Raw genomic sequence first — 56,021 nt, 5'->3', positions numbered from 1 at the left:
GGTGCCGAGCCGTTCCTCGTCGCCGTAGTCGGTGTTCACCAGGTCGGCCGCCATGAGCAGGGACGGCTCCGTGTCATGTGCGAATTTCATTTGACTCCTTACGGCGGTGGCCGCTACTGTCACTAGTGTACTTCACTTGACTCCTTACGAATCGCGCATACATGGAGGTGACGCATGGGTCGGGGAATCGCAATCGCACTACTGTCGGGTTTCGCCTTCGCGATGTCCGGCCCGTTCGGCAAGCCGCTGCTCGCCGCGGGATGGAGCCCGGCAGGCGTCGTGCTGGTGCGCATCTGGATCGCGGCGATCGTGACGCTCATCCCGATGCTCATCGTCGGGCGGGCCCGCCTGGCGACGCTGCGGTACGCGCCGTTCACGGTGCTGGCGTACGGGCTGCTCGCCGTGATCGGCGTCCAGCTCGCGTACTTCAACGCGATCGCGCACATGTCGGTCACCGTCGCGCTGCTCATCGAGTTCTCCGCGCCGCTGCTGGTGCTGGTGTACCTGTGGGCCCGGTTCGGGCGGCGCCCCACCCTGCGCACCGTCCTCGGCGCCGCGCTCGCCGTCGCCGGCCTGGTCGCGGTCGTCGGCGCGGCCTCCGGCGGTGCCGTCGTCACCCCGATCGGCCTCGCCTGGGCCTTCGTCTCGCTCGTCGGCCTCGCCGCGTATTTCCTGCTCGCCGAGGACGGCACCCGGGCCGACGACATCGACGTCGCGAGCATCGAGGGCGCCAAGCCCGCGGTCGACCAGCTCGCGCTGGCCGTCGGCGGCCTGCTCGTCGGCGCGGTCGTCCTGTCCCTGACGTCTCTCGCCGGCATCACGCCCGTGCGCATCTCGACCGCCCCCGTCGTGCTCGGCGGCCTCGGCACCACCCCGTGGTGGGTGCCCGCCGTCGTGATCGGTGCCGTCGCCACCGGCCTGGCGTACGTCGCGGGGATCCTCGCCATCAACATGGTGGGCCCCACGCTGGCGTCGTTCCTCGGCTTCTCCGAGGTCATCGCCTCGGGCGTCGTGGCCTGGCTCATGCTGGGCGAGGCGCTGACCCCGGTCCAGATCGTCGGCGCCGTCGCGATCGTCGCGGGGGTGATCGCCGTCAAGCGGGGCGAGCAGCGCGGAACGGCGGGCGCTCCGCGGCCAGGCGCGCCAGCCAATCCGCACGATGGAGCTCGTACTCCACCCGCGCGTACGGCGTGAGGTCGGCCTCGGACTCGGCGCCGAGGTCCACGTCGCCCTGTAGCGACTCCCAGTCCAGCATCGCGATGTCCAGTTGCTGCATGCCCAGGCCCGCGAGTACGCGCCGCGAGGCGAGGTTCGACCACGCGGTGGAGGCGTAGACGCGGCCGGTGAGGCCGTGTTCGAGGGCGTGGCCCACGAGGGCGTGCGCCGCCTCGGCGCAGAAACCTCGTCGACGGTGCGCCTCCGCGACCGCGTAACTCAGCTCCAGGCCGCGGACTCGGCTGTGCCGGGAGGCGCGCAGCGCGATCCGGCCCAAGGGGCGGCGACTGTGCCGGTCGACGATGTGGAACCGTCCGTCGGCGTCGCCGACAGCACCGGTGGCAGGGGAGAGGTGCAGGCGAGCCGTCTCGATGTGCACGTGCAAATCTCCCCTCACAGCGCCCAGCGTATCGTCTCGGCGCCGGTGTACGGCGCAGTTCGCGCGGGTGTCGCCACGGTGGCGCTCCGATGGCTGCCATACTGTCCGGCGTGACGTACCGAATCGCTCTTGCCACCTCCGCGGCGCAGCCGGACACCGACGACCGCGGCCAGGAGATCCTCGCCGCCCTGCGCGCCGCCGGTCACGAGGCCGAGGCGGCCGTGTGGTCCGATTCCGCCGTCGACTGGGAGCAGTTCGACGCGGTCGTGATCGCCGGCGCCTGGGACTACGCGCAGCGCTACGACGACTTCCTGGGGTGGGCGTGGCGCGCCGCCGCGCAGTCGCTCGTGCTCAACCCCGAGCCCCTGGTCCGCTGGTACGCCGACAAGCGGTACCTGCGCGACTACGAGTCCGAGGGCATCCCGATCGTGCCGACGCAGTTCATCACGGTGCACGACGCCACGCTGGATCACGACTACCTCGGCACCGACCACGTCGTGCGCCCGTCGATCAGCGGCGGCCTCGCGCAGTCCTTCCGCTTCGGCCCCGGCGACGACGACGCGAGCCGCGCCAAGCTCGAGGAGATCAAGGCCTCCGGCAGCAGCGTCATGGTCTTCCCGTACTCGGTCGAGGCCGGCGGCATCTCGCTGGTCTACATCGGTGGCGAGTACAGCCACGCCTTCGGTCGCGACCTCGCCGCCGAGGTCAACGCCGAGCCCGTCGAGGGTCGCCCCGCCGAGGTGCTCGTGGACGCGGAGCCGACCGATGCCGAGCGCGCCGTCGCCGAGGCCGCGCTCAAGCCGATCGACCCGGCGAACCCGCCCCTGTACGTGCGGATCGACATCGTGCGGACGCCCGACGGGGCGCCCGTGATCCTCGAGGTCCAGGTCGTCCAGCCCGATCTGCACCTCGAGCGGCTCGACGGCGGCGCGGAGAAATTCGCGCAGGCCGTCCTGGCGCGCATCGCGGCCGAGAAGGCCTGACCAGCAGATCTTCGCTCCTCGAAGTCCCCGTCCGGAATCCGGGCGGGGGCTTCGTCGTTTCCGGGGGTTGCCAAAGAACATATCGCGATATATCGTGAACGCATCGGGTCGCGAAACATGCGACCCCCTACCGAAAGGAGTGCCACCATGCGTAGGCACACTCACGATGATCAGCGTTTCGAGGGCCGCGGCGCCCGCACCTGCGATGACCGGTTCGAGGGCCGCTTCGACGGCCGGTTCCGGCAGGGCGGTTTCCCCGGTGGGCCCGGCTTCGGTCCCGGCGGCCCCGGTCCGTTCGGCCCCGGAGGACCGGGTGGTCCCGGCGGGCACGGACGGGGCGGCCACCGCGGCCGCGGACGCCGCGGCGTCCAGCGCGGCGACGTCCGGATCGCGGTCCTCAAGCTCCTGGAGGCCGAGCCCATGCACGGCTACCAGCTCGTCTCCTCGATCGAGGAGCGCACGGCCGGGGCGTGGAAGCCCAGCCCCGGCGCCATCTACCCCACGCTCAGCCAGCTCGAGGACGAGGGACTGATCACCATCGAGCGGGAGAACGGCCGCAAGGTCGCCACGCTCACCGACGCGGGGCGCGAGTACATCGCGACCACCCTCGCCGACGCGCCGGACCCGTTCGCCGGCTTCGACGGCGGCTCGGCCGAGCGCGGCCACCTCCGCGAGACGCTCCGCGAGCTGCACGAGGTCACCCGCCGGGTGGCGCGCACCGGCAACGCCGAACAGACGGCTGCGGTCGACACCATCCTCGGCGACGCGATCAAGCAGGTCTACCTGCTGCTCGCCGGCGTGGACCGCACGCCCCCCGCCGCGGCTACCGAGGATCCGGCGCAGCCGGACGAGCAGTAGCCGCCCGCCGGGCCCGCGCCGGGTCGGGGCGCAGCCGGACGGCGTCGCCGGGATGCAGATCCCGGTAGCGCTCCGCCGGGAGCTCCGCGACCAGCGCGGTCCCGTCCTCGACGGCGGCGGTCACGCGGCAGTGCCCGCCCGCCACCGTCACCTCGACCACCGTGCCGGGCCGCCCGGCACCGTCGGGCCCGTCGACGCGCACCGCGTCCGGCGGGAACACCCACACCCCTTCGCCGTCCGGCAGCAGGTTCATCCCCGCCAGCCGGGCGGCGAACGGCGTCGCCGGGGAGAGCAGCAGCTCGGCCGCGGGACGGTGATCGGCGACCCGCCCGCCCTCGAGGACCGCCGCCTCGTCGGCGAGGGACACCACGTCGGCGGCGTCGTGCGTGATCAGGACGCAGGTCCGGTCCCGTAGCAGCGCGCGCAGCAGCGCGCGCACCTCGGCCCGCGCGGAGACGTCGAGGGCGGAGAGCGGCTCGTCGAGCAGGAGCACCTCCGGTTCCGCGGCGAGCGCCCGGGCCAGCGCGACGCGCTGCGCCTGCCCGCCGCTCAGTTCGGTCGGCCGCCGGTCCGCGAGGTGATCGGCCCCGACGGCCTCGAGCCAGTGGTCGGCCGCGGCCGCCGCGGCCCGACGGTCCGCCCCCGCGCTGCGCGGCGCGAAGGCCACGTTCGCGCGCACCCGCAGGTGCGGGAACAGCCGCGCGGTCTGGCCCAGCAGCGCCACCCGCCGACGATGCGCGGGCACCCACGTCGCGTCGTCGAACACCGTCCGTCCGCCGACGGCGATCCGGCCGGAGCCGGGGCGCACCAGGCCCGCGACGGCGCCCGCCACGGTCGACTTGCCCGTGCCGTTGGGGCCGAGCAGGGCCAGGGTCCGCCCCTGCGGCACCGCGAACGCCGCGTCGACGCCCCGGTCTGCGACGGTGACGTCGACCTCCAGGCCCGGGGCCGCGGGATCCGCTGTCATCGCCGCCACGCCCGGACCCCGTACACCCCGGAGACGATGACCGCGGCCGCGGCGAGCAGCACGAGAGAGAGCGCCACCGCCGCCTGCGGATCGGTCTCGTTGCGCAGGTAGATCTCCAACGGCAGCGTGCGCGTGGTCCCGGCGAGGGAGCCCGCGAAGGTGAGCGTCGCGCCGAACTCGCCGAGCGCCCGCGCGAAGGTCAGCACGACGCCGGAGGCGATCGACGGCAGCACCAGCGGCAGCGTGATGCGGCGCAGCACCACCGACGGCGGTGCGCCCAGCGTGGCCGCCGTGTGCTCGAAATCCGTTCCGAGCGTGCGGAGAGCGCCTTCCACGGCCAGCACCAGGAAGGGCAGTGCGACGAACGCCTGCGCGAGCACGACGGCCACCGTCGTGAACGCGATGTGCCCGCCGATCCCGCCGTACTGGCCCACCAGGCCGCGCCGCCCGAAGGCGTAGAGCAGCGCGATGCCGCCCACGACGGGCGGTAGCACCAGCGGCAGCAGCACCAGCGGCCGCAGCACGCCGACGAACCGGGACCGGCTGCGCGCCAGAATGACTCCCAGCGGCACGCCCAGCACGATGCACACCAGCGTGGCGGCGAGGGAGGTCTCCAGCGAGAGCACCAGCGCGGTCCGCGAGTCCTCCGAGGTGACCAGCTCGCCGAACCGCGGCCAGTCGACCTTCGCCACGATCGCGACGAGCGGCACCAGCACGAAGGCGGCGCCGAGCGCGGCGGGGACCACGATCCAGCGCGGGTACCCCGTGACGGGTGCGGAGCGGGTGGGCGGCGTCAGTTCGGTGCCCCGAATCCGGCGTCCGCCAGGGCCGCCCGGCCCTCGGAGCCGCGGACGAACGCCACGAACCGCTGCGCGCCGTCGGCGTTCTTCGCGGCGGCCAGCGGCGCGATGGGGTAGACGTTGACCGCACCGTCGGCCTGCGGGAAGTCGACGGATCCGACCGCGCCCTTCGTCCCCTTGACGTCGGTGCGGTAGACGAGCCCCGCGTCGGCCTGCCCGTGCCGCACCTTGGCGAGCACGCTCGAGACGGAGTCCTCCTCGCTGACCGGTGCGAGGGTCACGCCGGCGGCCTTCGTGACTTTCGCGGTCGCGGTGCCGCAGGGCACGGGCTGCGCGCACACGACCACGGAGACGCCGGGCTTGTTCAGGTCGGCGAGCGAGGCGATGCCCTTCGGGTTGCCCGGCGCGGTCGCGATGGTGAGGACGTTGGTGGCGAAGGGCTGCGGGTCGGTGACCAGCGACGCGGCCGTGGCCTTGTCCATCGTGGGCGTGTCAGCGGTTGCGAAGACGTCGGCCGGCGCGCCCTGCTGCAGCTGGGTCAGCAGGCCCGACGACCCGCCGAAGGAGAATTTCACCGTCGTGCCGGGGTTCGCGGCGGAGAACGAGGCGCCCAGCTTCTCGAACGTCGCCTGCAGGCTCGCGGCGGCGTAGACGATCACGGTGCCGGAGCCCGCGGCCGCCGACGAGGACGTCGCGCCCTCCGGCGTGTTCGACGTCGAGCAGGCGGCGACTCCCGCCGCGAGGACGACGGCGGTGAGGGCACGGACGGCGCGCATGGCAACTCCCGGTGACGGTGGACGGCTTCCGATGGTCGAGACTATCCCCATGGCAACTCACGAGGTGGCGGTCCCGATGCGCTGGGCCGACATGGACGCGCTCCAGCACATCAACAACGTCGCGATGCTGCGGCTGCTCGAAGAGGCGCGCATCCGCTTCATGACGCAGAACCTCGCGCAGCACGGCGAGTCGAAGGTGACGATGTTCGTCGCGCACCAGGAGATCGACTACCTCACGCCGCTGCTCTACTCGCCCGAGCCGGTGCGGATCATCCTGCACGTCACGCGGATCGGCCGTTCCGGCTTCGACCTCGGGTACGAGGTCATCGGGGCCGACGGCGACGTCTCCGCCATCGCGGAGACGTCGATGGTCGTGGTCGACGGTGCGGGCCGCCCGGCGCCGCTGCCCGCCGAGCTGCGCACGGAACTGGCCGGGCTGGTCGGCGATCCGGTGCCGTTCCGGCGGCGCCGCGTCTCCGTCTAACGCACCATCGCGGCCAGGTAGCGCCGCGTCATCACGGCCTGCAGCGCCCGCGCGACGGGGGAGCCGAGGCGGCTGTACCAGCGTCCCGGGCGCGAGAAGGCGGCCACCACCGCGACGACGGCACCGTCGGGGCGCAGCTCCACGGAGAAGAGTTCCTCGCCGCTCTCCGGGTGCCCGGGCAGCGTGCCGTAGGCGAACCCGGCCCGGTCCGGCTCGTCGAGCACGTAGACCACGCGGCACGGGATCCGGATCGGCCCGAACAGCGGCGTCGTCATCACCAGGACGGTGCCGACCGCGGCCGCCGGTGTGCTCGCGCGCACCCGCAGGCCCGCGCCGCGCTGCATGCCGTACCCGAGGATCGCGTCCCGGACCGCGGCGAAGTCCTCCGGCCCGCGGCCCACGACCCGCTCGGCGCGGACCGCGTGCGCGTCGCCGGGCGGGGTGCCGCGCGTCGCGCCGACCTCCGGGTAGGTGAAGGGCGCGTCCGCGAGCGCCGCGAGGTCCGTCATACCGCCCGACGGTACGCCGTCACCGCCGGGCGAGCCTGGCCGCGGCGGCGGCTCCGACGAGGCCCGACGCGACCACCGCGACGCCGTGCCAGCCGCTCATCGTGACGGTCTCGCCGAGGACGACGGCGCCGAGCGCCGCCGCACACACCGGCTCGGCGAGGGTGATCGCCGGCAGTGATGCGGAGATCGGGGCCGGCTGGAAGGCCCGCTGCTGCAGGTACATCGCGCCGAGCCCGCTCAGCACGAGCACGAGCAGCCGCCAGTCGGTGAGTAGGCGGAGCGTGTTCGCGAGGAAGTCCGCGTGCTCGTAGGACGTGAGCACCGGCTTGGTCAGCACCGTCGCGACCCCGAACAGCACGCCCGAGGCCACGCCGAACGACAGCGCCCGCGCCGGGGCCGGGAGCGCCCGCACCAGCCCGGCGCCCGTCGCGATCGCGGCGACCGTACCCACGACGACGAGCGCGGGAAGCCAGGTGGCGCCGGGGGCGTCGGGGACGCCGTCGGTGGGCCGCCCCGCGATGAGGAAGACCGCGAGCGCGACCGCCAGCACCGCCGCGTAGGTCCACTCCCGGGCGGTGACCCGGGTGTGGTTGAGCAGCGCCGAGACCGGCAGCGCGAACAGCAACGCCGCGACGACGAGCGGCTGCACCACGAGCACGGGGCCGAGGGCCAGCGCCCACGCCTGGAAGGCGTATCCGCCCAGGTCGCCGAGCAGGCCGAGCCACCACCGCGGCCGACGGATCAGCTCGGCGATGAGCGCGTCGCCCGCGTCGACGGTGGCCGCCTCCGCCTGCTGGGCGGCGGAACCGCACGCGAAGAGGAAGGCGGCGATGAGGGCGAGGACGACCGAGGCCGTGGTGGCGGTCACGCGTGAAATCTACGCTCGCCCCGGCGGCCGCCGCGCCACAGGCTAAGTTCGACAGCAGCAACACGCGAAGGAGGATGACGTGGCGAAGGTCGAGAGCACCGTCGAGGTGGCGCTGCCCCCGGAGGAGGCCTGGGCGAAGGCGGCGGACCTGGAGACGCTGCCGCAGTGGGTGACCCTGCACGACGGCTGGCGCGGCCCCCTGCCGGAGCTGGCGAAGGGCGCGAAGATCGCGTGCGTGGTGAAGGTGAAGAACTTCCGCAATCGAGTCGACTGGACCATCACGTCCTACGACCCGCCGCGCACCCTGGTGCTCGACGGCAAGGGCGTCGCGGGCACGAAGTACAAGCTCACCGTGGCGATCGCGCCCAAGGGGAGCGGCTCGACGATCTCGCTGCGCGCCGACCTGGGCGGCGCGCCCCTGTTCGGTCCCATCGGCGCGACCGTCGCGCGGGCCCTCAAGGGCGACATCGCGGAGTCCCTCGCGACATACAAGCGCATGTACGAGCACTGACGGGCGGACACGGAAGGGCGGGCGCGTGGAACTCACGGATCTGGTCGGAGCCGCGGTCCGCGGCGGCCTGACCTGGGGTACCGGCACCGTCGCCCGGCTGCGCCGGCGCGCGGGTTTCGACGGTCCGCGGCCCTGCGACGGACTCATCCTCGACATCGACGACACGCTCGTCGACACCGACGCAGCCCTGCGCACCGCGGCCCGCGCGGCCGCTCTCGAGGTGTGGCCGACGTCGAACGCCACGGTCCGCGAGGGCTTCGCGGAGCTCTTCCTCTCCGACCCCGAGGGCGTCTTCGGGCGGTACACGGCCGGGGAACTGCGCTTCCACGAGATGCGCAAGGCGCGGATCGCCGTCGCCGCCGAGCGATCCGGCCTGCTGTGGGAGGCGCGCCGCTACCGCCGCTTCTGCAGCGGTTTCGATCCGGCCTTCGCCGCGGCGCAGCACCTCTTCTCGGACGCGATGCCCGCGGTCGAGGCCGCCGAGCGGTGGGGGATCGCCGTCGTCCTGCTCACCAACTCGTCCTCGCCGGCGACCCGGATGAAGCTGCAGGTCCTCGGTGTCTCGGACCGCTTCGAGCGGGTCGTCACCACGGATACCCTCGGCGTCGGCAAACCCGACCCCAGCGTCTTCCTGCACGCCTGCGAGCTCGCCGGCGTCGCCCCCGAGGCCTGCGTCGCGGTGGGCGACAACTACGCCAACGACGTGGCGGCCGCCCGGGACGCCGGGCTGCGGGGCCTGTGGCTCGATCGGTCCGGGCGGGGCGCCGGCGGGGAGCCGCCCACCATCCGCTCGCTGGCCGAGCTGCCCGCTGCGTTGACCCGGGCGGTCTGACCTGTCGGTGGCCCGTGTTAGAACTGCCCCCATGCTCACCGTGCACCGCTCCGAGCGCGGCGACGTCCTCCTGGACGCGCTCGCCGAGGTCCTCGCGGTGCCCGGCGCCGATCCGTTCGTCCCGGACCTGATCGCGGTCCCCGCGCGCGGGGTGGAGCGGTGGATCATCCAGGGGCTCGCGTCCCGGTTGGGAATCGCCGCGAACATCGATTTCCCCACGCCCGCGGCGCTCGTCGCCGATGCGGTGGGCGCCGCCTCGGGCATCGCGCCGGACGACGACCCGTGGCGCGGCGAACGCCTGGTGTGGCTCGTGCTCACCGCGATCGACGCGATGGCCTTCGAACCGGCCGGGGAGGTCCTGGCGCGGCACCTGGGCGTGTCCCGGCCGGGCGGCTGGGCCGAGCAGCCCGGCCACCGGCCGCGGCGCCGGTACCCGACGGCAGAACTGATCGCGGGCCTGCTCCGCTCGTACGGCGCGAACCGCCCCGGCATGCTCGCCGACTGGGCCGCGGGCAACGACACCGACGGCCTCGGCGGCGAGCTGTCGGAGGACCTGCGCTGGCAGGCCGAGCTGTTCCGCCGCGTCCGCGACCTCGCGGGGGTGCCCAGCCCCGCCGAGCGGCTCGCGGCCGCGTGCGCGCGGCTGCGGGACGAGCCCGGCCTCGTCGGGCTCCCGGGCAGGCTGTCCGTGTACGGCCCCACCCGGCTCCCGTCGGACCAGGTCGCCGTGCTCTCGGCGCTCGCCGCGGGGCGCGAGGTGCACCTGTGGCTCCCGCACCCGAGCCCCGCGCTGTGGGCGGCCCTGTCCGACGGTGCCGCCCCCGCCGGCCCGGTGCCCGCGCCCGTGCCCCGGACCGCGGCCGCGCCGGCGGCGAACCCGCTGCTCGCCTCGCTCGGGCGCGAGGCCCGCGAGCTGCAGCACCGCGTCGCGCCGCTGGCGGACGCCGACCTGCACCACCCCGCGCCCGCCCGTCCCGCGACGCTCCTGGGCGCGTTGCAGGCGTCGGTCGCCGAGGATGCGCCGCTCGTCGGGGAGCACGCGCCCGACGGCTCCGTCGAGTTCCACGCCTGCCACGGCCCGGCCCGCATGATCGAGGTGCTCCGCGAGCGGCTGGTGCGGCTGTTCGAGGACGACCCCACGCTGCAACCCCGCGACGTGCTCGTCACCTGCCCGGACATCGAGACCTACGCGCCGCTGATCCGCTCGGCGTTCGGGCAGGCCGTGTCCGGGACCGAGGGCGATTCGGCCGAACAGGTGCATCCGGCACAGCGGCTGCGGGTGCGTCTCGCGGACCGGGCGCTGCGGTTCACCAACCCGCTGCTCGACGCCCTGGTCACCGTGCTGGAGATCGCCGACGGCCGCGCGACCGTCGCGCAGGTGCTCGATCTCGCCGCCACCGAGCCGGTGCGCCGGCGGTACCGGTTCGGTGACAACGACATCGAGCGACTGCGGGCGTGGGCCGGGCCGTCGGGCGCGCGCTGGGGCCTCGACGCCGCGGGCCGCGAGCGCTACGGCCTCGGCGGATTCCCACAGAACACGCTCGCCACCGCCCTCGACCGCATCGTGCTGGGCGTCGTCGCCGACGAATCACCCGGGGAGTGGCTCGGCCTCGGGCTGCCGCTCGACGACGTGGACTCCACCGACATCGATCTCGTGGGGCGGTTCGCCGAGTTCCAGGCCGTGCTCACCCGGGCCGCCGCGGACAGCCGGGGCCGGCGGCCCGCCCGTGCCTGGGCCGAGTCCCTGCAGCGACTGGTCGGCGAGGTGGGAGCGGTCCCCGCCGCCGACTCCTGGCAGGTCACGCAGGCGGGGCGCGAGCTGACCGCGGCGCTGCGCGACGGCGCCGACCGTGATCTCACCCTCACCGAGGTCCGGGCGATGCTCGCCTCGCGGCTCTCGGCCAAGCCCACGCGCGCGAACTTCCGCACCGGCGAGCTGACGGTGTGCACGCTGGTGCCGATGCGCTCGGTGCCGCACCGCGTCGTCGTGCTGCTCGGATTGGACGACGAGGTCTTCCCGCGCTCCACCCGCTACTCGGGCGACGACGTGCTGGGCCGCACTCCCTGTGTGGGGGAGCGGGATCCGCGCGCCGAGGACCGCGAGCTCTTCCTCGACGCCGTGACCAGTGCGACGGACAGGCTGCTCGTCTTCTACACCGGCGCGGACCCGGTCAAGGGCACCCGGCGGCCGCCCGCGGTGCCGGCCTCGGAGCTGCGGGACGCGGCGCAGGCGCTGCTCGCGGACCCGGCCGCCGCGGGGCTGGAGTTCCGGCATCCGTTGCAGCCCTTCGACCCCGTCAACTTCGACCCCGCCGCGTTCGGCCGGGGCGCGCCCTTCTCCTTCGATCCCGCGGCGTACGCGGGCGCCGTCGCCGCCCTGGCGACGCCCGCCCCGCCCGCGCCCTTCCTGGCCGCGCCGTTGCCGGCCGCAGCGGTCGAGGACGTGGACCTCGACGCGCTGGTCCGGTTCTGCGAGCACCCCGTGAAGGCGTTCCTGCGGCAGCGTCTCGGGTTCACCGTCCCCGACGCCGACGAGGAGCTCGCGGAGGCGCTGACCATCGCGCCCGACGGCCTGCAGAAGTGGGACATCGGCGAGCGGATGCTCGCCTCCGCGCTCGCCGGAGTGCCTCCGGAGACGTTCGCGGCCGCCGAGGTGCGCCGCGGCACCCTCCCGCCCTTCGCGCTCGGCTCGGCCGTGCTGAGCGACATCGGCGCCACTGTCGCCGAACTGGCCCGCGTCGCCGGGCCGCTCATGACCGGCGCCGCGACCACCGTCGACATCGCGGTCGACATCGGGGATGGGCGCCGGCTCGTCGGCTCGGTGCCGGCGGTCCGGCCCGACGGGGTGGTCCGCGCCTCGTTCTCGCGGCTCGCCCCGAAGCACCGGGTCGCGGCGTGGATCGCCCTGCTGGCGCTCGCGGGCGCGGGGCACGACGGGGCCTCCGCCGTCGCGATCGGCCGGGCCCGGTTCCGCGGCGTGCTCACCTCGCGGCTGCGCGTGCCGCCGGACCCCGCCGCGGTGCTCCGCGAGCTCGTCGACCTGCGCGACCGCGGTCTGCGGGAGCCGCTGCCGCTGTTCCCGTCGGCCTCGGCGGTCTATGTCGAGCGCGGTGCGGCCGGCGCACCGGGGCAGCAGGCGCTCGACGCGGCGCGGGCCGAGTTCGAGGGGAGTTTCGGCGACGGGAAGGATCGGTCGATCAGGTATGCGCTGGGGGAGAACGCCTTCGAGGACGCGCTCATCCCGCCCACGGGCGACGAGGCGGAGTTCTCGCGCGCCGGTACGCGGTTCGGGGCGCTCGCCGCCCGGCTGTGGGTGCCGATCCTCGCCCACGAGGAGACGATCTGATGAGCGCGCGCGAATCCGTGTTGGGCGCGGTCCCGTTCGACCTCACCGGCCCGTTGCCCGCGGGGCCGACCACCACGGTCCTGGAGGCCAGCGCCGGTACCGGCAAGACCTACGCGATCGTCGGGCTGCTGGCCCGGTACGTCGCCGAGGGCGTCGCGGAGCTGGGGGAGATGCTGCTCATCACCTTCTCCCGGGCCGCGACGCAGGAGCTGCGCGAACGCGCGCGGGCCCGCCTGCTGTCCGTCGAGCGGGAGCTGCGCGACCCCGGCGCGGCCGCCGCATCGAGCGACGAGTTGGTCCGGCACCTCGCGAGCGGTGCGCCCGCCGAGGTCGCGGCGCGGCACCGACGGCTGGTCACCGCCCTGTCGGATTTCGATGCGGCGACGATCACCACCACCCACGGCTTCTGCCAGCGCATGCTGGACGCACTCGGCCTCGCCGGCGACCTGGAACCCGGCGCCGTCTTCGTCGAGGACGTCGACGACCTCGTCCAGGAGGTGGCCGAGGACGTCTACCTCGGGATGTTCGCCGGACGCGAGCGCGCGCCGTTCCCGCTGTCCGACGCGCTGATCTACGCGCGCACCGTCGTCGCGAACCCGCGGGCCGAGATCACCCCCGCCGACGCGGAATCCGGCTCGGAGACCGGGATGCGCGTCGAGTACGCGCGGGTCGTGCGCCGGGAGGTGGATCGCCGCAAGCGGATGGGCCGCCTGCGCGACTACGACGACCTGCAGGGGCTGCTGCGCGAGGCCCTCACCGACCGCGGGCACGGGCACCGTGCGTGCGCGCGGCTGCAGGCGCTGTACTCGGTGGTCCTGGTGGACGAGTTCCAGGACACCGACCCGGTGCAGTGGGACATCCTGCACGCGGCGTTCCACCGCTCCAGCACGCTCGTGCTGGTGGGGGACCCGAAGCAGGCGATCTACGCCTTCCGCGGCGCGGAGGTCTACAGCTACCTGAGCGCCGCGGAGGCCGCGGACCGGCACCAGGCGCTCACCGTCAACCACCGCTCCGACGCGCCGCTCGTCGACGCCTTGCAGCACCTCTACGGCGAGGTCGCGCTGGGGGACCCGCTCATCGTCGCGGGTGCCGTCGAGGCGCACCGCGCGACGTCGCGCCTGCCCGGGGGCGCGCCGCTGCGGCTACGGCACCTCGGCTCGAACGGCCTCGGCCCGAAGACCCAGTCGGGCACCCCGTACGTGCGGAACGTGCGCCCGGCCGTGCTCCGCGACGCCGCCGCCGACATCACCCGCACGCTCACGGCGGGAGAACAGCTGGAGACCGAGCCCGGCGAGAGCCGCGCGCTTCGCCCCGGCGACGTCGCGGTGCTGGTCCGCAAGAACGCCCACGTCGCGGAGTTGCAGTCGCTGCTGCAGGAGTACGGCGTGCCCGCCGTCGCCGCGGGCGGCGCCAGCGTCTTCACGACGGCCGCCGCCGTCGACTGGCTGCGCGTCCTGCAGTCCCTGGAGAACCCCGGCCGCAGCGACCGCGCCCGGCTCGCCGCGCTCACGCCGCTGTTCGAGTTCACCGCTCGCGACCTCGACGAGCGCGGCGACGAGCTGGTCTCCGCGATCAGCGGCCGGCTGCGCACCCTCGCCGGGGTCTTCGCCCGGTCGGGCTTCGCGGCGATGTTCGACGCCCTCGCCACCCGCTCCCGGTTCGACGAGCGGCTACTCGCCCGCGTCGGCGGCGAGCGGATGCTCACCGACCTGCGGCACGTCGCCGAACTCGTGCAGCACGCCACCGTCACGCTCGGCCTCGGCCTCGCCGCCGCCACCCGGTGGCTGGCCGACCGCATCGCCGACCCGGGCCTCGGCGGCACCGCCGACCCCGCGCGGCGCCTCGCCACCGACACCGCCGCCGTCCAGCTCATGACCGTGCACGCGAGCAAGGGCCTGCAGTTCCCGGTGGTCTACCTGCCCTTCGGCTGGGACGACGGCTCCTTCGGCGGCAAGAAGACCTTCGTCTTCCACGACGAGAAGGGCGATCGCCACATCGACGTGGACGGCGAGTACGCGCCCGGGTACGCCGATCGGTACGCCCTCTCGCAGAAGGAAGCGGCCGGCGAGGAGCTGCGCCTGCTCTACGTCGGCGCGACCCGCGCGCAGTCCCGTCTCGTCCTGTGGTGGGCGCCCGGCACCACCACCCGCAGCTCGCCGCTGCACCGCCTCCTGTTCACCGACGTGGGCGGCGGCCGGATACCCGCCGCTCAGGCGCCGATCCCACGCGACGCCGACGTGGGACCGAGGCTGCGGGAATGGGCGGCGCCCGTCGCGGCGGCGGTGTCGATCGAGGAGGTCGACCTCGCCGCGCCGAAGCCGGAGCCGTGGCGGCCCGAGGACCGCACCTACCCGGCGCTCGAGCTCGGCCGCACCGGCCGCCGCATCGATCCCACGTGGCGGCGCACCAGCTACTCCGCGCTCGTCGCCGACGCCGCCCACGGGCCGGCGGACGCCGCGCCCGACACCGGCAGCGAGCCGGAGGAGCCCGTCACCGACGACGAGCCGACCGATGAGCCGATGGACGCCCCCGCCGCGGCCGCCGGGGCACCGTCGTCCCTGATGAACGGGCTGTCGGGCGGCGCGGTCTTCGGCACCCTCGTCCACGAGATCCTCGAGCACGTCGACACCGGCGCCCCCGACCTCGCGGCGGAGGTGCTCGCCCGCTGCCGCGAGGCGGCCGAGTTCGGCGCCACCCCGGACGATCCCGCCGAGGTGGCCGCGGCGCTCGTCGCCGTGCTGCACACGCCGCTCGGGACGGGCGACCTCGCGCACCTCACCCTCGCCGAGGTCGCCCCCGGCGACCACCTCGCCGAGCTGGACTTCGAGCTGCCGCTCGCGGAGAACGACGACGCCCGCGCCGCGACTCTCGCCGCGATCGCGGACCTGCTCGACGAGCATCTGCCCGCGGACGATCCGCTGGCGCCGTACGCCGAGCGGCTGCGCGAGGTGCCCGGCGCCGCGCTGCGCGGCTACCTCACGGGCAGCATCGACTCGGTGCTGCGCGTCGCGACCCCGGACGGCCCGCGGTTCACCGTGGTCGACTACAAGACCAACCGGCTCGCGCGCGGCGACCTGACGACCGCCGACTACACCGCCGAGGCGATGGCGCGGGAGATGATCTCGTCGCACTACGTGCTGCAGGCGCTGCTGTACTCGGTGGCGTTGCACCGCTTCCTCTCCTGGCGGGTGCCCGGCTACGCGCCGCAGACCCACCTCGGCGTGGTGCAGTACCACTTCGTCCGCGCCATGATCGGGCCCGAGAGCCCGCCCGGCGCCGGCGTCTTCGAGTGGCATCCGCCGGCGGCGCTCGTCGTCGCGGTCTCCGACGCGCTGGCGGGAGGTGCGCGATGACCACGACGGAGCCGACGCTGCTGGAGACCTTCGCCGAGGCCGGGGTCCTCGGCCCCGCCGACGTCCACGTCGCGACCACGCTCGGCCGGCTCGGCGGCGAGGCGGACGAGGCCGTGCTCCTCGCGGCGGCGCTCGCCACCCGCGCCGTGCGCCTGGGGTCGGTGTGCCTGGAGCTCTCGCGCCTGCGGGACGTCGCGGTCGACGGCGAGGGCGGCGTCGACGTGGCCGCCCTGCCCTGGCCCGAGGACACCGCCGTGCTCGACGGACTGCGGCGCAGCCCGCTCGTGGTGGGCGCCGCGTCCGGCCCGCTCCGGCCCCTGCGACTCGTGGGTGACGAGCTGCTCTACCTCGACCGATACCACCGGCAGGAGGAGACGGTCCGCGCGATCCTCGACGCCCGCGCCGGCGCCGCGCCCGGCGTGGACGCCGCCCGGCTGCGCGAGGGACTGCTCGCGCGGTTCCCCGAGCCCGGTCCCGACCGGCAGCGGCTCGCCGCCGCGGCGTCGGTCCTGGGCCAGACCACCGTGCTCGCCGGTGGCCCCGGCACCGGCAAGACGTACACCGTGGCCCGGATCCTGGCACTCCTCTTCGACCAGCACGGCCCGGACCTGCGGGTCGGCCTCGCCGCGCCCACCGGCCGCGCGGCGGCGCAGCTCGCGGGCGAGGTCCGCGCGCAGGGCACCACGCTCGGCCTCCCGCGGGAGATCCCGGCCCAGACGATCCACCGCATGCTCGGCTTCAAGCCCGGTAACGCCAGCCGGTTCCGGCACGACGCCGCCAACCACCTGCCCTACGACGTGGTCGTCGTCGACGAGACCTCGATGGTCTCGCTGACCATCATGTGCCGCCTGCTCGAGGCGCTGCGCCCCGAGGCGCGGCTCATCCTCGTCGGCGACCCCGACCAGCTCGCCTCCGTCGACGCGGGCGCGGTCCTCGGCGACCTGGTCGCTCGCGGCGTGACGACGGCACCGTCGCCCGAGCTCGAGGCGCTGCTCGCGGACGAGACCGGCCGGCCGGGCGGCGACGAGGAGGGCATCGACCCCGCCGAGCTCGCCGACGCCCGCCGCGGCGTGGTGCGGCTGCGGCGCGGCCGCCGCTTCACCGGCGCGCTCGGCGAGCTGGCGGACGCCGTGCGCCGCGGCGACGCCGACCGCGTCGTCGAACTGGCCCGCGCCGGCGGTGACGGCGCCATCGAGTGGTGCGAGCCCGACGATCTCGCCGGCCTGCGTGCGGACGTGGAGCGGGCGAGCGCGGTCACCGTCGGTGCGGCGCAGCGCGGGATCGCCACCGAGGCCGCCACCGGCGTACAGCTGCACCGGGTGCTGTGCGCGCATTCGGAGGGGCCGTCGGGCGTGACCCGATGGGCGCAGCTCGCCGAGGAGTGGGCGGGCGTCCGCGGCGGCGGATCCGGTTGGTACGCCGGGCAACCGCTGCTCGTGACCGCCAACGACTACGACACCAAGGTCTACAACGGCGACGTCGGCGTCGTCATCGCGCACGACGGCGACCCGGCGGACCTGCGGGCGGCGTTCGCCCGCGGCGGCGACGTCGCGCTGCTGTACCCGAACCAACTGGTCGCGGTGCGCACCGTCTACGCCATGACGATCCACCGCAGCCAGGGCAGCCAGTACGAAGCCGTGTCCGTGGTGATCCCGCCCGCCGACTCGCGGCTCCTCACCCGCGAGCTGCTGTACACGGCCATCACCCGCGCCCGGCAGCGCGTGCGGCTCGTCGGCGGCGAGGAGGCCCTGCGGGCCGGCGTCGAGCGGCAGGTGTTGCGGGCGAGCGGCCTCCGGGGAGACGCTGGGGTATGACCGAACGCAGGCGCGTCCTGATCCAGGGCGCCGGCGCGGTATCCGCCGCGGCCGGCGCACTCCTCGCGGGCACCGGCGCCGAGGTTCGGGCCGCGTCCCGCCGCGACGACGTGATCCTCACCGCCGTCGACCCCCGCGGCGTGACGGCGCACGTGCCGGTGGTGCGGTACACGGACATCGAGCCCGGCACCGTCGACCTGCTGATCCTGACCTCCGCGCCGGGCGACCTGGACGAGGCGGTCGCCGCCGCGCTCGCCGCCGCCCGGCCCACCGCGGTCGGGGTGACGAGCCCCGTGATCGGCGACGCGGCCGTCGCGGAGCGGATGTTCGCCGGCGCCGAGATCGCGACCCTCGCCCCGGGACTGCTGTCCTTCGCCACCTCGCGCGGCACCGAGACCCGCGCCGAGTTCTGGGTGCCCCCGCTCGCGCCCGCCTTCGCCGCCGTCGCCGTCGAGGGCTCCGCCCGCGACCTGCCGCGCCGGCTCGCCGCGCAGTACCCGAAGGTCATCGGGCGCGCGCCGGCCCGGAGCGTCGCCGCCGTGGGTGCTGCGATGGTGCCGTACGCGGCCGAGCTGGCGATCGTCGGCGGGGACTGGCCCACGTTCCTGCGGCGGCTCAAGCGCCCGGGCCGGGCGATGGCGGAAGCGATGCGCGTCGACGTGGGCCTGCCGGCGCTCGCGCCGCCGCCGATCGTGGTCCGCGCCGTCCTGCGGCGGCTCAGCCGGAGCGTGCCCTTCGACTTCCCGAAGTTCGCGGGCAACCATTTCGTCCGGCACGCCGGGCAGAGCCTGCGCATCCTCGACGCCTGGCGCGCCATGACCCCGCGCGCGACCCCCGCGTTGGACTCGCTCCGCGAGGATCTCGCCGCGGTCCTGTAGCGGGCGTCGTGCAGCGCGCGTCAGGGCTGGACGAGCAGCCGGATCGGGTTGCCCTCGTGGCGCTCCAGACGTTCGATGCCGGCCGCGATGTCCTCCAGCGGCACGATCCCGCTGATCGACCGGGACAGGTCGAGCCGGCCGAGCGAGACGAGGGTCGCCAGGGTCTCGATGTCGACGTTCTTGTAGCCGAGGTGGCCGAGCACCTGCTTCTTGGTCAGGCCCAGCATCGTCGTGGACCCGACGGTCGGTTCCTGATCGCTCATCCCGACGGAGACCAGCCTTCCGCCGACGGTGAGGTGGCTGAGCGCCTGCTCGAACGTCGCCTTGAGGCCCACGGCGTCGAAGGCGACGTCGAGGCCCCGGCCGCCGGTGACCTCCGCGATCTTCGCGCCGAGCTGCTCGTCCCGGGAGTCGAAGGCGTGGTCGGCGCCGACGTCGAGGGCGCGCTCGAGCACCTCGGGATTGATGTCGACCGCGACGATCGGCGCCGCGCCGACGAGTCTCGCCAGCTGCACGACGTGGGTGCCGACCCCGCCGAGGCCCCACACGCCGACGGACTCCCCGACGCCGACCTTTCCGGTCCGCACCACGGCGCCGTACGGCGTCGAGACCGCGTCGGCGAGGATCGCCGCCTGCTCGAGCGGGACGTTGTCCGGGACGCGCGTCAGGCCGGCCGCCTGGGCGACGGTGTACTCGGCCCACGCCCCGTCGTAGGCGAACGCCATGATCTGGATCTGCGTGCAGTCGGCGAAGTTCCCGCGGCGGCAGTTCGGGCAGGTCGTGCACGGGCGGCCGGCGGCGACGATCACCCGGTCGCCCTCGGCCCACCCGGTGACGCCGGGGCCCACCTTCGCGATGGTCCCCGACGCCTCGTGCCCCTGCGTCACCTCCGGGAGCATCGCCGGGAACGTGCCGTTGATCAGGCTGAGGTCCGAGTGGCAGATCCCGCAGAAGGCGACCTTCACCAGCACCTCGCCGGGGCCGGGTTCGGGGATCGGCACGTCCTCGACGGTGATGGTCTTCGTCTCGGCGTGGAACCGCTGCGCGCGCATCGTCGGTGTCATGCGTCCATCATCGCGCGGATTCAGCCCGCGAACACCGGCGTGGCGAAGACGAACAGGGCATGGGTGCCCAGGTGTCCAGGTTGTCGGAATCCTTGCAGGTGGGAGGGCTAGGCGGCGCGCAGCGGGTCGTGTTCGGCCATGAGCTTGTCGATCCGGGCCTCGTCGACGCGGACGCGGACGCTGTTCGCCTCCTGCTGGTCACGGATGACCTTCGCGAGGTTGAAGGTGCTCGTGATGAGGAACAGGGCCCCGACGAGCAGGAAGCCCCGCTGCCACGTGTCGATGGGCAGGTAGAAGGCACCGACGAGCAGGCTGCCGGACGAGACGGCGAACGCGATCGCGGACTGGACGAAGAAGGCGGCGGTCGGCTTGGGCGCCGGCGTGATCGTGGTCATGGGCCCAGCGTGCCGCGCAGAAGGGCCGTGCGGATGCGTAGAACTACCCGTTCGCCCCGAGTAGTTCGCGCTGTGAAAGCCGCCACACGATTGGGCGCGACGCCCGACGGGCTGCGATTCTCATCTGAGAGAAGATCGGCGGAACTCTATCGCGGCGAAGGAGGCGGCATGACGACGGTCCTGGTACTCGCGGTGCTCGCGCTCCTGATCGGCGGCGCCATCAGCTTTGCCGTCGCCACCCCCGGCCGCCGCGCCGCGCTACCGAGCCGGTTCGTCGTCGTTGTCCTCGTAGGCCTCGTCGTCGGCGAGCTCGTGTCGATGCTCGCGCTGAACGGCGCGGTCGAGGACCGGCTGCGCGCGGACGCCGACAGCGCCGCGGCCTCGGCGCCCGCGGTGCGCGCCGCGCAGGCCGAGCTCGACGCCGCCCGCGCCGACCGGGCGGCCCTCGACACCGCGGTCGCCGAGGCCTCCGCCCGCCGTGACCAGGCGCTCGTCGTGGCCCGTTGCGAGTACCGGCCGAGCGCCGCCTGCCCGCAGACGTCGATCACGGGCGTCCCCGGTCGGGGCCCGGAGGCCCGCACCGCGAACGAGCGGCTCGCCTCGGCGCAGACCGACCTGGACCGCGCGACCGCCGCCCGGGCGAAGGACGCGCCGAGCCGCGACGCCCGCGTCGCGACGGCGCGCGGCGAGGTCGCCGTCGCCCGGGAGGGCGCCACCGCGGCGGCCGACGACGGCGTCGGCGCGCGCTGGGTCGCGCTGAACGGCGTGACGGCGCGTTCGCTGCCGGCCGCCGCGCTTCGGATCGCCGTCGACCTGGTCTGCGTGGTGCTCGCGCTGCTCCCGCTGCTCCTGCGCCTGTGGCGGGGCGAGACGGTCCGCGACATCCGGCGCCGGCGGGACCTGGAGAGCGAGCGGCTGGCCTCCGCCGCGCAGCTCGCGATCGAGCGTCGTGACCACCAGCGCCGCGTCGAGCTCGCGCTCGCCGACGACCGGCCCACGGAGCTGCTGCCCGCCGTCGGTGGTGCGGCGGCCGGAGCCGCGGCACTGGAGGCCGCCGGCTTCGAGCCCGTCGCGGTGACCGCGCGGCGCTACCGACAGGAGATCCCCGCAGTGAATGACGACTTCCTGCCCATCGCCGCCGCCGCGGAGGCCGCCAGCCTGCGCGCCCCCGGCCAGCCCCCGGCCGACGAGACGCCGACCGGGCCGTTGCCCGTCGCCGGCGCGGCCGAGGAGGCCCCCGAGCCCGCAGACCGGATCAGCGAGGAGACCGCCGTGAGTGACGAGAGCAATCTGCCCGCCCGGGTCGCCGAGGCGGCCCCCGCGGTCCCGGCCCGCGAGGTCGAGCGCAAGCCCAACCCGTTCGTGCCGCCCGTGCTCGACGACGCCGCGCGCACGCTCGCCGGCTTCGTCCGGCCGCTGATGCCGCCCATCGTGGCGCGCGTCCTGCCCGGCGGTGGCGGCGGGACCCGCACCGTGCAGCAGTCCTACGAGGAGGTCGAGGAGGTCACCTTCGCGATGCGCCGCACGCGCAAGGTGGTGGTCGGCACGGTCGAGCAGAGCGTGCCGGCACCGCCGGCCGACGGTGCCGCGGCGCCGTCCGGCTCGCCCCGCCCGTCCGCCGAGGAGCCGCTCGACGTGGCGCACGAACCCGTCGACGCGCTACCCGTCCAGGGAGCGCGCCAGCTCGGCCAGCCGGGCGAGCTCCGCCGGGGGCAGTGACCGGACCGCGGCGGGCGCCGGGTCCTCGACGGACGCCATCGCGTCGACGACGGCGCGCCCCGCGGCGGTGATGGTGACGACCTTCGCCCGCCGGTCCTCGGGGGAGACGGTGCGCTCGACGTGCCCGCGCGCCTGCAGGTCGTTGACGGAGACGGTGGCAGCGGGGGCGTCCATGTCGGCGAGCGCGGCCAGCTCCTTGAGGGTGAGCGGCCCGTAGCGCTCCAATCGCTTGAGGACGCGCAGCCGGCTGAACGGCAGGCCGGTGCGTTCGACGACGGCCCGCCGCCAGTCCGAGCGGCTGTCGATGACGGCGCGCACGAGCAGGCTCCACACCTCGTCCGGGGTCTCAGCGGGCATCGGCCGGCTCCTTCGACGCGAGCAGCGGGGCGATCCGGGCGCGAGAGCGCTCGGCGCGGGCGCCCGTCGACACGACGGCGAGCGCCACGACGACCAGCGCGAAGCCGGCGACGGCCCACCACAGCCCGGCGCCGGCGATGAGCCCGGAGAGCGCGACGCCGAGGCTGACGCCCAGTTGGCGACTCGTGCTGGCGACGGCGGCTGCGGCGCCCGCCCGGTCCAGCGGCATCCCGCTCACCGCGGAGTTCGTGATCGGGGCGTTCACCAGGCCGAAACCGACGCCGAAGACCGCGAAGACGATCCCCAACTCCGGGAGGGGCGTGTCCGCGTCGACCGTGGTCAGCGCGAGCGCGGCGCCCGTCATCAGCAGGCCCGCGCCGAGCAGCGACGGGCGGGGGCCGAACCGCGCCACGAGCCGCCCGGACACGGGGGAGGCGACGAGCACCGACAACGCCATCGGGAGGAACATCAGGCCGGTCTGCACCGCCGAGAAGTGCCGCGTGCCCTGCAGGTACAGCGACATCGTGAAGAGGAAGGCGCCGAAGCCCGCGAACGCCGCCACCGCGGTGAGGGTCGCCGCGGCGAACGGGATGCTGCGGAAGAACCGCAGGTCGATGAACGGCGACGGGTGCCGGCGCTCGTGCGCGAGGAAGGCCGCGAGCGCCGCGGCGGTCAGCACGAGGATCAGCGGCGCGCGCTCGATGAGGCCGAACACCGCGGTGAACATGACCGCGATCGCCAGCACCTGGCCGAGCGGATCGATGCTGCGGGGCACGGCGGCCTTGGACTCGGGCACCACGGCGTAGGTGAGCCCGAGCGCGACGGCGCAGATCGGCAGGTTGACCCAGAACACCGACGGCCAGCCGAGGCTGTCGATGAGGACGCCGCCGACGAGCGGGCCGACCGCCGTCGAGACCCCGACGACCGCGCCCCACAGTCCGATCGCCCGGGCGCGCTCCGCGGGCTGGGTGAAGACCGCGGTGACGATCGAGAGCGCCACCGGGGTGAGCATGGACCCGCCGACGGCCTGGATCCCGCGCGCGGCGATCAGCACGTCGACGGTCGGCGCCAGGCTGCAGAGCAGGGAGCCCGCCGCGAAGACGGTGAGCCCGATCCGGAAGACGCGCCGCCGCCCGAAGCGGTCCGCCGTCGCGCCGGACAGGACGAGCAGGCTCGCGAGGGTGAGCGTGTAGATGTCGACGACCCACTGCAGGTGGGTGATCGAGGCGTCCATCTGCCGGCCGATCTGGGGGAGCGCGACATTGACGATGGTCACGTCCATCGAGGAGATCAGCAGGCTGAGGCTGCACGCGACGAGGACGAGCGCGCGGCGTCGTGGCCCGAGCCCCGAAACGGTTGTGGGCATACAAGGATTATATGTTCACAACTAATAAGATGGAAGTGTCGTTTCCGCGTACGCCTCGTACGCAATGTTTGCTATACTGCAAATAGGAGATCCGAGCGCAGAGGAGGCGCCCGTGGTTACCGCTTTCGCAGTCTGTGCCGTTGTCGGGGTCCTGGTCCTGATCGCGTCACTGCTCTTGGGGGACTTCGAGATCGGGGGAGTCGAGATCGGCAGCGCCGATGCCGGCCTGCCCTGGCTCAGTGCCCCCGCACTGGCCGCCGCCGTCGGCGTCTTCGGCGTGGTCGGCTGGCCCCTGTCGGCCGGGACGTCCCTGTCGGAGCCCGTCGTCGTGGGTGCAGCAGCCGCCTCCGGCGTCGCCGCGTACGGCCTGCTCATGCTGGTGCTCCGCGCGATGCGGCGGGCGCAGACCGGCACCGTCGCGGGCCTCCGGGCCGCGGTCGGCACCATCGGCGAGCTCAGCATGGAGATCCCGGTCGGCGGCTGGGGGCGGGTGAGCTACGTCGACTCGGAATCGGTGCGCGCCACCACGACCGCGGTGCTGGTCGACGCCGGCGCCTCGGCGCCCGGCGGCCAGCAGGTGCTGATCGTCGACGTGGACGGGGACCGCCTGGTGGTGCAGCCGCTCGAGACTCAGGCCTGATCACAAGCGCCGGGCTGCGCGCCCGGCAGAGGGAGGGAATCAATGACCGTATCGATCCTGATCGCGGCAGGTGCCGCGGTGATCGTGATCCTGCTCGCCCTGTGGATCTTCTTCCACAACTACATCAAGTCCTATTCACGTTAATCCTCGTGCTTTCGAGAGGTTTGCACGCATCTGAACTGGGAATATGTGAGTCTCCGTGATCTGCGAGCGTCCCCGATAGTGTCAACCGTGTGTCATATCCGGTGTCCCAAGAGTCGCGGGGCGTCACGCCCAGTCGAGCTCGATCGCGACGGTCGGCGACCGGAACTGGAGGCCGAGCCGGCGTACGCCGCCGGCGACGCGCGCGGCGACGTAACGCTCGGAGATCGTCAGCGGAATGCCGAGTCCGGCGGCGCGGCTGATCGCCTCGCGGGCGACGGCTGTCGGGTCGTCGTACGTGCCGGAGTGTCGGACCACGCCATCGACGATGAGTCGGTAGGTGAAGGGCAACAGTCAGGACTCCCAGTCGCGACGGAGGCGCTGTCCCCGCCGCGATGGCACGGTGCGCTGTCGTAGCCTTGCCGAATGGAGTTCGGCACCGTGACACGCATCGGCCGCAGCGTCCGCGGCTGGAGCCAGGGCGAGCTCGCGGCTGCAGTGACCGCCGCGAACGGTCGACAGATGAGCCGGCCGACGGTCACCAAACTCGAGCTCGGCAGCCGCGAGCCGAGGCTCCCGGACGCGATCGTGATCGCCGATCTCCTCGGCTTCTCGCTGGATGTCTTGAAGCCCGGCTTCAGGGGTGCAGTCGACTTCGCGGCCCCAGACGGCACGGTGGTCCGAGCCGCGGAGTGATCGCGGTGCGAGCAATGCACGCCGTGCACGCAATGCACGCGCGTCGAAGAACACCATGCCGTCCATGCTCCGCGATCGGGCGTCCTGTCACGGACGACGGCGCGGGCCTATCCGCTGAGGAGATGAAGCGCGCGCAGCCCGCGTTCCCGGAGCTCCGAGTACGGCCTCCAGGCGGGGTGCCGCTCGTCGAGTGCGTCACGCAGGGACCGCACACGCGCGCGGTCGGACCCGGCGAGCTGTGCCGCCAGCGTGCGCGGGTCGTCGATGGTGCACGCGATCAACGCCGCGTCCTCGAGGTGGCGCTCGCTCTCGCGGCTGTCGCCCCGGTACGCGGCCCCCTTCAGTGCGAGCGCACCGAGCGCGTTCGGGACCCGCAGCGCGATGGGCTCCTGGCCCGCGATCTGGACCCGGCAGTCGACCGCCTTGTTGAGTGCGGACGTGCCGGCGGGGACCTGGAAGACGAGCCGCCCTTGCACGCGAGGAACGCGGCGGCCGTCGATCCGGTCAGCGACCATCAGGTCGATGCGGTCCGTTCCGCGAAGGAACTTGTGCGCGCCGCCGTCACCGACAGGCGGCTCGAACGCGAATCCGAGCGACTCGATCCGGTCGCGCACCGCGTTGAAGCTCGCCCCGCCGGTGCCGATCGCGACCACCACGTCGACATCGCTCGTGGGGCGCGGCACCGCGATGCCGGCCCGGGCCGCGTGTAGATGCACCATCAGGCCGCCGACCAGCATCCAGTCGGCGGGATCGAGCTCGCGAGACAGCTCGGCCAAGAGCGGCCACGGTCGGTCTGCGTCCGGCACGTCGATGTTCCAGGTATCAGACACGTCGGAGCGCCTCCTCGAGTGCGCGCAGCCCGGCGCTGCGTTCGCGAGTCGCGGACGACTCTGCCAGGTCGACGGCGACGAGTATGGGGCCCGCGGCCGCCTCGATCCAGCGCTTGTCGTCGACGACCAGCAGGGTGTGATCGGGGCGTGAGGACGCGTACAGGTCGAGCTCGTCGATCACAGCTTCGCGGTCGGAGCTGGCGCAGTAGCCGCGCCAATCCCCGGCGCCGGCCGCGAGGCCGAAGAGGGCCGCCGTGTGCTCGTCGCGGAGGGCGTACCCCGCAGTCGGAACGACCAGCGCGCTCGGGCCGGTCGGGCCGGCGTAGCGCTCGACGTTCGCGCGGCGGCGGAGCTTGAAGACCAGGGTCTCGGCGTCGACGCGGGGGAGATGCGCGCGGAGCCGACGGTCCTGGACGGTGGAGAGCCAGTCCGGTTCACCGCCGGCGAGCAGCGTGATGGCCGCCCAGGCTCGGGCAGCGGTCCACGGTCGCCCGCTACGCCCTGTCGAGGCGCTTGCGCGCTCGAGGTGATCGACCGAGCGCGCGTCGATCAGTACGCTGCCGCCCACGCGTCGGGTCTCGATCAAGTCTCCGGCGGCCAGCAGGGCGCGCACCCGGCGCGGGGTTACGCCCAGGCGGTCCGCGGCTTCGGTGGAGGTGAACTCGTCCATGACAGAAGTATACCGACTTCGGCATAGTTTTGTCGCAGGCTCTTCTGCGGATACCCTCAGGCGAGAGTTCGGGACGCGGCGTCGATCTCGGCTTCCTCGCGCGTGGCGATGCCGTAGTGGCCCGATCCGAGAGTGAAGCGGTTCTCGGTTACCTGCCAGACGATCAAGTGCGTACTGAACTCGCCACGGATGCTGGTGAGCGCGATGCCGGCGGGGTAGGTGCCGAACTCGGTCGATCCGGGCTCGACGCGGCTGATGGCAAGCACCTTGATGCCGTCGATGAAAGAGGGAGCCTGGGCTTGGAACTCCGACTCGGAGACGATGCGGGGGTCGCTGATTTCGCGCATGCCCGCAGTGTCCCTGAGTCGGGCCCTGCGGCCGAGCCCCGGCGCGGTGCTCAGAATGCGGCACGGCCCCTGCCTCGGTGGAGACAGGGGCCGTGCCGGGGAGGGGAGCTGGTAGCTCAGTCCTCGCTCTTCTCGCGGGTGACGGGGATCTTGCCGAAGCCCTTCGGGTTCAGGCGCTTCGCCGTGGAGTGGCCGAGCTCGATGAGCTCGTCGCGCGCGTTGTTGAACTCGATCGCGGCCTCGTTGGCTTCGGTCGCGAGGCGGCCGGTCTCGGCGTCGATCTCCGCCTGAAGGGCAGCGATCCGATCGGCGCCGGCGAGCTGCGCGGCCTCGAGGTCGGCGGCGGCCGACGAGTGGAAGTCCTTGAGCTCTCCGAGCTTCTGCAGGCCCTCCTTGAGCGCCCGGACGTCCTCGTCCTCGTCGAAGTCCGAGGCAGCGCTCCCCTGGGGGGCGTTGTCGATGTGGGTGTCGGTCATGGTCAGTGATCCTCTCGTGGTGGGCGCTCTCGCCCGGATGGCGGGAGCTCGGTGGTGGGGCGTCTAGTCGATCGACATGCGGGAGAGCACCTCGGCGGCGGCGGTCAGGTAGCGCCGGCGAGTGGCCTCCTGGAGCATGTCCCGGTAGATCGGTCCGTCCTCGGCGATGTGCCGGTCGTAGGGGACGTGGATCACCGGTGCGTCGCCGTGCTCGGTCTTGATCCGGTCGCGCTCAGCGGTCCCGTCGACGAAGCTCTTGCCCAGCCGCGCGGTGGTGAGGACGACTGCGGACTTGCGGACCAGGTCCGGGTACTTGCCAGGGGCACGGCGGATGATGTCCGCCGCCTCGTCCAGCTGTGCGATCGAGCGCGGGGTCATCTCAGCGACGAAGACGAGCTGGTCGGCGAGCTCGAGCCCGGCGTAGAAGGTCGCCGAGTCATGGTTGCCGCCTGCGTCGATGAGGATGATGTTGGCGCCGTACTTGTAGCGCAGAAGGTGGTGTGACCGTCGCAGGCTCGGCACGTCCAGGAAGGGCGAGTGGTCGTCGGGCGAGGACCCGAGGACGAACAGTCCGGACTGCGAGGTCATCAGGTAGCTGCCGACGTCCTCGGGGGTCGTGATTTCCTTGTCGGCCGCGAGCGAGAACACCGAGCGTGGAGCAGCATCGTTGGCCGGCACGATCCGTGAGGTGAGATCCCCGGTCGGATCGATGGACATCGCCACCACCTTGGAGCCGCGACGATGCGTGACGAGCGTGTCCCCGAGTCCGACGGTCGTCGCGGTCTTCGTGGCCGAGCCCTTGCCGGAGATGATCATGATCGTCTTGGTCGAGCGCAGGTTCCGCTGAACCTGCGAGACGCGCCGGTCGTAGTCGAGCTCGTCGTCGCCCTTGCTGAAGCTGAATCCGTAGCGGTTCAGCTTCGCCTGCCACCCCATCTTGGGGCGCTCGGCGCTGACGCCGACACGGCCGACTCGCGGCGCCGGCGCCGAGTTGCGTTCGGGTGCGGTGTTCTGGGCTCCGTTGTCCGTCGGGACGAACTGCTGCTGGTGCTGTGCCGGAGGCTGGTTCGAGGGCATCGGGGGCGGAGCGGCGAATCCGTGCTCCGGCGGCGCGTTCGGCGGGCGGTGCGGCGCCTGGGGCGCCGCGGCGAACGCCTCGGCGGGGGCGCCGTACTTCGCGGCGACCCGCTGGAGTGCTTCCGGGTCGATGCCGTTGGAGGGGTCCATGTCCTGTCCTTCGTACGGGTGAGTGTGGGGCGGCTGGCTCATGTCGCGGGGAGCGTGGCAGGGATTCGAATAGAACTTCGACCGCGGCGCGGTCTCCGAATCAGTACGGATCGCCGAATCCGATGGGGCCGCGGCGCTCGACCCGGTGATCGGGATCCGAGGTGAGCCGCACACCGATCCGGAGGTCGTCCGGCGAGATGTGCAGCTGCGTGGGAGCACCGGCGGCTGCGAAGGTGAGCGCGACCTCCTCCAGGTCAGCTGCGAGCTGGTCGCTGGCGAGCTCGTCCTCCATCGGCGCGTGGAACCCTGCCGGGTGCTCGTTGACGCCCGGCTCGAGACCGGACGGCGAGGCCGCCGGGCCTGCGGCGCGCTCGTCGGCGGACGAGCTGCTGCTCGTCGCCGCGGGGCGGAGGTTGCGGCGGTTCCAGTTCCGCTGATCGTTGCCGGGGCCGTCGACTCCTTCGCCGGTGTCGTCGCCCGCGGGCTGCGAGCCGGCAGAGGCGGCGCCGGTGGTCGTCGCCGAGAACACGATGCCCGGCCCGATCGCGACCTCGGGCACCGCGTATGGCGTCGGCGTCTCGTCCACTGCCGAGGAGGAGGAGATGTCGAAGACGCGCAGCGGGGATCGGCAGAGTCCGCCGCGGATGGGGCCGTGGGCACCCGAGACGAATGAGGCGCCAACCGCTGCCGCCGCCTCGTTGAGCGCGGGGTCGGCGAAGACGTTTCCGGCGACGTTCGCGGCCGGCGGCGCCGCGGCCGCGTGGCGGCCGCCCGCGGTCGACTCCGAACCGAGAAGCGCTCCGGTTGCCGAAGGTGCGTCACCGATGGTCGGTTCCGGGACGGCCGGCGCGGCCGGATCAGGAGCGGGGGGAAGCGCGTAGCGCTCCGCTGTCGGCAGCGGGCGCGGATCTTCAGGCACGATGTCGACGAAGTCGGCGTCGATGATGTCGTCCTCGGCGTGAGCGGGTGCGCCGACGGCACTCGACGCCGGTGCGTACGCGCTGGGCGCCGTGTAGTAGCCGTAGACGTCGACGTTGAAGACGGTGTTCGACGCCTGGTTGCGGTTGTCGTTGCGCGCCCCGATCGAGCCGGCGTAGACGCTCTGCCACAGGCGAGTAGCGGGGATCGAGGTGGGAGTGGTCAGCGGCGCCTCGGCCAGCGTGACGATCGGCGGAGCAACGGTGCTCGTCGCGGTCTCGGCCTCCGTCACCGCTGGCTTCATCAGCTGCGTGACGGCCTCGTTCTCTTCGACGGGTGCGCTCACGGCGGAGTCCTTCTTGCTCTTCGAGGCCGGCACTCCGGCGGTGTCACCGGCGGATGAGGTGTCCGCCTCGGGGTTGGCGGCGAGCCACTTCTCCGCGTTCGATCCGGCGTTGTAGCCGTCCTTCGCGAAGGGATTGAAGCCGCGGGACCGGAGGTTCTTCCAGCTGAACCGTCCGGTGTCGATTCCGAGCGTCTTGTTGAGCGTGTCGTTGACGTCCGCCTTGAGGAGGCGGGTGAGGATGCTGGTGCGTCGGGTGATGAAGTACAGCGCGCCGGTGCTGGCGGCGAAGCCGATTCCGAGCGAGACCAACGAGAGCCAGGTCCGCACGGAGGCATACTCCGAAGAGCCGACGAGCTCGGTGACGAGAGATTGCACGGCGTTCGCCACGAGCGCAGGCAGCGCGACGGTCAGCATCGACACGACCATGACCATGAACATGTGCGAGAGCGCCGCGGCGCCGACGGCGGCCAGGCGCTCGAAGCCGCGGCGCTTGTGCAGGCTCACGGCGGCGACCCAGGGGAGAGCGATGGTGCACATTGCGGAGGTCGTCAGGTGTGCCGCGTACTTCCAGATGGCGACGCCGGCGAAGGCCAGCATCGGGATCGCGGGGAACGGGTTGAGCAGGATCGCGGACAGAAGCGTGTCGGGGCCGGCGTCGTTGTCGCCCTTGTTGAAGCAGCCGCTCTCGGGCGTCAGCTCGGTTCCTGAAGCCTGAGCTTGCGACCACGCGTTCTTGCATGCATCGGTGAATTCGCCCGAGTAGGTCAGGGCGATCGTGGGGTCGCGCATCGTCTGATCCGCGAGTGCCTGACCAGCGCTCACCGTGTCGTTCGCTGAGCCGCCGATGACGGCGTTGGAGGAATCGATCGCGAGGCTGTTGGCGGTTTCCAGAAGCGTGGTCAGCAGCAGGAAGGGGTTGTTCGTGAGGAAGACGACCAACGCGAGGATAACGAAGGCGGCTGCGAGCCGGTCCCGCTCGTTGACGTCGTTGGCCTTGAAGCCCGACAGGGACGTTGCCCGCCCGGCCTTCGCGTGATTGGACCAGAGCCGGAAGCCGAGGTAGCCGAAGGTGATGCAGCCGATCAGCCACGGCGGGACTATCGAGAAGAACGGCGCGGTGATCTTCGTGTAGAGGTCGCTGAGCGAGTTGAGGAACGAAGCCGACGACAGAACGATCCCCAGCAAGTTGTTCGCGATGACCAGCATCGTCTTGGCCGCCATGTAGGGAAGAGACGCGAACATACCCCACACCCACGAGTCGGTGTTGTTGTAGATCGCGCCAGCGAAGTCGAGACGGTACCGCGAGACACGCGCGCCGCCGGAGTCCGTGACGTTGAAGATGTCGAGGAAGCCCGCCATCGCTACGCGGCCTCCCGCTCGGGAGCGCTCCGAAGGTCGCTTTCGCGGAGCATGTTCGACGCGGTCGTATCGCTGAAGCGCGCGAGCTTGCTCGAGAGGATCGGCAGGTACTGCACGCGGACGATGTTGTTGTTGCCGTCGTTCCACCAGCCCTCGCCGTGGCGGCCGGCGCGGACGAGGTTGTCGTTGTCGGGATCCGGCGGGCTCGTCTTGGTCACCATCACGTCGACGATGGCGTCGAGGATCGGCAGTCCGACGTGGCGAAGCGCTGCGATCGCGTTCTGCTTGGTGCGCTGGCGGAGTGCGCCGATGCGCTCGATCATCGTGTAGTTGTGATCGAAGTCCTCCGCGTGCTGGGAGCCGGCGACGACCAGGTTGCGGTCCTTGCGGCCGGTGCGGTCGAAGTTCCGGATGAGCAGCTCGAGCACGTCCTCGTTGCCCTTGAGGAAGCTGATCTCGTCCGCCAGGAAGACGCAGGTACTGCGGATCACCTCGAAGCGGTACGCCGTGATGCGGGCGATCGACCCGTAGGCTGCGGCGGCCCACTTGTTGATGTCGGATCCACCGTTCTCCTTGTCGCCGCGGTAGACCGGCAGATCCTGGGTTCGGAAGACCGTCGCGTACGGGTTGTCGCCGATCTCCATGCGCCGTGCGAGATCGTTCAGGTCGTCGAACGGAGGCAGTCCCTTGTCGTTGTCGTCCTTCGGCACCGGATCGATGAACGCCGCGGTGAAGTGGAGCGCGGCCCAGTGGTCGAAGTGCAGCAGCAGTGTTTGTGCCGCGGCGTCGCCGGAGTTGCGCAGGTACTCCATGAGCCGGCGCGTGCTGGTGATGCCGCGCGGTTCACGGAACGCGGGGCGCAGGATCTGCGCGAAGTACGAGGCTTCCACGGACTTCGTATCGAGCTCGAACAGGGGGAGGTAGTGCGCCAGCATCACGGTCTCGGCGGCGGGGCTGGGGAGGCACTTGAGCGGGTCCATCACGCGCCGGTCGCCGGTGGAGGTCTCGCCAGACGCCGCGTTGACGACCTGGGTGCGCGCGAGGGGGCGGCAGTACACGGCCCACTCTCCGTGCTTCGAGTGATCGATGATCGAGGCGTAGCGGTTGAGCGCGACGATCCACATCAGGATCAGCTTCATCGCATGGCTCTTGCCGCCACCCTGCGCGCCGGTGAAGGCGATGGACGCGTTGCCTCGATCGGTGGCGTTGATGAGGTTGACGAGGATGATCTGCCCGTTCGCGTTCTCCTTGTTGATCGCGATCGGGACGCCGGTCTGGTCGCCGGCAAAGCTCCGGCGGAGCGGGATCGCGCCGGAGAACCAGTGAGCGGTGGTGGTCTGCAGGAGATCGTCGCCGAGACCGGTACGGCTCGATCCGGGCATCATCATCGTCCACAGCTCCTTCTGCCCACCGACGGGCAGGATCGGGACGAAGCCGTTGGAGCGGAAACGCTGAGTCAGCGCGGACAGTCGAGACTGGAGATGGTCGAGATTCTTGTGGCCGAAGGCGAAGATCGCGGTGACCTGCATCCCGCGACGTGAGCTGTCGGCCTTGACCGCCGCGTGGAAGTCGCGGAGCTCGTCGCGGCGCTCGACGTAGCTGAACGCCTCGAACTCGTCGGCGGCGTTGGCCATGCCCTCGGAGACGAGGTTCTTGTCCGTCGATGAGAAGGTGCCGGTGTCGACCAGGCTCTGGTCGAAGCGCAGCCGGAGTGTGAAGTCGGCGTCGACGCCGATCGCCTGATCGACGATGTAGGTGAAGCTCGACACCTGATCCGACCAATCGGACGGGTACCGGGCGATGGCCATGCAGGACTGGTAGGAGACCGGACCGTCGGGCATCTCGGCTGTACGCTTGCCCGGCTGCGAGATCGCCATGATCTTGCCGTTAGACAAGGTCCGGAAGCGCTTGAAGAACGCTCGCCGCTTGTCCACCTTGTGCAGCGACTTGACGTAGCCGCGGCCCTCACGGACGTCTTCGAGGAACTTCGAGTACAGCGCGGTCGACTCTGCTGCTTCGTCGAACGCGACCTCGGGATAGGACTTCTCGGAGGGCTTGGCCGATCCGGGTACCAGCTTCGGCTTGGTGGGAACGGTGAGTCCACGAGTCGTAGCGCGGTCGAATGCCCAGTCGACGGCGTTCGGTGTCGTGCGGACCGGTCGGAACTCCGAGGGGATCGAGGTGAAGCAGGCCTTCTCGAAGTCTCCGAGGTTCGTCAGGTCCAGGCCCTCGTGCGGATCCACATCGACGACCGACGAGACGAGGCGGTCTTTGGCCCCGGCGCCCTTGTTGTGCGCGACCGCGACCCAGTAGATGCGATCGAACTCGACGAACTCGCCGGTCTGCATCCGCTGGAAGAACTCGTTGAGCAGCTGTCCCAGGAACTTGTGGTGCTCGGGATCCCAGTCCGGGATGCTCGCGGTGATCCGATCCATGATCTCCATCGGGTCCGTGCGAGCACGGAACCCGGTGAACATGATGTCGTCGCTCGGAAGGTCGGAGAGCGCCGTGTACAGCATCTCGTGCGACGTCTGGGCTGCGCCCGCCTGCTCTGCGCGGTAGGCGTTGATGTTGATCCCAGTGAGGAAGTAGTTGCACCACACCGTGCCGTCCTCGGCCGCGATGATGTTGCCCTTGCGCCACGAGAGCGGCGGAACGTGGGTACCCATTCGAAGAGTTCTCCTTCTACGCCGCGGGGTCTAGCCGCGCTGCTTGAAGTTGGTGGTGTGACGAGAGCGCAGTCCGCGACGCAGAAGCTTGAGCTGCGTCGTCTCGGAGAGGGTTCCGGTCGGTTCGAGACGCGAGAGCAAGGTTGCGTAGAGCGTCACGACGACGAGTCCGACGAAGACGACGACAACCGCGAGCAGGACGTGGATCTGAACGAGCAGAACCGCTGACGCGAGCAGCGCGAGGATCGCGATCGAAGCTCGCGGCCCGAAGATGACGCCGCCCAGCTTCCACTCGACGCGGACCTTCGCGATCGAGTTCCAGACTCGGTAGGGCAGCATCAGCGGCCCGTCTCTGCCGGCTCGGAGACGTGCTCCGCGTGCGGGCTCGTGAAGGTGAACATCGGTGCGCCGATCACCCGATGCCGAAGTTCTGGAGGAGGCTGGTGCCGTAGTTGGCGAACCAGATGATGCCGCCGAGGAACATCTCGATCACGATCACGCCGAAGGCGACTTCGCGGACCTCGGCGATGCCGTTGGCGCCGGCCGCGGCCTTCTTGCGCCAGGCCTGGAAGCCGTAGTACGCGCCGAAGCCGACGACGAGGAGCATGAGGATGGCGAGCGTCCAGTTGACCGCACGCAGCGCGATGCCGTCGCTCGTCGGGTCGCTGATGTCGGCGAGCTGGATGACCGTTTCGAGGGTCTGGGTGTACATGGGCACCTTCCGAGGGCCGGGCGCGTGATGGGGTGGCTCACGCGTGGGTAGGCAGTTCGGCGGAAGGGTGGATCAACAGGGCCGTTTCCCACGAAGGCGACACGGTTTCGAAAGACGCTCGGATGTTCGTCGAACGTGTCGTCTACGTGCGCGCACACGCGCGAGAACGCACGTTCGAAAATACTCCAAGCCCGGCTCCAACCGTGACTCAATCCACGGCTCAATCTTCGGCTCAATCTGGCCGTCAAACTGCCCCTCAGAACTACTCTCAATCGGAGAATCCAGGCAGCTTGCGAGATCGCGCCGCGCTCAAGGCGAGGCTCAATCGGCGGCTACGGTGCCGCCATGACTGACTCCCTGACACCGGTCGAAGGCATCACCGTGCACGCGTTCATCCGGCCGAGCACTCCGCCGTCCGCCGGTCCGGCGGTCGTCTCGCGCATCGTCGACATGCATGACGCAGGGATCCTCGGACCGGGTTCGGAGGTCTGGTGCAACCTCGACGTTCCGAACGCGCTGTGGGTGCTCGACGAGGTCTCGTCGTTCGTGACGATGGTCGATGTGCCGACCGCAGGCTGGGTGCGCCTGACGCACAACTCGGCGACGTGGGGAAGGCGCTCGGGCGACACCGGCCGCGGCGCCGCTCACGGTTTCAGTTCGGCCGACATGCCGATACCGGCCGGACCGCACGACACGATCACGGTGCTCTTCCGCAACAGCGACCGGACGAAGATGCGGGCGCAGTTCGGAGCGAAGCATCACCCGCTGCACAACTACGAGATCAGTCACGGGATGATGCGCGTGATCGACATGAAGACCTACGAGGACATGGGGCGCACGCGTCCGGGCCAACCCTCGGAGTGGGCACGCCACCATGCGGGCACGAGAGGGATCGACCTCATGGCCTCGTCTACCGGAGCGCACATGCACAAGGTGATTCGAGAGAACCTCGACGCGTTCACCACGGTCATCGACCCGTCCGAGTTCGAGAGGATTCGCGCGGCGCAGCAGAGGATCAGCCAGAACGCCGAGCGGGTGATCGATCCGATCATTCAGAAGATCTCGCAGCTCGATGCGATCGGCCCGTACCTGGCCGATGCAGATGCCGAAGAGTCCGAAGAGGCGGACGTCGAAGCGGGGGTTCCCGTCGGGTAGGACGCCGCTTCGACGTCCGCGACGAGGTGGGCGATCGGTGTCGCCGGCAGGGGCGAAGACGCAGAACCCCGCTACCGAATCCGGTAGCGGGGTTCTGTGCGGTTGAAGTCAGGCGTTCGCGAGGACAGGCTTCGTGGGCAGGAAGTCGAGGCGGTGCGACTCGGTGGCGAGCCACCGGAAGTCCGCGAGGACGGCGCCCTCGGGAGCGACGAGACGGAGCTCGCCGCGTTCGAGAGTTCCGGCGATCGTGAGGGCACCGCCGAAGGACTCGGCGTGCATCTCGAGCGCCTGCTCCACGTAGCCCTTGTACTGCGCCGGCCAGCGTGTCACGTCGATGGGCTTGAGCCACTGCGCGGTGACGCGGTCGTAGATGTGGACCTTGAAGTCCTCCATGGTGTCCTCCTCTCGTGTGTTCACGTTCGTCCTTCTTGCATCCAGTATGCGCTACTCGTTCGAGTAATGCAACACTTTATCGAACGCTACTTCGAGTAGGTGATCGAACCCCAGCCGATCGGGGAGTCGATCTTGTCGACCACCCAGACATCGTTCCCGCGGAGCTGGACGGTCAGCGGCAGGTCCATGATCGACCAGGTCTGCAGCGAAGCCATCGCCTTCACTCGCGCCATCACGTGCAGGGTCGTGCCCTCCGTGGCCGACGACAGCTGCGGACTGCCGCGCTCGGCGCGAACCTCGAGGAGCTCGACCGAGGTGTACGGGCTCGAGGCGATTGGCGCGCCGAATCCGTTCGAGACGTACTGCCCGAGCGTCGGAGAGCTGTCCGGCGATGCCAGGTACGCGGTCGCGAAGCGGGTCAGCGACTTCCCGAGAGGGCCGTTCTTGTCGACCGGGTCGCCGTACTTGGAGTCCACCTTGAAGGGCTTCGATGCGGGGTTGACGATCACCGGCCAGAGCAGGAGCTGGAAGTTCTGGTCGCGCGCGTCGAGGAGCGTCACCTGGTAGTTGTTCGTCTGCGCGGAGCTCGATCCCGGGGGGACGAACGTGACGGCGAAGACGATCTGCCACTCGTCGGCGTCCGAGCCCTTGTACGGAACGACCGCGGCGGGCCGGATGTCTCGGACCTCGAACGGAACCTGCGAGAGCGTGATGTTCGGGCCAGCCGACGAACGCTGCATGAGCCGCTTCTCCGAGGAGGTGGTGCCCGCCATCCAGAGCAGTAGCGAGTCGTAGGCGAAGTTCTGCGCGGCGACGATGTTCGAGTACGCACGGTTGACGTCGATCGCCTTCGGGACCTTGGAGATCGCGCCGTAGGACAGCAGCACCGAGAAGATCGACAGCACAATCGCAAACGGCCACGCGATCGCGCTGTACAGCATCGCGCGGTTGAGCGTGCTCCGCTTCCACTCCGAGAACTTGAGCATCTTCAGCACGGAGGCCATCGCGTCCACCCTTTCCTTCGCACCGTCGGTTTCGAAGTCGGTGCGTTCGACCCGAATCGGTGCGCCCGGCCGAACGCGCCGTCGCCTCGTGCGTGCGATCGGCGGCGGTACCGTACGCCGCGAACTGGACCTGGCAGCGAGTCCGGCGCGACCGATCCGGCCGCGCCGACCGGCCGAAGTGGAGGGCTTTGATGAGCGTCGCGAGTGCGTTGCTGGCCGCGCAACGGCGGCCGGATGAAGAGGCCGCGAGGATCACCGCTGCCGTCGCCACCGCCCTGAGCACGCCGACATCGGAGGCCGACTTCGATCTCCTGGGCTACGACAACGCCCTGAACGTCGTCGACTCGACGATCGCCGAGATCGAAGAGGAGAAGGCACCCCGCGCGCCCCGCAGCGCGGATCACCTCGGCCTGTTCCGCGACACGGACACCGCACCCGGACTGGACCTGGAGGCCGCGGCCTCTCCCGAAACGCATCGAGTGGACAGCCGGTTCCTGCTCGACGACCCCGAGCCCGCTACCGACGAGGTGACACCGATGCCCGAAGAGCAGAGCGTGACCGGGCCCGCAGCTCCCATCAGCCAGGCCCCGATCATCCCGCTGGTTCCGAGCGTGGACACGATCCCCTGGCGAGGCGACGCGGCGCTGCACAGTCTCGGGGCCGCGTCCGCCTCCGGTCCCGATGCCGACACCTTCACGCCGGCTGGCGTAGACCCGGCCGGCGACGAAGAACTCGACCGGCCCAGTGGCACGGACGACTCCGAGGAGAGCAACGCTCCTTCCTCTGCGGGAGTGCTTGGAATAGCCCCCGGATTCCCGCCCGCGGCCGACGAAACGCCACGCGAGGTCGACCCCGGATCGGACACACCGCCCACCGAAGACCCGCGCGCGGAGGAGGCCTCGCCTCCGCTCGAGGAAGAGCCGGAGACTGAGGGATCTCGGGACGACACAGTGGGGGAGTCCGACGAGCACGCACTCGCGACGGAGCAGGGCGACGACGGTGCACCGCTCGACGATCCGGCGCCGGAACAGGAGGCCCCGGCCAGGGCCCCACTCACCTACAGCCAGATCCTGGGTGGCCCTGCCACGCCTCCGAGCCCTTGGGGAGACGCGGAGGAGATCGACCCGGAACCCACCTCGCCGGCGGCGGCCGACGACCTGCCGGCCGAGAGCCTCGAGGTATTCCCCGAGGAACGGATCGACGACGATCAGCCGGCCGAGCCATCCGAAGAGGCGACTGCTCCGCCGCAGGAGATCTCCCAGCCGGCCGCAGACCCTGGACCGTCGCTCCGGGACAGGATGAAGGACCGGGTGAAGGACCGGGCGCGAAGCATCAAGGAGCACAGCGCCGGCGAGGACGGATCCAAGCCCGACATCAAGAAGCTGCTGATCATGATCGGCGCCGTGCTCGGAACCATTCTGCTCGTGGTCGTGATCGTGCTGTCATTCGTCGGCGGCGGCCGAGGAAAGCCCCCACAGCCGACCGGCGGGCCTGTCCCGGAAGTACTCGAGACCCCGGGTGGAACGCCACAGGGACCCGGAACCGAGGACAAGCCCCTCGTTCCGCTGACCGCCTCGGCCTCGTGCCCCAACGAGAGCGACCCCGTCGCCCCGTTCGCCGGCGACAAAACCCGTGCATGGGTCTGCAAGCGCATCAACAACTACGATGGCCACGTCCTCAACATCACCTTTCGCAGCGATGTCGTCATCTCGGCCATCAACGTCGTCCCAGGCTTCAACTACGTCGCCCCCGACGGGCGCGACGAGTGGGCGCGCCATCGCGTGGTCACCGGCGTGACGTGGCGGATGGGCGGGAAGTTCTACGAGCAGCCGATCACCCCGGTGCGCACGGGCGTCACCAAGCAGTTCCCCGGAGTCGTCGTCCGCGAGCTCTCGATGACCGTCACCGGAAGTGCGCGACCGACCATGGGGAAGGACAACGGCTCCGGGCTGACCGCCGGCGACGGCGGGAAGATCGACACCAAGACGCTCGACGAGACGACCGCGGTCTGGAAGGTCGAGATCATCGGCCACTACGTGGATCCGGCCGCAGCGCCAGGGAAGTGACACGCGTGCCGAACTGGCTTCCACCTTCACCGAGCCCGCGGACGAAGAAGCGATGGCTCTTCGTGCTCCTCCTGCTCTGGACAGCGCTCTCGCTCGCCCACTTCAACGGAGCCTTCGACGCGGTGAACGAACAGGTGTCCGGGATCAGGGAAGCCGTTTCCTCGCGGCCCGCGACGACTTCGGGCGGGGCAGGTCTGTTCACCGCGCCATAGTCGTCGTCGCGGGCGGGCCCGGGGGATCGTGCCGTCGAATCGACGACTCGCCCGTCCGAAAGGAGCACTCGACGTGCCCGATGCCCAAGCTCAGGAGTACTTCTCGCTCGCAATGGAGGCGCTGCAGCAGGAGAACTACACCTCCGCAATGCACACGCTCATCTACGTCACCGAGGGGTGGGAGAACTACTGCGACCCGCACCGAGCTCTCGCCTTCGCGCGGGACAAGCTCGGACGCGAGCTGACTCCGCTCGACGAGATCAAGAAGATCCGCGACACCCTCGACACGTACGACGAGATGACGACGGCGGTCTGGGAGGGCTACGCGGAGCACGGCCTCACCACGACCTGGGTGCTGCCGAAGATCCCGATCGTCTTCCCGCTGAGCTCCCGCGGCCAGATCCGCGCCGGATACGCGGCGCTGCTCGTGTCCGAGGGCCGCTACGCGGAGGCAGCCGCCGAGCTCCAGCTGGCGGAGGCGGCGCCGACGCTGCATTCCGAGAACGCCGCTGTGGCAACGAAGGCCATCGCCGCGGTGCGTGGGCTGCTGATGTACGAGACCGAGCGCTGGGACGACGTGATCGCCGCCGTCTCGCCGCTCACGACCGCGGGAAGCTCGGGCGACTTCGACCAGATCCTGCTTGCCTACGGCCACGCCATGACCGGCACTGCTCTGGCCCACATGGGCTCGCACGCGATCGGCCAGGAGAAGCTCGAGCACGCAGTGCAGGCGGGGTACCGCGCAGTCGGCGGCTGGGCGTCCCTCGAGCTCGGCCTCTCACGGCGTGCAGCCGGCGACGAAGAGGGAGCGCAGAAGGCGTTCTCGGGTGGCCTGCAGTTCCAGACCGGGACCGACGCGCTGCAGGACGCACTGCAGAACAAGTCCCGGAAGATGCGGATCACCACCGCGGCGGTGATCGCCGCCCGCACGGACCCGTGGGACCCCGCCACCGAGCCCGACGTCGCCGACTTCGAGCGGACGTCGTCACAGGAGGAGCGCCGGACCACCCTCACGGACGCGCTCGAAGTCCTCGATCGACTCGACGGGATGCAGCAGATCAAGGAGCGCATCGAGACGATGGGCCTCGAGATCGCGTTCGAGAACGAGCAGCGGCGCCGCGGGCTGGCAGTCAAGCCGAAGACGCGCCACCTGATCTTCAAGGGCCCGCCCGGGACCGGCAAGACTACGATCGCGCAGCTGGTCGTCGCGCTCTACTACGGGCTGGGTGTGATCCGGCACGAGACGCTCGTCGACGCGAACCGCGCGAAGCTCGTCGCGGAGTACGAAGGCCAGTCGGGGCCGAAGACCCTCGCGAAGCTCGAAGAGGCCCGCGGCGGAGTGATCTTCATCGACGAGGCGTACGAGCTCGTGCAGGAACGCCCCGGGCAGAAGGACGCGTTCGGTCACGAGGCACTCACCGCGCTGCTCGAGTACATGGACAACCACCGGGACGACATCATCGTGATCATCGCGGGCTACGAGGCGCCGATCGAACGCTTCCTGCAGGAGAACCCGGGCCTGAAGAGCCGCTTCGCGTACTCGCTGAGCTTCAAGACGTACAGCGCCGACGAGATGTGGCGGATCATCAACGGGATGGCGGTCGCCGACGGGCGGTCGATCGACCCGCGGGCCGAGAACTTCTTCAAGCAGACGATCGAGATCATGCACGACACGGACGCATCGCGGAAGAAGGTCCTCGACAACGCCGGCAACGGCCGCTTCGCGCGCAACGTCTTCGAGCAGGCTCAGGGGCTCGCGGCCAAGCGCCTCATGCGCAGCGGCGGCGACCTGAGCGCGCTCAGCGACGCAGAGCTGATGCAGCTCTCCGCCGAGGACATCCACGGAGCGATGGCGCAGATCCTCGCCGGCTACAGCATCACGCACCTGCCGGCGATCGCGTAGCCGCCGGACAGCAGAGAAGCAGAAACCCCGCACGTCCTCGGAGGGCCGTGCGGGGTTTCTGCTTCTCTGGGGAACCTGCCGACTGGCCGCCTAGGGGCGCTCGACGATCTCGAAGCGGGAGTGGAGGATCGTCGCGATGCCGGCCGCGAGATCCGACCAGTCCTCGGTCCGGTCGGCGAGCTCCTCAGCGAGGACGGCCTGTACGGGGTCACTAATGCTCTTCGTCATGTTCGTGCTCCTGGTCGGTTGTTCGTGGTCTCAGGTGAGCATGGCTATGTCAAGTTGATCTGGCCCCGGTAGGGCGGTTTCATTCGGCCCCACCTGAGTGGGGCCCTGAGCCGCTAGAGTCCGGGGTGTGGATGGGCGGCCGCGGGTGCGCAGTGTGGTTGCGCCGACTGGTTGGGATCGCGAGTCGGTGCGTGCGTATGCCGAGTTCGTGATCGCGCGTGATGATCAGCTCGGTGATCAGGTATCGGTCCGGGTGAAGATTAAAGACGGGGAGCCACTGCCGAACCTGACGACCCGGTGGACCGTGGTTTATGTCACTCACCAGAACCGGGCCTTGCGCCGGCATCTGTCGGTAGTCAAGGACGAACGCCGCGCTTAGCCCGCGGTAGCTGCTGCTTCGGTGTGAGCCAGGCGGTAGCTGTGAGTGCCGGTTTCGATGATGGTGCCGCGGTAGGTGAGCCGGTCGACGATCGCGGCGCAGAGTCGTGGGTCGGTGAAGGTGTCTGTCCAGCCGGAGAAGGACTGGTTGGAAGCGATCGCGACGCTGTTCTTCTCTTCGCGTTCGGTGAGGACTTGGAAGAGCAGTTCGGCGCCGCGGCGATCGAGTTCCATGTAGCCGAGCTCGTCGATGATGAGCAGGTCAACGCGGCCGTAGCGGTTGATGGTCTTCGCGAGCTGCTTCTCGTCAGCGGCCTCGACCAGCTCGTTCACTAGTTTGGTGGCGAGGGTGTAGCGGACTCTAAAGCCTTGCTCGGCGGCAGCGGTTCCCAATCCGATCAGCAGATGGGATTTGCCGGTTCCGGAGTCGCCGATGAGGCAGAGCGGCAGTCCGTGGCGGATCCAGTCGCCGGTGGCGAGCTGGTGGATGGTGGCGGGTTCGATGTCGGGGTTGGCGTCGAAGTCGAAGTCCGCCAGCCACTTCTCCCGCGGGAACCCCGCGGCTTTGACGCGGCGAACAGTGGAGCGGCGGTCCCGGTCGTCGACTTCGGCGAGCAGGAGTTCGGCGAGGAACCCCTGGTAGGACAATTGCTGCTTGGCGGCGGCGGTGAGGTGCTGGTCGATCATCGACCGCACTGTCGGCAGGCGTAGGCGCCGGCAGGCCTGGTCAACGGCGGCGAGGGCGGCTTCTTCGGTGAGGCCGCCCCGGCGGCGCAACGACGGGGCCAGCGCATTCGTCTGGTTCTTATTGGCGGTTGCGGTCATAGCCGGGTGGGCCTTTCAATCGGTGGTGGGTCCAGCGACTCAATCGGTGGTGGGTCCAGCGACGCAGGTAGCGCGTCGGAGGCAGTGCGTCGCCGGTGCTGCGGGAGCAGGCGGTCGTAGGCCGTAACGCTGGGCAGCGGTCGCCGGTCGGGTGGCAGGCCGGCGATCACCGCCGCGGGGTCTGCGAGCCGTCGTTGGGTGAGGCTGACAACTCGTTGCTCGCGTCGTTCGGCATGGCGATCGAGATGACGGCCAGCGTTGGCCCCACCTGTCTGGTCGGCAGCGACCGAGGCGTGCGCGAGCAGGCGGGCTTCGGCGCGGCGAGCCTCAACGGCGACGACCTCGGCGCTCACCGCCCCGACCCGCAATGCAGCATCGATGCCGGCGATCACCGCCGCGGCGGGCAGGCTGCGGTGCAGCAGCAGGACGTCGATCAGCTCGCTGGTGCCGTCGGTGTCGCCGTTGACTCGTCGGGCGGCGGCCCAGAACGCATCATGGCTGGCGGTGAACACCCCGGCAGCGCGGGCCTGCGCCAACGCCGTTGATCCCGGCAGGGCACCGGGTTTGAACTTGAGCACCTCGAGGTAGTGGTCGAGGTCGATCTTCGCGGTGCCGCGGCCGGCGACCCGTGGATGCCGCGCGACCAGGGTCCGGCCGTCGTAGACCAGCAGCTGGGAGGCTTGTAGTGAGACGCGGACTCGGCGGCCGATCAGGTGCGCCGGCACCGAATACTTCACCATCCGAACGGTGATCATCGCCGACCGATCGACCCGTGGTGTGAGGATCAGGCCCGGGTCGAAATCCTCCACCGGCAGCGGCGCGAGCGCTGCTCGGTCGTGCTCGTAGTCCTGGCCGATGGTGCGCAGTCGTCCGTCGATCCGGCGGCCCTCGTCGCGGTCCTCCCAGGCTTTGATCTGCTCGTTGAGCTCATCGAGGGACTCGACCTGCGGCATTGGGGTCAGCCGGTTGCGGCGGAACCATCCGACCTCGCCTTCAACGCCGCCCTTCTCGTGCGCCCCGGCGATGCCGGGCTGGCAGTAGAACGGATCGAATCCGTAGTGCGAGTGAAACAACGTCCACCGCGGGTTCTCCTGTCGCCGCCGGTCTCCGCCCTGCAGGACCGCGACCACCGCCGAGGTGAGATTGTCGTAGCGGATATGCCGGGTCGGGACCCCGCCGAGCTCGCGGAACGCCTCGACGTGCCCTTCGAGGAACGCTTCCTGCCCGCCGGTCGGATAGACCCGGTGAATGGCCTTGCCCGAGTGCGAGAGCCGGTAGACGAACATGTGGCACTTGGTCTTCACCCCGCCCAGGATCACCCAGACCTCGCCGAAGTCGACCTCCGCCTCCGCGCCCGGGGCGTGGTCCTGGGCGATGAACACCTCCGTCCGGCGGCCGGCCTCCACCTCGATCTGCGCCCGCCGGACCCGCACGTAGTCCCGCACCGTCGAATACGACAACTCGACCGCATCGTGCTCGATCGCCAGGCGTTCCCGGATCCGCGTCGCGGTGTGCCGCTGCTTACGCGGAGCATCCAGATCCGACCGCAACATCTCATCAATCGCCGCCTTGAACCGGTCCAACCGCGGCGACGACCGCTCCGGCGTCTTCCGCGGCGGCGGCTCCGCCGATGACAACGCCTGCCGCACCGTCCTCCGGTGCACGCCATGCTTGCGAGCCAACGCCCGGATACTCATGCCCTCGACCCGGGCGTCCCGCCGGATCTGCGCGAACAGCTCCACCTTCGATCCCATCATTGGCCACCACCTGCTTCGGCTCGGAAACGATGTTCACGAGCAACCATCAGGTGGGGCCAGATCAAACCGTCGCAACACCACCGGCGAGTCGCAAACGGGGCCAGGTCTAGCCGTCGAGCCGGGGCCTCTTCAAGCTGTCATAGCCATGAGCACGGCCGGCAGCGCCGGCACGTGCACTTCACCGGTGTCGAGGCGAACGCAGTCGTTGCGGCCGACGGTCCGGAACTCGACCCCGTTGGCGTCTCGTGCGTAGACCTCGACCGGCAGGCGGCGCAGCTCCTTCTCGGTCTCGATCGGGTGATCCCACCACCTGTCGACGATGTCGCCCGCGCTCACGTACACCGGCATCTGACTTCTCCCTTCGGTTACCGAGCGCCGCGCGCCAGCATGAACTTCCGCGCATCGATCAGGAATTGAGCGTCGTCGACGCGATCGAACGCGGCGATCAGTGTGGGCGGCGAACCGCTCTCGCCGAGCGCGACGATCACGTTGTCACCCTCAGGCTGATCGTGCAGCAGCTTCCACTCCCCGGGGAACGTCCCGTCGGCGGCCCGCTCCACGCTCTCCAACCAGGTCTTCATCTCACATGCTCCCGTGAATCGTTGAAGTTCATCGTTCGTCGTGCGCGGGTGCGCACGAAGGGCAGAAGTCCTCACCAGCGAGGCTGAGCCAGCCGAGCTCGGCCGGATCCAGGTCGGCGGTGAGGTTGCCTTCCATCATCGCTGCTCCGAGCTCCTCGCTCTCGCCACAGTCATCGCACGCGAGCTGGAGCGTCATGGCCATCGCTGGTCATCCCGGCGGGTCAGGCCGAAGTGTCGTCGTCGGGCGCTGAGTCCGCGGACACGTGGGCCTGCGGGTGCGCCAGCTTGTGGTGGGCGCGGGTCGCTTCCGGGTCGATCGCGTCGTCGGTGTACCGGTCCCACTGGCGCTCCATCCGAGGGTCCATCTGGTCGGCGTATCGGAGACGCCGCGGGACGATGCTGCCGTCGGCGACGGCAGCGGTGACTTCGTCGAGCAGGTAGAAGACCTCGCGCAGCTCCTCGGCGCGGAGGTTGTCGTCGGGCTCGTAATCGAGCTCGGGATGGAGGATCCCCCGCGAGATGCAGGTCCCGATCACGGCGTCGGAGATCTCCTCCGCGGATTCGCTCGCGAGCTGGAGTTCGATCTCGTCGAAGAAGCCCTCCGGGACCCTGAGCGGCTGTGGTTCGGTGGCTGTGCTCATGCGGGCTCCTCGGTGTGGTTGGTCGGCACGGCTACGAGTCGCGTGTCGGGAGGTGCGGCAGACCATAGCGGCGGAAGTGCGTGTTCCCCAGTGGTCGAGGTCGACACGCCGGAGGTGGCGCTCACTTTCGTCGCGAGCTCTGGCGTCCACCACGAAGCGCGGCGGCGAGCTGCTCGGACACCGCGCGCACTTCGACGGTGCCATCCGGCAGGTGCTCCGCGGCGACGACCCGGAAGGTCTCACCGTCACCGATCGCGTCGCCGCCGGCGACCGGCATCGCATCGCCCGTGAAGTAGCGGACGCGAACTCGCCCGGCGCCACCCTTGACCGCGCCGTCGGACCTGCCGAGCGTGAAGCCGCGGGTGGTGAAGGTTCCCCCGTCGGGGAAGGCGTCGGAGATGAACTCATCGACGCGGTCCCGGTAGGCGGAGGGAACGACGTGCGTGGCGGTCACGACGCGCGGGGTGCGGTCTCGCAGCTTCCAGGTGCGCCACATCTCGAATGCCTGCTCCAGCTTCGCCTGGGCGACCAGGGAGTGGGCCGGCACGAGCTCAGGGTTGTGCCCCCGCCGCGCGACGGAATTGGCTTGGGCGATGAGCGCGGGTGCCGCCGCGCGCACGTCCATGTGTTCAGGTGACAGGCCGTGGCCGACGGGAACAGCCGCCGTCGGCGCCGTCGCGTCCCAGGCGATTCCCTCGAGCTTCGCGCGCGCTCCGGGGTAGTCGGCGTCCAGTGAGTTCTGCCGGTGCCGGATGCGGAATCCGGCGCAGGCCGCCGCCTCTCGATCCTGGACGGGCACATCACCTGCGTACCGCTTGAGGGGAGCCTCCTTCGCGGGCGCGGTGTAGACCATCGCCGGGGGGAGGCTCCGCATGAACTCGCTCCGCGCCGCCCGTGCGAAGCGGAGATTGCGCGCGACCGCGAAACCCTCGATGCGCGTGGTGTCACGGCGGGCGTACCTGGAGTGGAGGGGGAGCGTGCTCGTGGGCACGGGAGGCGCAGACAGAAGTCGGTCGGCGACGATCGCGCGGGCCCGTCCAGCGGTGCTCTGGTCGTCCGGATTCGGCAGGTAGAAGGCGCGCTCGATGGTGCGGCGACGAGCGGCGATCTGCATGGACTGTGCACGCGGTGAGTTCCCGGTGATCAGGGCCTCCACGGCGTCGTCGATGCTCGAAGGGTTCTTCCGCTTGGTCTTCTTGCTGCCGAACTCGACTGCGGGGATCCGGGCCAGCACAGCGGACGCAGGCTCGTTAGCCTCGACGGGGAGGCGCAGACCGTCGACGGCGATCGTCAGGCGCCCTCGGGCATCCGCTGATACCTCGACCCCGTCGGCGAGCACTGCGGGGCGCTCGCCGGCACGGGCGCGGTCCATCAGGTCGCCGACAGTCAGGGCCGGCTCCGCCTCGAGGGCAGCGGAGGGGACGCGCGGCCGAGCGGACTCCGCCGCACGGCCGGAAGCCTCGTCGAAGAGACGGTCTGCGACCCGCTGCGAGACCGTGGTCATTGACAGGACCTCGTCGACGGTGTGCCTGCGGTAGAAGTTCTGCACCGCCTCCGGCAGCTCGTCGAACTTGGTGCCTGGCGGAGGAGGCGACGCCGCGCCCGAGGCGACAGCGTCGATGCGCGTGTCGAGCCGGTCGAGCTCGGCGGCGGCGCGGAGCGGGTCGGCATAGGCGCCGGTTTCGATCAGCGACCGTTCACACAGCGCCGAAGCCATCTCGATCTTGGCCAGGTCCGGCGACTGCCCGTTGGGCCCCGTCGCGAGCAGGTCGGTGAACGAGTCCGGAGGTGTGCGCGTTCCGCCCTTGGGTGTTCGCAGCAGCTCCTGGCTGATCTCGGGTGACACGGCCTCGAGGCTGATCAGCAAGCTCGACAGCATGTCAGGCGAGACGGCAGCGACAGCCGAGGCGCTGGCCTCGTCGAAGACACGGGGGGCGTTCACCGCGACGCACTCGCGCGCCCTGCGGGTTCGCAGGCGACGGGAGTCGTCGGCCCGCGACTGCGCGGTCCGCGGGCAGCGCTGGGTCTTCCGGTTGCTGGTGGGGAACTTGGCACAGCTAACGCACATCTCTTCTTACCCCTCTTGAGCTGCAGGTGTCGCGTCCCTTGAAGTATTGCAGAAGACGCAACAGATGGGCGCATTGCGCGACGCAGTCGGCATGCTCGTGTTCGGGGTGGCTCTTTCGCGACCGTCTGGGCGTCCGATAGTGCCCAGGTCAGGAGAGGTTGGACTCGCTGCTTGGTGCGGCGGGGCCGCTCACCGGCGGGATCGCACTCGAGCGTCGAGGAGGCGCAGAGATTCGAGCTGTTGCGCCCGCCGCGGGGTCAGTCGACCTGCTCTGTGTGCTCGCCGCTGGCGGATGACCCATCCGTAGATGGGATGTCCTGGGCGGATCTCGACAGGTGGCGTCGCTCGTGCGAGCTGGAAGTTCGCCTCCCAGGCGGAGTCGTGTCCTCGCCACTTCCAGCCAGGCACCGTCTCCAGGGCGTGTCGGCGGTAGGCGCTGAGCGTCCCGCCGCGGCGCTGCGCGCGCTGCGTGGACACCCATCGGGCGAGGGCGGCCTCGGCCGGGTCAGGGGACTGCGTCCGGGGCATGCGGCCCGCCCGTTCGACATGCTCGAGGAGGTCGTCGACCCGCGCGAACCACGTCGGCGCGGACCGGGTCGTGTTGGCGGCTTCGGTCCAACCGGGCAACGCCCTCAGCGCCGAACATCGCTCGGGTGCGAGAGTCCCGTTGCGCAAGGCGAAGCGCTGCGCGGCGGCCCAGCCTGCGAGGTTCTGGTCATCTGCGCGGGTGGGCATTCGCCCACGGGCCTCGGCGAAGTCTTGAAGGCGGCGCAGCGATCGCGACCAGCTGTCCGCCGCGGGGTGCCAGCTGAAGGAGGCGAGGCTCTCGAGCGCCGCGGCTCGTCCGGCGCTCAACGTGCCGGCGGCGTGGGCCCGTCGTTGGCGACTCAGCCACGCGGTGCGCCAGGCACCGTGCAACGGCAGGCCGCGAGCATCGCGCTCGGCGACCAACAGAAACCGCTGCTGCCACGCGGCGTCGTAGTCGAGGCGCCTCCGCTGCTCGGACGTGCCTTCGCGTCCCGAGTCATGCTCCACCGTGCTCGACCCTTTCGCCAGCGTGCTGTGGCGGGCAACGTACCGGGGGCGGGGCGGGTCTGCGCGCTCAAGCGCGGTCGCGGCGGTCTCAGGCCGCCGGAGGCGTCTGACCCACCAGTTCGCGAAGGTTGACTTCCGCGCCGGCCGTCCAGGCGAGGAGCTCGTCGCCCTCGCGCAGAGCGGTGGAGTCGCTGGCGGCACGCTTGGCGACGGCGTGGAGGTGCTGGACGCGCAGCGCAGTCTCCATCATCTCGCTGCCGAGGTTGAGGTCGACCACGTAGGGCGTGCACGTCGGGATGGGCTCGTCCTTGGGGACCGAGAGGACCAGCGCGAAGACCCGCGAGACAGGGGGCATGACTTCCCAGCGCGAGCCGTCCCAGGACAACATCATGGTCGCGGTGGAGTACTGGGCGAGCTGGATCGCGATCGAGAGCCAGCTCCAGTCGATCGAGCTCGAGGTCTTCAGGTCCCCGATGACCCAGTCGCCGTCGGGAGTGACGGCGAGGAAGTCGAAGGTGCCGACGAGCCCGGAGGCGGGGATGAACACGGTGCGCTCGACCATCTTGTCCACGAACTGGAACCCGAGCCGACGCATGGACTCGAAGAGCACTGCGAGGTAGGGCTGCAAGTCCTTCGGTGCCTGGTCGAAGGTGGTCGCCCCGGCGATGATGGCTTCGAGCCACGCGTGGAGCTTGTTGCCGAACACGCTGCCGTCGTCGCCGCCGACGCTGCGCTTGGCCTTGTTGGCGATCCGCTCGAGCGACTTCCGGTCGAAGAACTCGAGCGTGGCGATGTGTGGGTGCGCGGTGGTGTCGATCCCGTTGAGCAGGTGCGGGTTGTTCGCGAGCCCGAGAACCGTGCCGCGCAGCATCCAGTTGGTCAGGTTGGTGGAGTCGTCGAGCGACTTGGCCAGCGTGGTCGCTCTGGTCACGTTGTCGGTCTTGCGGATGCCGTCCAAGCCGGGAACCACGTACTCGTTGCCGTCCTTGGTGTACTCCGGCTTCCACTTGCCCGGGATCTCAGGAGGGTTGGCCCAGGCGGCGGCCGGCGGCTCGTACATCTTGATCGGGCTCGTGAAGGCGACGGGCGGAGCGAAGTTCGCCGCCGGCGGGATGCCCGAGGGACCCGCGACCGGCTGAGCTGCCGGAGGGGCCGTGGGCGCGCCGCCCACCGTGGCGAGAGTCGGGGGCGCGCTGAGCGCGGAGGGGGCCGCTGGCGCCGGCACGCTTCCGATGGTGGCGAGCGACGGCGGCCCGCCGACGGTCGCGGGCATGGCAGCGGCGCCGACCGGGGCGAGGGCCGGGGGGCCGGCCAAGGGCGTCTGGGGGAGATGCTGCGCCTGTGGATCGACGGTCGGCGGCGCCTCCGGCGTCCCGACGGTGCCGATGAAGGGCGGCGCAGGGAGCGGTGCGGGACGGGTCATGGCGCAGGAAGGTAGTGCCGATCGAGCGCCGCGCCCAGGCGGCCGCGGCGACACGCCGACGTGCGCGTCTAGGCCGCGGGAACGATGAGGGACGGGCGAGGAGCTTCGATGCGCGGGGTGAGGGTCGGCGGGGCGAGCTTCGCGAGCGTCTTGCGCCGCTTCACGGTGAGCGTGACCGGCACGTGAGGGGAGCGCAAGAGTGCCCCGGCGACCACCGCTGCCCACGCGCTGTCGGCGCGGTCCTCGATGTTCGGTCCGCGTTCGGCGTCCGGCCACGTGGACGCGTAGGCAGCGACCATCTCACCCTTGCTGGCGTTCCCGTTGTTGGTCGCCATGACCTTGATCTGGCTGGGAACTGCGGTCACCATCGGGATCCCGAGCCTGTACATGCCGTCGGCCAACGCCCACCAGACGTAGCTGCGCCGGCCGGAGGACGTATCGGCACCTTCGACGGTGAAGGAGAAGTCCTCCATGACCACGAGCGCGGGGTCGCACGCGAGCACCTGGCGGAGGATCCCGTGGACGAGCTGGCTGTGCCGGGCGACGTGCCCGGCGATGCCCTTGTCCTCCGGGGCAGGGGAGGAGTGGACTGCGGTCTGCAGCGTGCCGTCAGCGAGGTCGATCGCGGCGATGCCGGCTCCGGTGAGAGACGGATCGATCCCGACGGCGGTGCGGCCCGGGACGGTGGGATCGAGCGGAATGAGCGGGGAAGACATGCCGCGAAGTCTGAGCTGCGCCTAGGGAAAGTCGCGCCTGAGGCGCGTCCCAAGAGTTCTAATCGAGATTCGATTATCGAATAACAGTTCGAGAATCTCGAAAGGGTGCCCAGGGCTCCGGGAGTTGGGCGGAATCGTCCCGTTCTCGACAGAGATGTTCCCCTTCTGACCTGCGAAATTTGACACCGAGTAGGCAGAAACCAAGCCCAACTGCACGAATTCACAGCCGTCGCGTCGGACGGGGGCCCCTCCGCCGGACCACGCACATGTCCAGATTAGTGTATTGCAAAGAACTAGATCAGACATGTGTGAGATCGCGAATATTCGCACGTAGATACATGTAATTACTCTTGCTAAACAAATCGTCTTTCGCATAGAGGTTGTTGTTCGGGCGGGTTGCCCGGAGCTCACCGACGTGAATGCGAATCTTCCGGGCGGTGCGCAGAGGGTCCCCCTCGTGACGCGACGTTGACGTGTCGCGGCTGCGTGTATGCGTTCCGGGCGAAACGGTGTCAGTTTTCGCAGGTCAAGTAGGGAACTTCTCGGTCTTCGAACGTACGATTCCGCCGTACAAAGAGCACCGGCGCGAAGAGGCTCGCATGCTGTTCGAATCCGGGGGCGAACGGCGATGTCTCTGCGGCGGCGGACCGGACGGTCTGCGCCGCGGTGTGGCGCGTGTGCCCCGGTCGGGGGGGGGGCGGACACGAGCTTCAGCTGATGATGCGGCTCACCTTGTTCATGAGTCCCGGAACGGTGACGTCGGCGATCGGGGCGGCCTTCATCAGGTTCGGGACGATGCGCATCGGGCGCGCGTCCAGAGCGTGCTCGATCCACTCGCCAGCTTCGTCGTCGCTGAGGGTCACACGGCTGTCGTACTTCTCTGTTGGGCTGATCATGCCGGTCTTAACGAGGGGGAAGTAGACGACAGTGACGGCGACCCCGGATCCGTCGAGTTCCGCTCCAAGACTTCTCGAGAACATCTCCAACGCGGCCTTCGACGCGCCGTAGGCGCCGAATAGTGGCATGGTCCCTGGCCTCAGGGCCCAGGTGCACACGTTCACAATCTGCCCATTGTCGCGTTCGCGCATGCCGTCGAGGACGCCTAGGGACAGACGCACAGCGGCGAAGTAGTTGATTGCCATCGTCCGCTCGAAGTCGTGCATTCGCTCTGTCGAGTCGACGATCTTGCGGCGGATTGATCGGCCGGCGTTGTTGACCAAGACATCTACGTTCCGTCGATTCAGTTCGTCGATGACTCTCATGGCGGAGGCTTCGTCCGCCAGGTCGGCAGTCAATGGAATGGCGATGCCGCCACGAGCGCTGACCCCGGCCGATGTCTCGTTAAGTCCCGCATCACCACGCGCGATCAGGACCAATGTCGCCCCCCGGCTCGCAAGGCGATAGGCGGCGGCGCGGCCTATGCCTGCCGACGCGCCCGTGATGGCGATGGTTTTGCCCGCGAGGGACTCTGAGCTGTTCCGTGGTGGAAGACCGGGAAGCGGAGGTATGAGGGACCTCTGCAGCATTCGGTGGTTGAGTGCACGAACAAAGTTGGCCATGCTGGTGAACGATACCTGGGTCAGGGGAGGCGGAAGTCGACCACGAGGAGAGTTTGGTCCGGTTGGGAGCCGTGCATGTAGGGAAGGACTGATGCCTGCGCTGCGCCCCAGCCTCCGTCCGTGAGACGGATATGAACTTCCACGCTCTCCCCGAGGCGTGCTGCTGCCAGTCGGCGACTTGAGTCGTCAGTGACCAGATAGTGGCCGTCGCCCGATATCCGGTCGACGCTCACTCCCGTGGGTGGATCCGTAAGCCAGGTCCCGATCACGAGTCCGCCATCTTCAAGACGCACGCCGAGTGCCAAGCCGCGACCTTCCGCAGAGGCGATGTACCGTTGCGCGAACTCAGAAGGCGACGGTAGGTCCGGAACAGCCCCGAGCGGGGTCATGTCGTAGAAAAAGCCGCGGACGCAATCTCCTCCAGCTTCGAGGATCATCTGCCAGGCCATGATTTCGCCGGTCTGGATGTGCACAACCGTGACGGGGTGCGAGAAGCGCTTTCCGGACGTTTGCGTGTGCAGAATGTCCACAAGTTCGGCGACGTAGTCGAACCGGAGTGCCCGCCGCGTGAAGTCGACAGTCGGGCGGTCGGCAATGAACTCTTCGTACGTCGTTCCTGACATGTTGGCGCAGGCGAAGCTTTGGTGGAAGACCCGCGCGGCCTCATTCCAGGTGAAGCCTCCGGCCTGGGGCGGATCCTGCTCAGGAGCATGCCTGTGCTGCCACACTCGCACGCCGAAGGTCTCACCATCAGGGCCCGGAATGGGAACCGCCCGTACCACGATCCCGTGGTCGACGACCTCTTCACGGGGCTCTCCGAAGCGTGCGGCCTGCTCGACGACCGGCCAGGCGCCGGGCGTGTATCGCCGTTGAGACCACGGAAGCCAGCCTCGAACAGCCTCGCCATCCAGGACCTGGCTGAATTGGTCCACGGTGGGCTCGTTCTGATCTAGGAACATGCACGCGAGCACTGACCACCCGTACTGCACTGCGACTCCCTTGTCTGGTCTGGAAGCGAGCCGTGCCCGCTGAGGGATCACAAGGATACGTGTCGAACGAGGCTTCGCCTGCAGATCGCCGGCACTGTGTGATGTAGCGACGCGAGGTCGAGCTTCCGTCAGGAGCGCCGTTGTGCCCTCTACACTTGCCGCTCAGGAGCGGGGGCCACACAACCCCGTGCAGCCGAAAAGGTGACGTGGATGGTGACCAGATTCTCGACCAGCGGGATCTCCGCTCTGGCAGCTGCAGCGTTGGCGATGGGCGTGCTGACAACGGCGGCCGGTGGTGCCAGCGCAGCGCCAGGCAAGACGGGTTGGCTGTGTCGACCCGGGGTAGCAAATCCGTGTGTTGTCCCCATGGACATCACAGACCTCGGAACTGGCAAGGTGACCAAAGCGGGCCTCCCGAAAGCTTCGGATCAGCCCGTCGACTGCTTCTACGTGTACCCCACTGTGAGCAACGACCTTGCCCTCAACGCCCAGGCCGTTGCGTCGCCGGAGGTGCGGTCGATCGCGACAATGCAGGCAGCCCGCTTCTCCGGGATGTGTCGTGTGTTCGCACCGCTCTACCCGCAGGTCCCGCTCGCCGCGCTCGCACCGGCGTCGCTCTTGAGTATCAAGCCGGCATTCGACACGGCCTATGAAGCCGTACGTTCCGCGTGGCGCGACTATCTTTCGCGCGACAACGGAGGGCGCGGCGTCGTGTTCTTGGGGCACTCCCAGGGGACGCACATGCTGCGCAAACTGCTCCGAGAGGAAGTGGACTCGAACGCCTCGGTGCGCTCGAAGGTGGTAGGTGCGTTTCTGCTGGGCGGGAACGTGACTACAGCACCCGGCTCCACGCGAGGGGGCGACTTCCGCAACATCCCGACATGCACCAGCCGAGGTGAGTACGGCTGCGTCGTCGCGTACTCGACAAGCGCGTCATCTCCCGCGCTCTCCTTGTTCGGAGATAGTGCCGAAGATGTCACCGGCGCCGCTGTCGGACTCCCCGTCGGCGCCGGGCGCGCCGTCGTGTGCACAGACCCTGCCAAACTCGCAGACGAGCAGGGGCCTGTGGGAGTCACGATGCCCAGTCGCCCATTCGCGCCAGGGCTGATGGCCGCCCTCCTTCAGGTCACGGCCTACCCGCAAGGCTGGCCGACGTCGTCGAGCACGTGGACGATCGGTGCGGGCCGTGGTGTCGGGCAGTGCACTGGCGGCAAGAACAATCTCTACCGCATCACACTGTCGGGGCCTCAGACCATTAACGAGTTGCCCCTGTATCAGACGCATCTGATCGATCTGAACTTCGGCTTGGAGCGCTTGGTCTCCATCGCTCGTTCGCAGGCGGCTTCTTGGCAGGCGCGGTAGTCGTCCGACTAGACAACTTGTCGTTTCTGTGGCGAGTTTCGTGCGACGTGCTATCGTTCGCGTCAGCGCATCTCAGTCGCCTGTGATGGACATTTTCTCGTTGCCCTGAGTAACTCGGACAGCGGTCGCGAAGAGGGGGAATACCCCTCTCTTCAGCGAGCCGTCAAACGTCCGGAGGGTAGCGATGCAGCCGACCACGCGAGGTCGAATCTCCCACTTCTCGGCACTTCGGGTGCCGTTCCGCTGCACCCCTGCACGGGCAGGTGGTGTGTCAAATCCGTATGGCTCGGCTCTGTCGGAGCTTCCCTACGCCGTTGCTCGCGACGGGACTTCGGGTACCGCGGCCCCGGCTTGGTTGCAGGGCTTAGTGGCGTTCGGCAGCCGAGGGGCTCGACGCCCACACCGCCCACGCCGGCATCGCGCACCAATTGACCAGTCGGGGCGACTCCGGGTGGGCTACGGAGCAGCATCTGGTGGCGCTGGAGCGCGCTTGATTCAGCGGAACGTCGAGGGCCGTCTCACGAACCTTCCAGGGGTGCGTTCCACCGGTGCGAGGGCTGCGCCAGTCGAGGTCTGCATCTCTCGGCCGTTGGCCACCGTGTCACTCGAGAGGCTGTCTGGTGAGCACGGCTGTGAGGCAGGCCGATCCTGTTCGGCTTTGAGGCACGCGTGCCTCGTGCTAATCTCTAAAATAGAGAGTCTGACGGTGAGGTGCCGGACGCTTCTGTGTCGGTGTGATCAACGCCCTCGTCGCTCTGCATCTCGGTCCGAGCGATGCGAGAGCCGGTCACGGCTGGGAAGAGGAAGGGGTTCTCGATTAGGACTTCGAGGTCCGTCTGTACGTGCGGCGGCCCACTCGCCAGGCCCAAATCCGTCAGTGCTCCGGAATACGGTGCTAGACCCGCGCCGCCCACCAACCCGATCCACGGAATCGAGTAGACCTGCGATGCCTGACCTGATTGCCTGCGGCCGAGAGGACCTGACCATGGCTGATTTCGATGCCACCACTGACGTGCCCGTGGATTCGCGCCCCGTCGCGATGGAGAGCGTCCGGCACCGTCGCGGAAGCCGGATCGGCACCGAGCAGCGCTACTACCTCCTGAGCCGGCCGATGGTCGTCGGCGCCGACGTACCGCGCGCAGTCCTCGTCATCCCGGACCCGCCGCGCAACAGCTGCCACGTGTACCCCGCAGCCTCGGACGGCGACATCGCCGACTTCTG

General features: G+C 70.4%; 55 protein-coding genes (2 of these 55 cut by a window edge). 19 read left to right on the top strand and 36 right to left on the bottom strand.

The window, feature by feature from the left end; genetic code table 11:
- Nucleotides 1-90, bottom strand: partial view of a CGNR zinc finger domain-containing protein gene (locus tag BLW32_RS16430; RefSeq protein WP_068525776.1) — the 5' end (the start) only. It extends 480 nt beyond the left edge of the window; 90 of the gene's 570 nt are visible here — the first part of the coding sequence; it begins with the start codon at nt 88-90; the stop codon falls past the left edge of the window.
- Between the two features lie 84 nt (nt 91-174).
- Between BLW32_RS16430 and BLW32_RS16425 the strand changes: the two genes are divergently transcribed.
- Nucleotides 175-1,194 carry an EamA family transporter gene (locus tag BLW32_RS16425; protein ID WP_068525775.1) on the top strand — a complete coding sequence of 340 codons (1,020 nt, stop codon included), beginning with the start codon at nt 175-177 and terminating at the stop codon, nt 1,192-1,194.
- On the opposite strand, the gene BLW32_RS16420 is transcribed toward BLW32_RS16425, so the two are convergent.
- Complete coding sequence (locus tag BLW32_RS16420; protein ID WP_170181028.1) at nt 1,094-1,612, bottom strand: GNAT family N-acetyltransferase; 519 nt, start codon at nt 1,610-1,612, stop codon at nt 1,094-1,096. The genes BLW32_RS16425 and BLW32_RS16420 overlap by 101 nt on opposite strands.
- 92 nt (nt 1,613-1,704) lie before the next feature.
- Between BLW32_RS16420 and BLW32_RS16415 the strand changes: the two genes are divergently transcribed.
- Together BLW32_RS16415 and BLW32_RS16410 are read left to right on the top strand one after the other, a co-directional pair.
- Nucleotides 1,705-2,577, top strand: coding sequence for a DcsG N-terminal domain-containing protein (locus BLW32_RS16415; RefSeq protein WP_068743024.1), 873 nt, complete (start codon nt 1,705-1,707; stop codon nt 2,575-2,577).
- A gap of 147 nt (nt 2,578-2,724) precedes the next feature.
- Nucleotides 2,725-3,435 (top strand): PadR family transcriptional regulator, encoded by a 711-nt coding sequence (locus BLW32_RS16410; protein WP_068743023.1) that lies wholly within the window; start codon nt 2,725-2,727, stop codon nt 3,433-3,435.
- On the opposite strand, the gene BLW32_RS16405 is transcribed toward BLW32_RS16410, so the two are convergent.
- Genes BLW32_RS16405 through modA form a run of 3 tightly spaced genes read right to left on the bottom strand, consistent with a single transcriptional unit; the run spans nt 3,401 to nt 5,978 of the window.
- Nucleotides 3,401-4,402: a sulfate/molybdate ABC transporter ATP-binding protein gene (locus BLW32_RS16405; RefSeq protein ID WP_082791571.1), complete on the bottom strand. Its 1,002-nt coding sequence runs from the start codon at nt 4,400-4,402 to the stop codon at nt 3,401-3,403. The two genes, BLW32_RS16410 and BLW32_RS16405, sit on opposite strands and share 35 nt — an antisense overlap.
- Nucleotides 4,399-5,199: an ABC transporter permease gene (locus BLW32_RS16400; RefSeq protein ID WP_068743060.1), complete on the bottom strand. Its 801-nt coding sequence runs from the start codon at nt 5,197-5,199 to the stop codon at nt 4,399-4,401. The genes BLW32_RS16405 and BLW32_RS16400 overlap by 4 nt, the downstream gene beginning before the upstream one ends.
- Entirely contained in the window at nt 5,196-5,978 is a 783-nt protein-coding gene (gene modA, locus BLW32_RS16395) for a molybdate ABC transporter substrate-binding protein (RefSeq protein ID WP_068743021.1), read from the bottom strand. Before modA ends, BLW32_RS16400 begins: the two co-directional genes overlap by 4 nt.
- A gap of 49 nt (nt 5,979-6,027) precedes the next feature.
- Between modA and BLW32_RS16390 the strand changes: the two genes are divergently transcribed.
- On the top strand, nt 6,028-6,462 hold the full coding sequence (locus tag BLW32_RS16390; RefSeq protein ID WP_068743020.1) for an acyl-CoA thioesterase: 435 nt from the start codon (nt 6,028-6,030) through the stop codon (nt 6,460-6,462).
- Here BLW32_RS16390 and BLW32_RS16385 read toward each other — a convergent pair.
- Complete coding sequence (locus BLW32_RS16385) at nt 6,459-6,971, bottom strand: DUF1990 domain-containing protein (protein ID WP_068743019.1); 513 nt, start codon at nt 6,969-6,971, stop codon at nt 6,459-6,461. The genes BLW32_RS16390 and BLW32_RS16385 overlap by 4 nt on opposite strands.
- Before the next feature lie 19 nt (nt 6,972-6,990).
- The gene (locus BLW32_RS16380) at nt 6,991-7,839 is read right to left on the bottom strand and encodes a DMT family transporter (protein ID WP_068743018.1); all 849 of its coding nucleotides are present in this window, start codon (nt 7,837-7,839) and stop codon (nt 6,991-6,993) included.
- Nucleotides 7,840-7,918: 79 nt separating this feature from the next.
- Here BLW32_RS16380 and BLW32_RS16375 point away from each other — a divergent pair, with 79 nt between their 5' ends.
- The 6 genes from BLW32_RS16375 to BLW32_RS16350 are packed head-to-tail and all read left to right on the top strand — an operon-like array spanning nt 7,919 to nt 18,573.
- Nucleotides 7,919-8,350, top strand: a complete 432-nt coding sequence (locus BLW32_RS16375) for a type II toxin-antitoxin system Rv0910 family toxin (protein WP_068525767.1) — start codon at nt 7,919-7,921, stop codon at nt 8,348-8,350.
- A gap of 25 nt (nt 8,351-8,375) precedes the next feature.
- Entirely contained in the window at nt 8,376-9,182 is an 807-nt protein-coding gene (locus BLW32_RS16370; protein WP_082791563.1) for an HAD family hydrolase, read from the top strand.
- A 31-nt stretch (nt 9,183-9,213) separates the two neighbouring features.
- Entirely contained in the window at nt 9,214-12,528 is a 3,315-nt protein-coding gene (gene recC / locus BLW32_RS16365; protein WP_068743017.1) for an exodeoxyribonuclease V subunit gamma, read from the top strand.
- Nucleotides 12,528-15,881, top strand: a complete 3,354-nt coding sequence (locus BLW32_RS16360; protein WP_082791562.1) for a UvrD-helicase domain-containing protein — start codon at nt 12,528-12,530, stop codon at nt 15,879-15,881. The genes recC and BLW32_RS16360 overlap by 1 nt, the downstream gene beginning before the upstream one ends.
- Entirely contained in the window at nt 15,878-17,695 is a 1,818-nt protein-coding gene (recD, locus tag BLW32_RS16355) for an exodeoxyribonuclease V subunit alpha (RefSeq protein WP_068743015.1), read from the top strand. Before BLW32_RS16360 ends, recD begins: the two co-directional genes overlap by 4 nt.
- On the top strand, nt 17,692-18,573 hold the full coding sequence (locus BLW32_RS16350) for a hypothetical protein (RefSeq protein ID WP_068743014.1): 882 nt from the start codon (nt 17,692-17,694) through the stop codon (nt 18,571-18,573). Before recD ends, BLW32_RS16350 begins: the two co-directional genes overlap by 4 nt.
- 20 nt (nt 18,574-18,593) lie before the next feature.
- On the opposite strand, the gene BLW32_RS16345 is transcribed toward BLW32_RS16350, so the two are convergent.
- A complete protein-coding gene (locus BLW32_RS16345; RefSeq protein ID WP_068525762.1) occupies nt 18,594-19,637 on the bottom strand; it encodes a zinc-binding dehydrogenase in 1,044 nt (347 codons plus the stop codon).
- A gap of 107 nt (nt 19,638-19,744) precedes the next feature.
- Nucleotides 19,745-20,032 (bottom strand): YiaA/YiaB family inner membrane protein, encoded by a 288-nt coding sequence (locus tag BLW32_RS16340; protein ID WP_068525761.1) that lies wholly within the window; start codon nt 20,030-20,032, stop codon nt 19,745-19,747.
- Between the two features lie 168 nt (nt 20,033-20,200).
- On the opposite strand from BLW32_RS16340, the gene BLW32_RS16335 reads away from it, so the two are divergent.
- Nucleotides 20,201-21,751: a DUF4407 domain-containing protein gene (locus tag BLW32_RS16335; RefSeq protein WP_068743013.1), complete on the top strand. Its 1,551-nt coding sequence runs from the start codon at nt 20,201-20,203 to the stop codon at nt 21,749-21,751.
- Here BLW32_RS16335 and BLW32_RS16330 read toward each other — a convergent pair.
- Together BLW32_RS16330 and BLW32_RS16325 are read right to left on the bottom strand one after the other, a co-directional pair.
- A complete protein-coding gene (locus BLW32_RS16330; protein WP_068743012.1) occupies nt 21,692-22,108 on the bottom strand; it encodes a MarR family winged helix-turn-helix transcriptional regulator in 417 nt (138 codons plus the stop codon). The two genes, BLW32_RS16335 and BLW32_RS16330, sit on opposite strands and share 60 nt — an antisense overlap.
- Complete coding sequence (locus BLW32_RS16325) at nt 22,098-23,474, bottom strand: MFS transporter (RefSeq protein WP_068743011.1); 1,377 nt, start codon at nt 23,472-23,474, stop codon at nt 22,098-22,100. The genes BLW32_RS16330 and BLW32_RS16325 overlap by 11 nt, the downstream gene beginning before the upstream one ends.
- A 112-nt stretch (nt 23,475-23,586) precedes the next feature.
- Here BLW32_RS16325 and BLW32_RS16320 point away from each other — a divergent pair, with 112 nt between their 5' ends.
- The gene (locus BLW32_RS16320; RefSeq protein ID WP_170181029.1) at nt 23,587-24,114 is read left to right on the top strand and encodes an NfeD family membrane protein; all 528 of its coding nucleotides are present in this window, start codon (nt 23,587-23,589) and stop codon (nt 24,112-24,114) included.
- Between the two features lie 267 nt (nt 24,115-24,381).
- Here the strand turns inward: BLW32_RS16320 and BLW32_RS27780 are convergent, their stop codons facing one another.
- The gene (locus BLW32_RS27780) at nt 24,382-24,573 is read right to left on the bottom strand and encodes a hypothetical protein (RefSeq protein ID WP_156486445.1); all 192 of its coding nucleotides are present in this window, start codon (nt 24,571-24,573) and stop codon (nt 24,382-24,384) included.
- A 108-nt stretch (nt 24,574-24,681) separates the two neighbouring features.
- Here BLW32_RS27780 and BLW32_RS16310 point away from each other — a divergent pair, with 108 nt between their 5' ends.
- Complete coding sequence (locus BLW32_RS16310; RefSeq protein ID WP_068743008.1) at nt 24,682-24,951, top strand: helix-turn-helix transcriptional regulator; 270 nt, start codon at nt 24,682-24,684, stop codon at nt 24,949-24,951.
- A 107-nt stretch (nt 24,952-25,058) separates the two neighbouring features.
- Here the strand turns inward: BLW32_RS16310 and BLW32_RS16305 are convergent, their stop codons facing one another.
- The 9 genes from BLW32_RS16305 to BLW32_RS16265 all read right to left on the bottom strand — a co-directional run bounded on the left by BLW32_RS16305 (nt 25,059) and on the right by BLW32_RS16265 (nt 34,505).
- Nucleotides 25,059-25,781, bottom strand: a complete 723-nt coding sequence (locus tag BLW32_RS16305; protein ID WP_139286224.1) for a hypothetical protein — start codon at nt 25,779-25,781, stop codon at nt 25,059-25,061.
- Entirely contained in the window at nt 25,774-26,451 is a 678-nt protein-coding gene (locus BLW32_RS16300) for a hypothetical protein (protein ID WP_068743007.1), read from the bottom strand. Before BLW32_RS16300 ends, BLW32_RS16305 begins: the two co-directional genes overlap by 8 nt.
- 56 nt (nt 26,452-26,507) lie before the next feature.
- Nucleotides 26,508-26,798: a hypothetical protein gene (locus BLW32_RS16295; RefSeq protein ID WP_068743006.1), complete on the bottom strand. Its 291-nt coding sequence runs from the start codon at nt 26,796-26,798 to the stop codon at nt 26,508-26,510.
- Nucleotides 26,799-26,914: 116 nt separating this feature from the next.
- Nucleotides 26,915-27,274 (bottom strand): hypothetical protein, encoded by a 360-nt coding sequence (locus BLW32_RS16290; protein WP_068743005.1) that lies wholly within the window; start codon nt 27,272-27,274, stop codon nt 26,915-26,917.
- Between the two features lie 63 nt (nt 27,275-27,337).
- Complete coding sequence (locus tag BLW32_RS16285) at nt 27,338-28,501, bottom strand: MinD/ParA family ATP-binding protein (protein ID WP_068743004.1); 1,164 nt, start codon at nt 28,499-28,501, stop codon at nt 27,338-27,340.
- Nucleotides 28,502-28,601: 100 nt separating this feature from the next.
- A complete protein-coding gene (locus tag BLW32_RS16280) occupies nt 28,602-31,124 on the bottom strand; it encodes a hypothetical protein (protein WP_068743003.1) in 2,523 nt (840 codons plus the stop codon).
- A gap of 2 nt (nt 31,125-31,126) precedes the next feature.
- A complete protein-coding gene (locus tag BLW32_RS16275) occupies nt 31,127-33,793 on the bottom strand; it encodes an ATP-binding protein (RefSeq protein WP_068743002.1) in 2,667 nt (888 codons plus the stop codon).
- 30 nt (nt 33,794-33,823) lie between these two features.
- Nucleotides 33,824-34,132: a hypothetical protein gene (locus BLW32_RS16270; RefSeq protein ID WP_068743001.1), complete on the bottom strand. Its 309-nt coding sequence runs from the start codon at nt 34,130-34,132 to the stop codon at nt 33,824-33,826.
- A gap of 73 nt (nt 34,133-34,205) precedes the next feature.
- Nucleotides 34,206-34,505: a hypothetical protein gene (locus BLW32_RS16265; protein ID WP_068743000.1), complete on the bottom strand. Its 300-nt coding sequence runs from the start codon at nt 34,503-34,505 to the stop codon at nt 34,206-34,208.
- A gap of 345 nt (nt 34,506-34,850) precedes the next feature.
- Between BLW32_RS16265 and BLW32_RS16260 the strand changes: the two genes are divergently transcribed.
- Nucleotides 34,851-35,660: a hypothetical protein gene (locus BLW32_RS16260; RefSeq protein WP_068742999.1), complete on the top strand. Its 810-nt coding sequence runs from the start codon at nt 34,851-34,853 to the stop codon at nt 35,658-35,660.
- A gap of 108 nt (nt 35,661-35,768) precedes the next feature.
- Here the strand turns inward: BLW32_RS16260 and BLW32_RS16255 are convergent, their stop codons facing one another.
- Both BLW32_RS16255 and BLW32_RS16250 read right to left on the bottom strand, forming a co-directional pair.
- Nucleotides 35,769-36,077 (bottom strand): hypothetical protein, encoded by a 309-nt coding sequence (locus BLW32_RS16255; protein WP_139286223.1) that lies wholly within the window; start codon nt 36,075-36,077, stop codon nt 35,769-35,771.
- 62 nt (nt 36,078-36,139) lie between these two features.
- Nucleotides 36,140-37,057 (bottom strand): conjugal transfer protein, encoded by a 918-nt coding sequence (locus tag BLW32_RS16250; RefSeq protein ID WP_068742997.1) that lies wholly within the window; start codon nt 37,055-37,057, stop codon nt 36,140-36,142.
- A gap of 191 nt (nt 37,058-37,248) precedes the next feature.
- On the opposite strand from BLW32_RS16250, the gene BLW32_RS16245 reads away from it, so the two are divergent.
- Entirely contained in the window at nt 37,249-39,123 is a 1,875-nt protein-coding gene (locus BLW32_RS16245) for a hypothetical protein (protein ID WP_068742996.1), read from the top strand.
- 285 nt (nt 39,124-39,408) lie between these two features.
- Entirely contained in the window at nt 39,409-41,238 is a 1,830-nt protein-coding gene (locus tag BLW32_RS16240) for an AAA family ATPase (protein WP_068742995.1), read from the top strand.
- A 90-nt stretch (nt 41,239-41,328) separates the two neighbouring features.
- On the opposite strand, the gene BLW32_RS27775 is transcribed toward BLW32_RS16240, so the two are convergent.
- Complete coding sequence (locus tag BLW32_RS27775; protein WP_156486444.1) at nt 41,329-41,466, bottom strand: hypothetical protein; 138 nt, start codon at nt 41,464-41,466, stop codon at nt 41,329-41,331.
- A gap of 127 nt (nt 41,467-41,593) precedes the next feature.
- On the opposite strand from BLW32_RS27775, the gene BLW32_RS27175 reads away from it, so the two are divergent.
- Nucleotides 41,594-41,845 carry a hypothetical protein gene (locus BLW32_RS27175; RefSeq protein ID WP_133298647.1) on the top strand — a complete coding sequence of 84 codons (252 nt, stop codon included), beginning with the start codon at nt 41,594-41,596 and terminating at the stop codon, nt 41,843-41,845.
- Here the strand turns inward: BLW32_RS27175 and istB are convergent.
- The 12 genes from istB to BLW32_RS16185 form a co-directional block, all read right to left on the bottom strand.
- On the bottom strand, nt 41,842-42,669 hold the full coding sequence (gene istB, locus BLW32_RS16235; RefSeq protein WP_068526535.1) for an IS21-like element helper ATPase IstB: 828 nt from the start codon (nt 42,667-42,669) through the stop codon (nt 41,842-41,844). The genes BLW32_RS27175 and istB overlap by 4 nt on opposite strands.
- A complete protein-coding gene (gene istA / locus BLW32_RS16230; RefSeq protein ID WP_231703188.1) occupies nt 42,666-44,423 on the bottom strand; it encodes an IS21 family transposase in 1,758 nt (585 codons plus the stop codon). The genes istB and istA overlap by 4 nt, the downstream gene beginning before the upstream one ends.
- 132 nt (nt 44,424-44,555) lie before the next feature.
- Nucleotides 44,556-44,774, bottom strand: coding sequence for a hypothetical protein (locus BLW32_RS16225; protein WP_068742702.1), 219 nt, complete (start codon nt 44,772-44,774; stop codon nt 44,556-44,558).
- Between the two features lie 17 nt (nt 44,775-44,791).
- Nucleotides 44,792-45,007, bottom strand: coding sequence for a hypothetical protein (locus tag BLW32_RS16220; protein WP_068742703.1), 216 nt, complete (start codon nt 45,005-45,007; stop codon nt 44,792-44,794).
- A gap of 28 nt (nt 45,008-45,035) precedes the next feature.
- Nucleotides 45,036-45,203, bottom strand: coding sequence for a hypothetical protein (locus BLW32_RS27770; RefSeq protein WP_156486424.1), 168 nt, complete (start codon nt 45,201-45,203; stop codon nt 45,036-45,038).
- Nucleotides 45,204-45,228: 25 nt separating this feature from the next.
- Nucleotides 45,229-45,648, bottom strand: coding sequence for a hypothetical protein (locus BLW32_RS16215; RefSeq protein WP_068742704.1), 420 nt, complete (start codon nt 45,646-45,648; stop codon nt 45,229-45,231).
- 121 nt (nt 45,649-45,769) lie between these two features.
- Nucleotides 45,770-47,590, bottom strand: coding sequence for a hypothetical protein (locus tag BLW32_RS16210; RefSeq protein WP_068742705.1), 1,821 nt, complete (start codon nt 47,588-47,590; stop codon nt 45,770-45,772).
- 315 nt (nt 47,591-47,905) lie between these two features.
- On the bottom strand, nt 47,906-48,751 hold the full coding sequence (locus BLW32_RS16205; RefSeq protein ID WP_068742706.1) for a helicase associated domain-containing protein: 846 nt from the start codon (nt 48,749-48,751) through the stop codon (nt 47,906-47,908).
- Between the two features lie 88 nt (nt 48,752-48,839).
- Nucleotides 48,840-50,174, bottom strand: coding sequence for a hypothetical protein (locus tag BLW32_RS16200; protein ID WP_068742707.1), 1,335 nt, complete (start codon nt 50,172-50,174; stop codon nt 48,840-48,842).
- Between the two features lie 68 nt (nt 50,175-50,242).
- Entirely contained in the window at nt 50,243-50,890 is a 648-nt protein-coding gene (locus BLW32_RS16195) for a hypothetical protein (RefSeq protein WP_068742708.1), read from the bottom strand.
- Between the two features lie 710 nt (nt 50,891-51,600).
- Nucleotides 51,601-52,449 (bottom strand): SDR family NAD(P)-dependent oxidoreductase, encoded by an 849-nt coding sequence (locus BLW32_RS16190; protein WP_082791543.1) that lies wholly within the window; start codon nt 52,447-52,449, stop codon nt 51,601-51,603.
- Nucleotides 52,450-52,469: 20 nt separating this feature from the next.
- On the bottom strand, nt 52,470-53,381 hold the full coding sequence (locus tag BLW32_RS16185) for a GAF domain-containing protein (RefSeq protein ID WP_139286222.1): 912 nt from the start codon (nt 53,379-53,381) through the stop codon (nt 52,470-52,472).
- A gap of 423 nt (nt 53,382-53,804) precedes the next feature.
- Between BLW32_RS16185 and BLW32_RS16180 the strand changes: the two genes are divergently transcribed.
- Together BLW32_RS16180 and BLW32_RS28185 are read left to right on the top strand one after the other, a co-directional pair.
- Nucleotides 53,805-54,800 carry a DUF3089 domain-containing protein gene (locus BLW32_RS16180; protein ID WP_231857439.1) on the top strand — a complete coding sequence of 332 codons (996 nt, stop codon included), beginning with the start codon at nt 53,805-53,807 and terminating at the stop codon, nt 54,798-54,800.
- A gap of 985 nt (nt 54,801-55,785) precedes the next feature.
- Nucleotides 55,786-56,021: the 5' portion of a hypothetical protein gene (locus tag BLW32_RS28185; protein WP_074850635.1), read on the top strand. Its footprint extends 97 nt past the window's final position; only the first 236 of its 333 coding nucleotides appear in the window; the start codon lies at nt 55,786-55,788; the stop codon falls past the right edge of the window.

This window comes from Tsukamurella tyrosinosolvens (genome assembly GCF_900104775.1).
Taxonomy (GTDB): domain Bacteria; phylum Actinomycetota; class Actinomycetes; order Mycobacteriales; family Mycobacteriaceae; genus Tsukamurella; species Tsukamurella tyrosinosolvens.
This window is presented reverse-complemented; position numbering and strand designations above follow the sequence as displayed.

Excerpts from the sequence above, each read along its gene's own strand:
- BLW32_RS16425 (WP_068525775.1), top strand. The coding sequence starts at position 175 with ATGGGTCGGGGAATCGCAATCGCACTACTGTCGGGTTTCGCCTTCGCG.
- BLW32_RS16410 (WP_068743023.1), top strand. The coding sequence starts at position 2,725 with ATGCGTAGGCACACTCACGATGATCAGCGTTTCGAGGGCCGCGGCGCC.
- BLW32_RS16405 (WP_082791571.1), bottom strand. The coding sequence starts at position 4,402 with ATGACAGCGGATCCCGCGGCCCCGGGCCTGGAGGTCGACGTCACCGTC.
- modA (WP_068743021.1), bottom strand. The coding sequence starts at position 5,978 with ATGCGCGCCGTCCGTGCCCTCACCGCCGTCGTCCTCGCGGCGGGAGTC.
- BLW32_RS16390 (WP_068743020.1), top strand. The coding sequence starts at position 6,028 with ATGGCAACTCACGAGGTGGCGGTCCCGATGCGCTGGGCCGACATGGAC.
- BLW32_RS16385 (WP_068743019.1), bottom strand. The coding sequence starts at position 6,971 with ATGACGGACCTCGCGGCGCTCGCGGACGCGCCCTTCACCTACCCGGAG.
- recC (WP_068743017.1), top strand. The coding sequence starts at position 9,214 with ATGCTCACCGTGCACCGCTCCGAGCGCGGCGACGTCCTCCTGGACGCG.
- BLW32_RS16360 (WP_082791562.1), top strand. The coding sequence starts at position 12,528 with ATGAGCGCGCGCGAATCCGTGTTGGGCGCGGTCCCGTTCGACCTCACC.
- recD (WP_068743015.1), top strand. The coding sequence starts at position 15,878 with ATGACCACGACGGAGCCGACGCTGCTGGAGACCTTCGCCGAGGCCGGG.
- BLW32_RS16350 (WP_068743014.1), top strand. The coding sequence starts at position 17,692 with ATGACCGAACGCAGGCGCGTCCTGATCCAGGGCGCCGGCGCGGTATCC.
- BLW32_RS16345 (WP_068525762.1), bottom strand. The coding sequence starts at position 19,637 with ATGACACCGACGATGCGCGCGCAGCGGTTCCACGCCGAGACGAAGACC.
- BLW32_RS16340 (WP_068525761.1), bottom strand. The coding sequence starts at position 20,032 with ATGACCACGATCACGCCGGCGCCCAAGCCGACCGCCGCCTTCTTCGTC.
- BLW32_RS16335 (WP_068743013.1), top strand. The coding sequence starts at position 20,201 with ATGACGACGGTCCTGGTACTCGCGGTGCTCGCGCTCCTGATCGGCGGC.
- BLW32_RS16330 (WP_068743012.1), bottom strand. The coding sequence starts at position 22,108 with ATGCCCGCTGAGACCCCGGACGAGGTGTGGAGCCTGCTCGTGCGCGCC.
- BLW32_RS16325 (WP_068743011.1), bottom strand. The coding sequence starts at position 23,474 with ATGCCCACAACCGTTTCGGGGCTCGGGCCACGACGCCGCGCGCTCGTC.
- BLW32_RS16310 (WP_068743008.1), top strand. The coding sequence starts at position 24,682 with ATGGAGTTCGGCACCGTGACACGCATCGGCCGCAGCGTCCGCGGCTGG.
- BLW32_RS16300 (WP_068743007.1), bottom strand. The coding sequence starts at position 26,451 with ATGGACGAGTTCACCTCCACCGAAGCCGCGGACCGCCTGGGCGTAACC.
- BLW32_RS16295 (WP_068743006.1), bottom strand. The coding sequence starts at position 26,798 with ATGCGCGAAATCAGCGACCCCCGCATCGTCTCCGAGTCGGAGTTCCAA.
- BLW32_RS16290 (WP_068743005.1), bottom strand. The coding sequence starts at position 27,274 with ATGACCGACACCCACATCGACAACGCCCCCCAGGGGAGCGCTGCCTCG.
- BLW32_RS16285 (WP_068743004.1), bottom strand. The coding sequence starts at position 28,501 with ATGGACCCCTCCAACGGCATCGACCCGGAAGCACTCCAGCGGGTCGCC.
- BLW32_RS16280 (WP_068743003.1), bottom strand. The coding sequence starts at position 31,124 with ATGGCGGGCTTCCTCGACATCTTCAACGTCACGGACTCCGGCGGCGCG.
- BLW32_RS16275 (WP_068743002.1), bottom strand. The coding sequence starts at position 33,793 with ATGGGTACCCACGTTCCGCCGCTCTCGTGGCGCAAGGGCAACATCATC.
- BLW32_RS16270 (WP_068743001.1), bottom strand. The coding sequence starts at position 34,132 with ATGCTGCCCTACCGAGTCTGGAACTCGATCGCGAAGGTCCGCGTCGAG.
- BLW32_RS16265 (WP_068743000.1), bottom strand. The coding sequence starts at position 34,505 with ATGTACACCCAGACCCTCGAAACGGTCATCCAGCTCGCCGACATCAGC.
- BLW32_RS16260 (WP_068742999.1), top strand. The coding sequence starts at position 34,851 with ATGACTGACTCCCTGACACCGGTCGAAGGCATCACCGTGCACGCGTTC.
- BLW32_RS16250 (WP_068742997.1), bottom strand. The coding sequence starts at position 37,057 with ATGGCCTCCGTGCTGAAGATGCTCAAGTTCTCGGAGTGGAAGCGGAGC.
- BLW32_RS16245 (WP_068742996.1), top strand. The coding sequence starts at position 37,249 with ATGAGCGTCGCGAGTGCGTTGCTGGCCGCGCAACGGCGGCCGGATGAA.
- BLW32_RS27775 (WP_156486444.1), bottom strand. The coding sequence starts at position 41,466 with ATGACGAAGAGCATTAGTGACCCCGTACAGGCCGTCCTCGCTGAGGAG.
- istB (WP_068526535.1), bottom strand. The coding sequence starts at position 42,669 with ATGACCGCAACCGCCAATAAGAACCAGACGAATGCGCTGGCCCCGTCG.
- istA (WP_231703188.1), bottom strand. The coding sequence starts at position 44,423 with ATGGGATCGAAGGTGGAGCTGTTCGCGCAGATCCGGCGGGACGCCCGG.
- BLW32_RS16225 (WP_068742702.1), bottom strand. The coding sequence starts at position 44,774 with ATGCCGGTGTACGTGAGCGCGGGCGACATCGTCGACAGGTGGTGGGAT.
- BLW32_RS16220 (WP_068742703.1), bottom strand. The coding sequence starts at position 45,007 with ATGAAGACCTGGTTGGAGAGCGTGGAGCGGGCCGCCGACGGGACGTTC.
- BLW32_RS27770 (WP_156486424.1), bottom strand. The coding sequence starts at position 45,203 with ATGACGCTCCAGCTCGCGTGCGATGACTGTGGCGAGAGCGAGGAGCTC.
- BLW32_RS16215 (WP_068742704.1), bottom strand. The coding sequence starts at position 45,648 with ATGAGCACAGCCACCGAACCACAGCCGCTCAGGGTCCCGGAGGGCTTC.
- BLW32_RS16200 (WP_068742707.1), bottom strand. The coding sequence starts at position 50,174 with ATGACCCGTCCCGCACCGCTCCCTGCGCCGCCCTTCATCGGCACCGTC.
- BLW32_RS16195 (WP_068742708.1), bottom strand. The coding sequence starts at position 50,890 with ATGTCTTCCCCGCTCATTCCGCTCGATCCCACCGTCCCGGGCCGCACC.
- BLW32_RS16190 (WP_082791543.1), bottom strand. The coding sequence starts at position 52,449 with ATGGCCAACTTTGTTCGTGCACTCAACCACCGAATGCTGCAGAGGTCC.
- BLW32_RS16180 (WP_231857439.1), top strand. The coding sequence starts at position 53,805 with ATGGACATCACAGACCTCGGAACTGGCAAGGTGACCAAAGCGGGCCTC.